Here is a 57,270-nt window from a genome sequence, read left to right on the forward strand (position 1 = left end):
GCGCCTCAGCGCCGAATTGCTGGAGCTGCACTGCGCCTTGCTGCGCGATCACGATCCCGATGAGGAAGCTCATCAAACCGATGATCGGTAGAGCCGAAACGCCCACCAGCTCCATTTGCCGCACGAAAGCCAGTCCGCGAAAACGACCGGGGTTCAGCAAAACGTTCCAGCACCCGACAAGGATCGCGCCGAGGAAGTTGATAACGCCGATAATGCCGCTGCGCACTTCGAAGACCTTCCGCCCAGTCTGTTCGCTCAGCCGCTCCCAGCTCGGCAATTCCTCGCCTTCAAAATCTTCCTGATGGCTGAGACCTTCAAGAGCCCCGACAAGCCGCGCTGCGCGTTCGGACGCTCCGGTGAGCGGGGCCTCATGCCTCTGCGCGAGCGTGGAAGCGACCCATGCACCGACGGTATCGATTTCGGAAACCTGGCTGAGGTCTATGCTTGCAAACGGTCCGCTAAGTGCGCGCAATTCCTCGTCAATCGCACCAATGCACGAGACTAGATAAGGCCCGGACAGCACCAGCCGGTCTCCGCCCTGCGCATCGGCTTCAATCGAATATTGCGCCCCGCCATCCATAAGCACTTGCTATGCGGACAAAACCGCCGCGTCACAAGGCTGGATTGTTAGTAGCGGAGCAAGAATGCGGCGTTGCACCATGACGCACGCGCTGGCAAAGGCATGCGCGACATGACACAAGAACTCGACACAACGTTTGATCCGGCGAGCATCGAGAAGCGCTGGTATGCCCATTGGGAAGAGAGCGGCGCATTTCGCCCTTCGCGCCCTGACGCAGAGCCGTTTACCATTGTGAACCCGCCGCCTAACGTCACGGGCTCGCTGCACATCGGGCATGCGCTCGACAACACGCTGCAGGATATCGTGATCCGTTACGAGCGGCTGCGCGGCAAGGACGCGCTGTGGGTCGTGGGCACTGACCACGCCGGGATCGCGACGCAAATGGTGGTCGAGCGCCAGATGGAGCTGCGCCAGGATAAGCGCACCAATTACAGTCGCGAGGAATTCGTCGACAAGGTGTGGGAATGGAAGGCCGAAAGCGGCGGAACCATCACCACGCAATTGCGGCGGCTGGGCTGCTCGATGGACTGGTCACGCGAGCAGTTCACCATGGACGAGCACTTCACCAAGGCTGTGCTCAAGGTCTTCGTCGATCTTTATAATGACGGCCTGCTCTACCGCGACAAGCGGCTGGTAAACTGGGACCCGAAGCTGAAAACCGCGATCTCCGATCTGGAAGTCGAGAGCCGCGATGTGAACGGCCACATGTGGCACTTCAAATACCCCCTCGCAGGCGGGGAGACCTATACCTATGTCGAGCGCGATGTTGATGGCAATGTCACGCTTGAAGAAGAGCGCGACTACATCTCGATCGCCACCACTCGGCCTGAAACAATGCTCGGCGACGGCGCGGTTGCGGTGCATCCGGATGACGCGCGCTATGCCCCTATCGTCGGCAAGCTGTGCGAGATCCCGGTCGGCCCCAAGGAGCATCGCCGCCTGATCCCTATCATCACCGATGAATATCCCGATCCCGATTTCGGCTCGGGCGCGGTGAAGATAACCGGCGCGCATGACGAGAATGACTTTGGCGTTGCGCAGCGCAATGGCATTCCGATGTACCGCCTGATGGATGAAGCCGCCGCCATGCGCAGGGACGGCGCGCCTTATGCAGAGGTGGCGAAGCGCGCGATGGAAATCGCACGCGGTGCAGAGGCTGACGCGGAGGAGATCGACGCGCTAAACCTCGTACCGGACGAATATCGCGGGCTTGACCGGTACGAAGCGCGCAAGAAAGTAGTCGCGGATATCGATGCCGAAGGCCTGATGATCATGGTCGAGGACAAGTTCATCACGCAGCCTTTTGGCGACCGTGGCGGCGTGGTGATCGAACCGATGCTGATGGACCAGTGGTACGTCAACGCAGGCGAGCTATCCAAGAAGCCGATTGAAGCGGTCAAATCGGGCGAGATCGAGATCGTCCCCAAGAGCTGGGAGAAGACCTTCTTCAACTGGATGGAGAACATTCAGCCATGGTGCGTCTCGCGCCAGCTGTGGTGGGGGCATCGGATACCTGCTTGGTATGATGCCGACGGCAATGTCTATGTTGCTGAAACTGAGGAAGACGCGCAGGCGCAGGCTGGCGACGGTGTTGCCTTGAAGCGGGACGAAGACGTCCTCGACACTTGGTTCTCGTCAGCCTTGTGGCCGTTCGCCACCCTGGGCTGGCCTGAAGACAATGCAGCGCTGTATGAGAAACACTACCCCAATGACCTGCTGATTTCCGGCTTCGACATCCTGTTCTTCTGGGATGCACGGATGATGATGGCGGGCTATTACAACACGGGTCAGGCCCCATGGCCACGGCTCTATCTACACGGACTGGTGCGCGCCGCAGATGGCGCAAAAATGTCCAAGTCGAAAGGCAATGTGGTCGATCCGCTCGGCCTGATCGACCAATATGGCGCGGACGCGCTGCGCTTCTTCATGGCGGCGATGGAAAGCCAGGGCCGCGACATCAAGATGGATGAGAAGCGGGTCGAGGGCTATCGCAACTTTGCAACAAAGCTCTGGAATGCCACGCGTTTCTGCCAATCCAACGGCATCGGTGCGTCTTCCACGCTCGCCGCACCCGAAGCCAAGCTTGCTGCGAACCAATGGATCATCGGCGAAGTCCAGCAAACGCTCGAAGAGCTTGACAAGGCGATGGCTGAGCTGCGCTTCGATGCTGCGGCCAACACGATCTACCAGTTCACATGGTCGCGGTTCTGCGACTGGTATCTGGAGCTGATCAAGCCGGTATTTGCCGAGGGCGCAAGCGAAACAGCTGCGGCAGAAACCCGCGCGGTCGCTGGATGGGCGCTCGACCAGATCCTTGTCATGCTCCACCCGTTCATGCCCTTCATCACGGAAGAGCTTTGGCATGCATTGGGAACTCGCAAGTACGATTTGATCCTTGCGAAATGGCCCAACCCGCGTGCCAATGTGAGCAAGCCTGCGACAGACGCCATCGACTGGGTGATCGAACTGACGAGCAATGTCCGCTCAGCCAAGAACGAGCTGGGCATTTCGCCGGGCGCGAAGCTTGCTGCCTTTCTGCCTAAGGCTTCCGATCTCGCGACCAGCACGATCGAACGGTCAAGTGCGGCAGTCGAGCGGCTCGCGCGTCTGACGCCTGTAACCATCAGCGAGGCCCCTTCCGGACCCGCTATGCAGATCACTGCTGGCGAGGATGTGTTTATCATCCCGCTCGAAGGCATTATCGACATCAACGCGGAGAAAGCGCGTCTGGAAAAGGCGCTGGCTGCCTCACAGAAGGAAGCGAAAAGCCTTGAGGGGCGGCTCTCCAACGCAAACTTTGTCGAGCGCGCCAAGCCGGAGGCGGTGGAGAAAGCCAAGGCGGACTTCGCGCATCATTCGGCGGAGGCAGAGCGTTTGCAAGCAGCACTAGAGCGGCTGGGGTAGTTTCCTACACGGCCAAATGGTGGCATGACGTAGGAATGATTGTTGCGTTTCCCTTCTGTTTTTCTTGGAAAGGTGTCAACTTTGTTGGAAGGCCTGTTTCCGCATGTTTTTCCAGTGGTTACGCACAAAATTGCCGGGTGACAGGGTGTCAACTTTGTCAACTTCGTTGGAAATAATATGACTCTCGTACTGGCAACCGATGACAGCGGCGGACCGGAGATTTTCGCGTCTTTGCAAGGCGAAGGGCCGAGTATGGGTACGCCCGTCGCGTTCATGCGCCTCTCGCGCTGCAATCTTGCCTGTACATGGTGCGACACGGCTTACACGTGGCGCTTTGAAGGCGACAATCGTCCGCATCGCGATGACGAGACCTTCGACCGCAAAGCCAATCAGGTGAAGCTTTCGCCTGAAGAAACGGCCGAACGCATTCTGGCACTGGGTCAAAGACGCTTGGTCATCACGGGCGGCGAGCCACTGCTCCAAGGCGGCGCTTTGGCCGATCTGCTGCCGCAGATTCCCGACGTGGAAATCGAGATCGAGACCAATGGCACGACCAAGGCGCCATCGCATGTCGATATCCGCGTCGATCAGTACAATGTCAGCCCCAAGCTTTCGCATTCTGGCAATGAGGCGGAACTCGCGCTGATCCCGGAGCGGCTGGACTTCTATGCAGCCGACCCGCGCGCCTATTTCAAATTTGTGATCGCCGAGCCGTCAGACGTGGACGAAGTTCTCGAACTACAACGCCGCTATCGATTCAAGCGGGGACACGTCTTCCTAATGCCGGAAGGCACCGACAGCGAGACCATAGGTTCGCGCGCACAATGGCTGAGCGAGCTTTGCCTCAAGCACGGTTTCCGCATGAGCGACCGGCTGCATATCCACCTGTATGGGGATAGCAGAGGAACCTAGCTTGTCGGTATTGGCTGGGTTCCCGCTTTCGCGGGAATGACGAAAGGAGGAAATTCTGGCTGCGCAGCAGCCCAAAGGGCGACCGCCCGCCCGCAGCGAGGGCAGCTTGCCTGCACGGAAGCGAGGATAGCCAAGTGAGCGGATGCGAACGCCGGCGCTTGAGGCTAACCTTGACTCCGCCAGCGGCGGACGACGCGTTCGACCACTTCTTCCTCGCCGCCGCCTTCGGCCCACAGCTCGACAAAGCTCGGGTCTTCCGAAGCCGGACGCTTGCTTTCTTCAAGATTGTCGAAAGCAACACGGATCGGAATGGCGACACCCTCGCCGCAGATGATAACCTCGCGGTTACGCAGTGCGGGAATGGAGTCGAGGAAGCCGCGCGCACCTTCGGGCATTGCGGCCCGGACGAAGGCTTGGTCGCGATCGTTGTTCAAACGCATGGAAAGGATGGTACCGCACTGCGACAGCACGCCTTCCGCCAAGTCGGACGGACGCTGCGTAATTAGGCCGAGCGAGATGCCGTATTTACGACCTTCCTTCGCGATCCGGCTGAGAATGCGGCCAACAGACGAGCCGTCAGCGTTCTTCTCGTTGGGCACGTAACGGTGAGCCTCTTCGCAGACCAGCAGCACCGGACGGGTGCGGTCATCGCGGCCCCAAATGGCAAAGTCGAACACCAGGCGGCTCAGCACGGCGACCACAGTCGAAGTCACGTCCGATGGAACGCCCGACACGTCGATGATGGAGATCGGCTTGCCATCGCTTGGCATACGGAAGACCTTCGAGATGAAGTCGACCATGGTGTCGCCGACCAGCATGCCGGAGAACATGAACTGATAGCGCGGGTCAGCCTTAAGCTCGTCGAGCTTGTTCTTGATCCGCATGTAAGGCGCAGAAGAAGTCGCTTTGTCGAGCTTGCCCATCTCGTCCTGGATCTTGTTCGAGAGATCGGACAGCAGGTACGGGATAGGCGAATCGACAGTGATCTTGCCCATGCTTTCAGCCAGACGGTTCTTGCTGCGCGCATGCAGAAGACACTTCGCGAGAATGTCAGCGTCGACCTGACGCTCGTTGCCGTCGCTAGTGAGCAGCACTTCGCAGTGCTCTTCGAAGTTCATGAGCCAATACGGCATTTGCAGGTTCGAGACGTCCAAGATCATGCCGGTCTGGCGGAACGCAGCGGAGTATTCCCCGTGCGGGTCGACCATGACGATGTGACCTTTGGGCGCGGCCTGACAAATCCGGTGGAGGATCAGTGCGGCGCTGGTCGATTTACCGGTACCGGTCGATCCGAGCAGCGCGAAGTGTTTGCCCAGCATCGCATCGATGTAGAGACCAGCGCGGATATCCTTAGTTGGAAAAACAGTGCCGATTTCGACATTGGCACGGCCATCGCTTGCGTAGACCTGCTTCAAATCCTCCGTGGTGGCGGGATAGATCATCGCACCCGGCACCGGATAGCGTGTCACACCGCGACGGAAACCGCGGAGACGTCCTGTGAGTTTCTCTTCAACGCCTTCGCCAAGGAAGTCGATATTTGCGAGGATACCACCATTCGCACGGCGGTCCTTGCGCTGGTTGCGAACACTGGCGAGCAGCCAGCTGTCGCCCACGCGAATCTTAACCTGACTACCGACCTGACCGGCGAGTTCAACCGACGGATCATCGTCATCCATGCACTCATTGAGGCGTTGCAGATCAAGGGCGATCTGCGAACCGGAGCCCGCGATCTCAAGTACGACCCCAATAGGCATACGCGCATTATCGACCGGGCCTTCCTCGCCAGCTGGTGCCGGTTGAGGCGCCTCGGGAGCCGGATTGCCGGCCTGCGCGGCATCCTGCGGTGCCTGCGCAGGTGCAGCTCCGCCTTCAGGCTGGAAATGAGATTGATCCTGATTACCCATATCGGTCATTTTGCCCCAAACCTTGAATTGGTTTTCGTGTGCGTGGGGCTTAGACCGAAGTGAGTTAAAATCGCGTCAACGCTGTTTGATGACCACTTTCACGAAGCATTATCAGATCATGGCGAACAAGCGACCAGCGATCCAACCCATTCCAACCGACAAGATCACCGCCACAAGTCCGTAAATAAGGGCGTAAGTCTGCGAAAACACTTCAATAAAGCGCTCAAACCCAACTTTGCGCACTTCGACTTCCGCAACCGCAGACGCGATCACGCGGCCATCGGTAATCGCAAAGGTTTCCGCGGTATACATCCCTGTCGTCACGTTGGACGGCAAATCGATCCGAGCCTGATAGAGGACCTGCTCTTTGATCGCGACGCCCGCCATATCCTGCTTGTAGAGCCCTTGCCGCTCGCGTTGCTCGACAAGGCCAGCGGCAAAACGCCGCTGCTTTTCCGGGTCGATCTGGCCTGAAGGGCTTAGCTGGATAAAGTCAGTCCCCAGCTCGTAGATTGCCGCTGTGCGATCATCGACAATTTCTGACACTGGCCGCGAAGCTGCGACAGCAAAGAAAGACGGAGCAGAACGGAAGTCAGAGCTTTCCGCATTAACCCAGATACCAGCAAAGCGCTCTTTTTCGCGCAAGCGGATCGGTTCCGCCGGCCCCTTCAGTACGACTACGATGTCGTATTCTGCGCCTGCTCTGCGCCCGGCCGGATCGAGAATTGCGCCAAACAAAAGCAACTCTGTGCCGGTAAAGCCCTGACGCACTTGCACTTCATTCTGTGACACTTCCGGCACTAGGATCGCGTCGCGCTGGCCGGACAACATCACCGCTGCGATTAAGAGGAACAGCCACCTCACAGCGGCGATACCGTGAAGATCTCATCTGGCTGGATGCCAAGACGGTAAAGCATGACAAACGCGATAATGAGAACGATGGATGCAAGCACCAAGCGCAGGATTTCCGGACGCGCTTTCAACGCGATCTGCGTACCGAATTGCGCTCCCATGACGGAGCCGAGCAGCAACAATCCAGCGAGTACGATATCAACGGCTTTGGTTGTGATCGCGTGCATCATCGTCGTGCCCATGGTCACAAACAGAATCTGGAACAATGATGTCCCTACGACGACATTGCCGCTCATGCCCAAGATGTAGAGCATCGCAGGCACAAGGATGAATCCACCGCCGACACCCATCAGCATGGTCAAGACGCCGACGATTACGCCCAAGATGAGCGGCGCAAGCGGCGACACATAGAGGCCAGAACTGTAAAAGCGCCAACGCATCGGCAGAGCCGCAACCAGCGGATGGTGACGACGCCGCGGGATCGCCTGCGCTTCCTTTCGGCCTGGCAGCAAGGCGTCGAGCGCCTCGCGCAGCATTAGTATGCCGATTGCGCCCAACATGATCACATAAAGAATGTTGATTACGACATCGATCTGGCCGATCGCCTGAAAGAACCGAAACAGCAAAGCGCCAATCATAGCGCCGATAATCCCGCCTCCAACCATAACGCCGCCCATGCGATAATCGACGCCGCCGCGCCGCGAATGAGCAAGAACGCCTGAGACGCTCGCCCCCGTCACCTGCGTTGCAGCTGATGCTGCAGCCACCGTTGGCGGGATGCCGTAAAAGATTAGCAATGGCGTTGTCAGGAACCCTCCGCCGACACCAAAAAGGCCGGATAAAATGCCAGTCAGGAAGCCAAGCGCAACGATCAGCAATCCGTTCACAGACAGATTGGCAATCGGCAGATAGACTGGCAGCAGGTCTTCCATCCGCTACGCCTACTCCAGCAGCCGTGCGGTTTAAAGACAGAGCGCGTCTATCACTCGAAAAAGCTGAGTGAATGTGACTTAGAAGTGCGTTGCAACCGTTAAAGCCAAACCCGAGCCCGGCTCCGCATCGCCAGCCACTTGCTCGCGGTAATCGAGCGAGACGCGCGCTGGCACTGGACCGATATTGAGATCAACCCGCACGCTCGGGCCGACATCAACCCGCGAAGCGCCTTTCTGTGTCCCGCCCCATGCCGCAGCGCCCACGCTCACTTTAGCCAAGTCAAAGTCATGCACTTCGCGCATCACATGCACTTGCCCATCAGCAAAGTGGGTTGGGAAATCACCACCGACATAGCCAGCCTGTCCGTAGAATTCCGCCTCAGCGCCGAATGGCAATTGTTGGGGCGGCAGCTCCGTCGTGACGAAGGCTGATGGCCTGATCTCTGTCTCATCAAAGCGCTCGGTTGCCCGAACTTCAGTATGCACTCGCACAGGGATATCGCCGAGCGGCCTTGCAGAGAGACCGAGCGATACCTCTGTCTCGGGATTGTCGATCAGCGCACGGTAGCCGCGGACAAAAACCCGGGGGTCATGGCTGCTGGAGGGCTTCAGCCGGTAGTTTAGGACCGCGCCTGCCTGACTCGCGCCATAGCTAGGTCGCCTCCCTTGCGCGATGCCGGACCCTTGGCGCCACAACACCCACGCGTCAACGGACCAACGTCTTTGTTTGCCCGGACTATCGGACGGGTTCGGCATTGGCTGCGGCGCGTTCGGGCCGATTCCGTTTACGACTTGCTGATCGAGATCAGCTGGCACCGGCAATTGCGACATCGCCGCAAGCCAGAGCATCTGATGGCTGCCGCTGCTGCCCGTTGTTGCTGTGAATTTTGGCAAGCGTGCGGTTTCGCGCTCCAGTTTCAGCGGAACGCGCACGACATAGCCCGGCTTCACCTCCGTTTGCGGAGCAGAGAACGCATCAAGCGAGTCTATCGCGTCCAGAGCGTCACTGAGGATGTCGCGGCTCGGCCCTACAATAGGATCGGTTAAGTCAGCTGCTGCCAGTTGCGGCAGCTCTGCTGAAAAGTTTTGGAGCTGCGCTGGAAACGGCGCTTCCCAAGTAAAGGCACGCATGGTGATCCATCCAAGTCCGACAACTGCAAGCATGGCAATCGGACGTCCGCGCGAGTGAGCGATCCTCGCGCTCATGCGGGATACTCAGCTTCTGCGTGGGGTCCGCGCGGGTGCTTACCCATCAACCGCCGTGTCAACGCCATGTTGGGCTGCGCTGCGTGATCGGTCTTGTCCCATTCGATCCGGCTACCCGCCAGAGTACCGAGATAGGCCATAACTGCTCTGCGCCCGGCCATGATCGCAATGATGTTCGCAACCGGGATGCGCAGAACCGCGCGCAAGCCTTCGATCTCGCCATATTCGCGCGTTGTGAATGCGAAGCGCAACGCGGTGCGCCAAGCAAAGAAACCGAAATTGATGAGCAGGAGAATTTCCAGCAATGGCGTCAACTGCATCGCTGGCATCAGGCCCAGCGTACTCGCGCCCCAACCAAGCGTCGCCAGTGCCAACAACGCATAGCCGACCAGCAGGACCAAAGCTGTCAGCGGCCCACGCCGATCGCGCATCCGCATCCAGAATTCCAGCGGACTGCGGCTCCAGCCCAGCCGATCCCAGCCCTGAAGCGCGATCCCGTGTATCCAGCGTGTCTTCTGGCGGACAACATGATCGAGCCGTCCGGGGAAATATGAGCGGGTCGCAATCAAGCTACCGTCTTCGGCGCGCGCGCGGACGAAAGTGCTTTTTCCGCCCTGCGCTGCAACAGCAATGCCGAGCTCGTAATCCTCTGTCAGCGAATCTGCCGCGAACGGTACGCCGCCTCTGCTGTCGGCAAGATTCAGCAATGCCAGGCGAGATACTGCACAGCCGACACCAGCCGCCGGTAAAGCTGCGCCAAGCTCGCTGCGCACGACCATCGCTTTCGCGTGGGCTTCCGCAAACTCCTCGCAATAATGGCTACCGATCCACCGGCTGTCGGCACGCGGCATCGGCAATACAGGCAGTTGCGCAAAGTCTGCTGACCGGATCGCTCGGTCAAGCAGCGCAAGACCCGCAGGATCGACCAGATCTTCGGCATCGTGAAACAGAACCATGCGCGCTCGCTTACCTGCACGGCGCTCATCGGCTTCCAGCGCTCTATACAATCGATTCAGGCAATCGGCTTTGGTAGTCGGTCCGTTGCGGTCATGGATGACCAGCCGCAATCGCGCATCACCGGACGCAACATTCATGACTGCAGCCATCGTAGCCGGGTCATTGGGGTAACAGCCAACATACAAAGTGATGTTTTTCTGGCGCCAGACATTGAGAGCGTGACTGATCGTGCCACCGATTACAGAATCTTCACGCCAGGCCGGAATGAAGATCGCAGCGGGTCCCGACAGCTCTTCATCGGCGAGCATCTCGCCATCCACGCGTGCTGTCTGCGCGCGCCCGGTCAGACGCTGCCAGAAGTAGACAGCGTCGACAGCAAGGTCGTCAAGCGCACCTACTAGAAAGAATATTCCAGCAAAGAGCAGCAGTTCGTGCTGAAGCACAGCAAACCATTGCCACCATTCCCAACCAGCCAGAGTCACGACCCTGTGCCCCCCATATTGCCCGAGGGAGGTGCGTATCACGGAATTGAGCCTTGCAACGGATTAAACTTTGTTGAAAAGGGCCGCATGGTTGACAACGCAACGCCGCTGCGCCGGGTCTTTGCCCCTGTTCGTGCCCTCTTTGTGGGGGACGCATCAGCGGGTATCCTGCTGATCCTCGTAGCGGCGGCAGCTATGCTTGCAGCGAATTCTTCGCTCGCTACGGAATATAATGAGCTGATCAATGGGAAGTTCGGCTGGTACCCGCATCCCAAGCTCAGCTCGATCCACTACATCGTGAACGATGGCCTGATGGCGATCTTCTTCTTTGTCGTCGGACTGGAAGTGAAACGCGAGCTGGTCGCAGGCCAGTTGTCCGATCCCAAGGCGCGCCGACTCCCAATGGTGGCAGCCGCTGCTGGCATGATCGCACCTGCCATCGTCTTCATGGCTGTGTCCGGCGGCGGTGAGTATTCGCGCGGCTGGGCGATCCCTGCTGCAACGGACATCGCCTTTGCCATGGGTGTGCTGGGCCTGCTCGGAAATCGCGTACCTGCATCGCTCCGCTTGTTCCTGCTGACGGTGGCCATCGTGGATGACATCGGTGCGGTACTTGTCATAGCCTTTTTCTATACCGCCAAGATCTACATGCCTTGGCTGTTTGCCTCGATCATCGTGTTCGCGCTGATGGTGCTGCTCAACCGCATGAAAGTGAGCAGCTTTACGCCGTACATCCTGCTAGCTCTGATCTTGTGGTTTTGCGTCCTCAACACAGGGGTCCACGCAACGATCGCAGGCGTTGTTGCGGCACTCACCATCCCGATGCATCGCAAGGACGGCAACTCCATGCTGGAGCGGCTGGAACACGGACTTGCGCCTTGGAGTGCCTATCTCGTTGTCCCTGTCTTTGGCTTTGCCAATGCGGGCGTTTCGCTTGCGGGCATGAGCCTCTCCAACCTGCTCGACCCTCTACCTGTCGCCATTGCAGCAGGCCTTGTGATCGGCAAGCAGCTCGGTATTTTCAGCATTATCTGGGTCTCGGAAAAAGTCGGCTTCGCACCGCGCCCCGACAAGGCAAGTTGGCTCGAGGTATGGGGCATCTCCATCCTGTGTGGTATCGGCTTCACTATGAGCTTGTTCATCGGACTGCTCGCCTTTGAAGGAAACCAGTTCCTGATCGACGAAGCGAAGATCGGTATCCTCACAGGCTCTGCCATTTCAGCTGTACTGGGCTACATCGTGCTGCGCTTGTCAACCGAGCATCCGGCTGAAGATTGCGACGACCAAGGCAAGCAAGCGGCGAACACCTGAGCGACACTTGGGGCCCCATAAAGAAAGGGCTGCCCTCGCAGTGTGGAGCGCAGCCCTTCTTGCTTCAGACCGGAGCGGGTTGTTCGGGAACTACCAGCTTCCTGTGTTTTCCATGCTCGCCCATGGTTCCTGCGGCTCAAGAGTGCCTTCCTGCAAGAGCTCGATCGAAATGCCGTCGGGGGTCTTTACAAAAGCCATATGGCCGTCCCGCGGCGGACGGTGGATCGTGTGGCCAGCATCCATGATGCGTTGGCATGTCTCGTAGATGTTCTCGACGCGATACGCCAAATGCCCGAAATTGCGCCCGCCGTCATATTCCTCCGGCGCGCTGCCATCTTCTGGCGGCCAGTTATAGGTGAGCTCTACTTCCGCTACATCCTTCTGCCCCGGAGCTGCCATGAAGATCAGAGTGAAACGTCCAGCCTCCACTTCAAAGCGGCGCGTTTCCTCAAGACCAATCAGTTTCAGGAATTCGACTGTGGCGTCCGGATCGCTGACGCGGACCATCGAATGCAGATATTTGACCATGGGATAACCACTCCATTCAAAAACAGTTCATCGATACCCATGCACAACTCACCGTATGTTGTGTGAGGGCAATCCGTTCTCATGAGCATATAGGGAGGCACTTGCGATGAACCAACCCGCGACCAGTGAGAACAGCCGAGCCACTTCGGAAAATGTGCGTTGGTTAGGCACCGCAGCGATCCTTTCCATTGGCATTGTCATGGGAGGCTACTTGCTTGGCGACGGCCTGCTCCGCGCAAAAGAAGCCGAGCGTTCAGTTACCGTGCGCGGGCTGGCTGAACGCGATGTCACAGCAGATCTCGCAACTTGGACAATCGCGTACGGTGCTTCCTCCAGCAGCCTTGCAGAGGCGCAAGCCAAGGTTCGTCGCGACACCCAGGCGATCGAGGGCTTCTTCACTGAACTCGGATTTCCGGCCGAAGCTCTCCAGCCAACAGGCGCAAACGTGTCCAGTCACACCGACCGTAACGGCATCTTGCGATACACTGTGCGCCAGAGATTGGCTCTTAGAACTTCGGATATCCCCCTTGCCCAGCGCGCGGTGGCCCAGCAATTCGATTTGGTCGAACGTGGTGTTCTGCTCGAAGAAGGTTCCGGCATGGCCTACACTTTCACAGGCCTCAACGCGATCAAGCCTGAGATGGTGGCTGAAGCTACTCGTGATGCTCGCGCCGCAGCAGAGAAGTTCGCGCAAGACTCCGGGGCAGGCGTTGGCGCGATCCGTAACGCGACGCAGGGCTATTTCTCGATCAATGCGCGCGATGGCGAAAGCAGCGGATGGGGTGTGAGCGACACGCCGTTCAAGAAGGTCCGCGTCGTTACAACAGTCCACTTTGCTTTGGATTGATGAGAGTCAACTGCCATCGGTAGCCACTCGCTTCGTTATCCAAAACGAAAAAGGCGCGAGACCAGTGGTCCCGCGCCTCGTTCCTCCTGCGCTTGCTCGCGCAGTGTATGCGACAGTTTAGATGCTGGCGCTGAGCGTCAGCACAATTGCGTCATCGGTAAAGTTGTAGTCGCCTGGCAGGAAGTCGCCTTCTGCACCGACATAGGCGACGCCTACGCTAACCGGACCGGCTACAGCGGCTTCTACACCGATTGACCAGTCAAACGCCTTGCTGTTGTCAGTGAAGGTGAGAAAACCGTCAGTGTAGCCCAGATGGCCTGTCAGTGTGAGCGGCGTGTTCGGAATTCCGATACCCAGATCGGTGTACAGATAGAGGTTGTCCGTGCTGCCGAGTGAATCCTGATCCGGCGCGTAAGCAATACCTACGGTTGCTTCAGCTGGGCCAAGATTGAAACCGAGCGAGCCATAGAATTCGATGTAGTCGAAGTCGCCTGGACCGGCATTCGGGTAAAGATAGGCGATTACGCCGATATCAAAGCTGACGCCTTCAGCGAGATCTCCGCCGAACCCGCCATATACGTCGAGCTCGGTATGACCGTAACCGACTGTGTCTTCGTCGAGCGAAGAGCCCCAGGTGCCAAGATAGAAGCCAGAGCTGTGCGCAAGATCGACGCCGCCTTGAACAGCGATATCGCCGCCTGAAAGGTCTACGCCGCGGAAACGATACTCTGAGACCAGCGCTACGTTGCCTGAGAATTCAAAGCCGCTGCCACCATCCTGGTAGCTGACCTTGTCTTCATCGACTTCAGCCATAGCGCGATCAAAGTCAGCTTGCGTGACTTCACCGCTGAGAACGGTCGTAACATCGCTGCCAGCTGCATCAGCTTCAGCTTCACTGGCGAGGGCGGGAGTGGAGAGGGCAAAAGCGCCCGCGAAGGTTGCGGCGGTAAGGCCGCGGATGGACGTGAGCATTACAACTTCCTTGTGTTGTCTATTGTTGCTTCGTCCCACCTGCGTATCTGGCGGCCGTTTGTTTTCTATCGAACGGTCTCAACCAAATGCGCAATAAACGTGCAGGACTTCGCTGCAGCGCACAAGAGTATTTCGTATGCGCGGAGAAAACTAATATCGGTGTGGGATTTAGGCATCAGTGCCTACCTCAGCGTGAAAACCGATACGCTTGCCGCGATCCAGCTGCTGGCATAGAGCAAGACAGCTAAGTGAATTCCGCTATGATCTCGAAGTTGTTCAACGATTTGCTGGGCCGAGAAACTGCGCCTCGCCGGTTGCCGCGCGTTCCAGCGGGCACGCGCTATTACGTTATTGGCGACATTCACGGCCGGATGGATCTGTTTGCAGCGCTTATCGGAGAGATCGAAGCCGATGACAACGCGAGCGATCCGGCAGATACGCACATCATCCTGCTAGGCGATCTGGTTGATCGCGGCCCGGACAGCGCGGCCGTGGTCCAAAGGGCGCGAGAATGGACTCAAACGCGCAAGGTTCGCATTCTAGTCGGCAATCACGAAGAGATGTTCCTCCGTTCGTTTGACGAGATTGATGTCCTGCACCAGTTCTTGAAGCACGGCGGACGAGAGACGGTCTTGAGCTATGGTCTCAGCCCGGAGCAGTTCAGCGAAATGACACTTGATGAGCATTTTGCCGCGTTACCACTGCTCGTCCCACAAGCCGATCGGGATTTCATTGCAAGCTTCGAAGAGATGATCATCGCAGGCGACTACGCATTCGTTCATGCGGGCGTTGATCCCGATTTGCCTTTCAATCAACAGCAACGCACCGACTTGCTATGGATCAGGGAAAAATTCCTCAGTCACAGGGGGCCTTTACCGAAAGTTGTGATCCATGGTCATACAATATTCAACGAAGTGGTTGACTGCGGCAATCGAATAGGCATCGACACAGGCGCTTTCCGCACAGGCGTGCTCACAGCGCTGGTGCTTGAAGCGGATTCGCGACGTCTGATCCAAGCGATTGAGGAAGATGGCGCGGTGCGCACAGAGAACAGGGAATACGACGAATGAAAATCGCAATGGTCGGATCGGGCTATGTTGGTCTGGTGTCTGGCGCTTGTTTCGCAGACTTCGGTCACGATGTTGTTTGCATCGATAAAGACGAAAGCAAGATCGCGCGTCTGGATGATGGCATCATGCCGATCTACGAGCCGGGCCTCGACGCTTTGGTAGAGACAAATGTGAAGGCAGGCCGTCTGTCCTTCAAAACGGATCTCGCGAGCGGGATCGAAGGTGCGCAAGCCATCTTTATTGCGGTCGGTACACCGTCGCGGCGCGGCGATGGCCATGCTGACCTCTCCTTCGTCTATGCCGTCGCACGCGAAGTCGGCGAAAGCTTGCAAAACGATGCGGTGGTCGTCACCAAATCCACTGTACCTGTCGGCACAGGCGATGAAGTCGAGCGCGTCCTGATGGACAGCGCAGCGGTCAAAGAACGCGGACTCAACGTCACCGTCGTCTCTAATCCTGAATTCCTCCGCGAAGGCGCAGCAATTGGCGATTTTAAGCGACCTGACCGCATCGTCATCGGTGCAGAAAATGAATTCGGTCGCGACGTTATGAGCGAGGTCTATCGCCCGCTGTTCCTGAATGAGTCGCCGATCCTGTTCGTCAATCGCCGTTCCAGCGAGCTGATCAAATACGCAGCCAATGCGTTCCTCGCGACGAAGATCACTTTCATCAATGAAATGGCAGATCTTTGCGAGAAGGTCGGCGCGAACGTGCAGGATGTTGCGCGCGGCATCGGCATGGACAACCGTATCGGCAAAAAGTTCCTTCATGCGGGACCAGGCTATGGCGGCTCGTGCTTCCCGAAAGACACGCTCGCTCTGCTCAAGACCGCTGAAGATTATGACAGCCCGGTGCGCATCGTCGAAGCCGTCGTAAAGGTGAATGACAGTCGCAAGCGCGCGATGGGTCGCAAAGTTCTGGATGCGATCGGCGGTGCTGACAAAGCGCGCGGCAAGAAGGTCGCGCTGCTTGGGCTTACTTTCAAACCGAACACAGATGACATGCGCGATTCGCCTGCGATCGCCATTGCGCAAACGCTCGCTGATGCAGGCGTCGAAATCGCCGCCTATGACCCGGAAGGCATGGAGATTGCCAAGCCGCTTATGCCTGAAGTCACGATGTGTGCTGATCCCTATGAAGCAATTGCCGATGCCGATGCAGTGGCTATCGTCACGGAATGGGATGCGTTCCGTGCGCTCGACCTTGGCCGCGTAATGGACCTGGCGAAGTCGCCTACTCTGGTTGACCTGCGCAATATCTACCAGCCGGACGATGTGCGCGGCAAAGGCTTCGACTACTCCAGTGTCGGCCGCGGCTAACCGACTCTAGAACCTCAAACCCGGTTTAAAGCTCGCTTTTCGCGAGCGAGTTTGTGTAACCTGTCCGTAAGCGAGCGCGAATGCCTCACTAAGCGGATGGGAGACACGCATGATGTTTGAACTGGTGGACTGGCTGTCGCGGCTATTCGTGCTCGTCATCGGCATCATCGCTGCAGGGCTTGTAATCCTCTTCATTATCGACCGCACGCAGACGCAGGATGCAGTGCGACGCAATTATCCGGTAATCGGGCGGCTGCGATATCTCTTCACAGAGCTGGGCGAGTTCTTCCGCCAGTATTTCTTCGCCATGGATCGCGAGGAGATGCCGTTCAACAGAGCGCAAAGGGACTGGGTCTATCGCGCGTCCAAAGGCCAGTCGAACACTGTTGCGTTTGGCTCGACCCGCAATCTTGACCCGGTCGGCACGCCAATTTTCGTCAATTGCCCGTGGCCGACTCTGGACGATGAAGCGGCGGCTGCCCTGCCCTTGACCATAGGGCATCATGCGCGGGAGCCTTTCCACGCGCCTTCCATCTTCAACATCTCCGCGATGAGCTATGGCTCGCTGTCCAAGCCTGCGATCCGCGCTCTGTCCCATGGCGCGGCAAAAGCGGGATGCTGGCTCAACACCGGCGAAGGTGGGCTGAGCCCCATGCATCTGGAAGGCGGCTGCGATGTCATCTTCCAGATTGGCACAGCGAAATACGGCGTGCGCGACAAGGCAGGCAGTCTGTCCGATGACAAGCTGCGCGAGGTCGCTGCGCACGAGCAGGTACGCATGTTCGAGCTCAAGCTTTCGCAAGGCGCAAAGCCCGGCAAAGGCGGTATCTTGCCTGCTGAAAAAGTGAACGAGGAAATCGCCGAGATCCGCGGGATTGAACCCCATCAGGCCTCGATCTCGCCCAACCGCCATCCCGACATCAACAGCATTGACGACCTGCTCGATATGGTCGCGCATATCCGTGAAGTTACCGGCAAGCCCGTCGGCTTCAAATCGGTTATCGGTGCCTATGGGTGGCTCGACGAGCTGTTTGCTGCGATCAACAACCGAGGACCGGAAAGCGCACCTGACTTCATCACTGTCGATGGCGGCGATGGTGGCACGGGTGCTGCGCCCATGCCGTTGATCGACAATGTCGGCCTGACACTACGCGAAGCCCTGCCGATGCTGGTCGATCTGCGCGACAAGCATGGCCTTAAAGACCGCATCCGCATCATTGCATCGGGCAAGCTTGTGACGCCCGGTGAAGTCGCCTGGGCGATCTGTGCCGGGGCGGACTTCATCAATTCCGCGCGCGGCTTCATGTTTGCGCTCGGCTGCATTCAAGCGATGCGCTGCAACAAAAACACTTGTCCTACCGGCATCACCACACATGATCCACGGCTGCAGAAAGGGCTCGACCCGAGGGACAAGGCGGTGCGCGTCGCCAACTTCGTCAAGGACATGCGCAAGGAAGTCGGCATTATCGCGCATAGTTGCGGGGTTGATAATCCGCGCCAGCTCAAGCGTTATCATGTCCGGCTTGTCTGTGCGGACGGCCGAAGCCGCCCGCTTGATGAACTTTACCCGTCGGTTGCAACGCCTGAAATGGCGCCGACGGCCTGAAGTCTACTGGCCGATCTCCGTTGGATAAGGCGGTGCTGGTTTGACCGGGCTTTCATAGTTTTCGAGCTGCTGCAGAACGCTCGCAATCGCTGTTTCCAGCTGAGTGTCCTGCCCCCGATCCAAAGCTATCGGATCAAGCTCGACGCGAATGTCCGGCGCAACACCTTCATTCTCGATCGTGTAGCGACCATCCGTATCATAGAAGCGGAAGAACGGCACGGCGAGGAACCCGCCGTCCATCAGGCCCGGATTGGCGCTAATGCCGATCAGCCCGCCCCAGGTTCGCGTCCCGATCAGCGTGCCGAGCCCGCTTTCGCGGAAAGCATAGGGCATCCAGTCACCGCCAGAACCGGCATCCTGGTCGATCAGCATCACCTTCGGGCCGTAGATCGCACCGCCCGGTGTCGACCATGCCATCCTGCCTTCGCGGTCTTTCCAACCCGCGAGCCATTGGCGGCTCAATATATCGATGATGTAGTTGGCAGCTTGTCCTCCGCCATTGGAGCGCTCATCGAGGATCAGAGCATCCTTGTCTGTCTGCGCAAAATACATGCGATTGAACAGCGTATATCCTGCATCCGCTGTGTTCGGCATGTAGACATAGGCGACCCGTCCGCCCGTCGCTTGGTCCACCCGCTTGCGATTGTCTTCGATCCAGGACCACAAACGCAGCTCGCGTTCGTTGCCCACTGGCTCGACTGTCGAAGTGCGGCGCGCGCCGGTTGGCGTGCTTGCGACTGTCAGCGCGATTTGCGAGCCAGCCGAGCCAGATAGCGCAGCGTAGATATTGTCGCTCGCCGTCAGTGGCTGGCCGTTGATGGCGATGATATAATCGCCTTCCTTCACGTCGACGCCGGGAGCAGAAAGCGGCGCTGCAAGGAACGGGTTCCATTGCTCGCCCGTATAAATCCGCTTGATCCGATAGCGGCCATTCTCAATCGCCAAGTCAGCGCCGAGCAATCCCGGTGACGCTGACGAATTGTCATAGACATCGCCGCCGCCAATATAGTTGTGACCCACGCCCATTTCGCCTGCCATTTCGACAAGCAACTCGTTCAAATCTTCACGCCGTCCAAGATGCGGCAGGAACGGTTCGAACTTGGCGCGCACGGCTTCCCAATCGAGACCGTGCATGTTGGGGTCATAGAAGTAAGCCTTCTCCATCCGCCAGACATCGCCGAAGATCTGCTTCCACTCAGCTAGCGGATCAACAAGCATGCGCACACCGCCCATGCCAAGCGGCTTGGGCTCAAGCTTTTCGCCAGCGTCAGCCGTCATCAGCGTGTTGTTGCTCTTCAACAGCAGCAGCTTGTCGCCGCCAGCATTGGTTGAGACGGCGGTAAAGCCCTTACCCACCTGGCTCGCTTCGCGCTCTTCAAAATCGAAGCGCATCAGCTGTGCGTTTTCCTGACCACTGCCTGGGCCTGTTGCGACGCCCGCTTGCTCAAGCGAGACATAAAACAGCGAACCGTCCTTGGCTGTCGCGAGGCTGGTATAGGCCGCTTCAGGCACGGGCAGAGAGATTGTCCGCCGGATCAGATTGGCGGGGGCAACTTTTACGCCGCTCGCCTTGTCTTCACCGTCCTTCTCGTCCTTTTCTTCGTCGCCTTTGTCCTCACCCTCTTCATTCGCGAGGATGGGAGCGAGCGGGCTTTCGCCATCAGCTTCAAGCACAACCGCATAGAGACCAGCGCGATAGGGGCGGTCCTGGGTCGTCATGTCGAGACCGCCATAGACCGAGCCTGCGTTGGTGGAGGCCGCAAAGAACAGCAGTTTGCCATCCTTCGAAAAGACGGGCGAACTCACATCCGCCATCCCTTCGGTCACGCCATAGCTGCGACGCGTGTCGAGATTGTAGAGCTGCAGCTGTGCATTCACATTTGCGCCGCGCGTGGTGTAAGCGATCCAGGGTCCCTTAGGTGACATGCTCGCATCGAAGTCATCATTTCGACGCGGACTGGTGGCGATCTGCCATGTCGCACCTGTCGCAACGTCCATGCCCATCAGCTTCACTGTGTTGCTGGCATAGACGATATGCTTGCCATCATTCCCCCAGCCGATCAGCGAATAGAAATCGCTGCCAAGCGCGATGGCGCGCACTGGCTTGATCCCGCTCTGGTCTTCGATCCGCAACACCTGGCGGGTGCCGTCATCGGTAATGTAAGCGAGCTGCTTGCCGTCTTCAGACCAGATTGCGCCATATTCGCGCACTGCCGCGCTCTGCGAGATATTGCGGGTTGCGCCTTTGTCCGTAGGCACAGTGAAGACTTCACCGCGCGCGGTCACCGCTACACGCTTGCCTGAGGGCGACAGCTCGGCCGACGTCATCTGCTCGCTGACATTTTTCCAGCCGGGCTGGCGTGCAGGAAGGTCAGCATTCAGTGTGATTGGCAAACGTGTCGTAGTGCTGCTGGCAACGTCATAGGCGTGAAACACGCCACCCGCTTCATAAACGATACGCCCGTTCTTGGCGGACATTGCGCGAATGTCCCAATCGCTTGATTGCGTGAGTTGCGCGACTTCGCCGCTCGTCGGATCATAGCTGAAGATGTTGGCGCGCGTGTTCCAGCGATCGGACAGAAAGTAGAGCTTTCCGCCCATCCACTCCGGATCAAACTCGGTCGTGCGATCGCCGGGTATCGTGGTGACCGTATCGCCTTCAAAGTCGATCAGCTGAAGCGATGGCGCAAGACCACCGCTATAGCCGCGCCAGCCATTCACACCGCCGGTAAGATTCGCGTTACCAGAGCGCCAAGGAACGTTGGTGAAGATGCGCCCGCTCTCGTCATAAGAACCGCCAGAAACCACTGCTTCAGACACTTTAGTCGGCAGCCCGCCATCAAGCGCCACGTGAAACAGCTGACCGGAACGACCGGCCCGCACTTCGCGCGCAGAAACCATGGCGACAGCATTGCCGCCCGGCGCCCAGTCAACTGCCGTGTCATTGCCCGGATGCCAGGTCAGACGCTGCGGCTGCCCGCCACGCACATCGATCACGAAAACATCGTCATTCCCGTCATAGTCAGCAGTGAAGGCAATCCTGTTGCCATCAGGTGAGAAGATCGGGTCACGCTCGTCACCGGGATGTGAAGTCAAGCGCCGGGGGTTGCTGCCATCCGGGTTCGCCAGCCAGAGATCGCCCGCATAAACGAATGCCATTGCATTGTCGGACAATGCCGGATCGCGCAGGAGCTTGGTTTCTTCCGATTGCGCGATTGCGGGGGTGGCGAGGATGCTCGACGTGAGTAAAGCGGCGGCAAGCATACGCTTGTGCATTGGCAGTCTCCCTTATGACTGATGCATTACTTGCCCGTTCGCGCAACAAATGGCCAGTGCATCGCAATGCGTTCATCGATGCGAGTCCTGCACCGAGCGAGTGATCCATTAAGCGAGAATACCAGGGGGCCTGTAAGCCGGGTTCTGTCCTGTGAGCGGTTTCCGTTGCCGGACCAGCCCCATAGAGGCAGCCATTCGTCTAGGCGGTGCATTGCTGCACGCGCTCAAGCAGCCAACCCGGATCTCTCGCGGCGACATGCCACTACCCGTTTGCACGGGCACGAGACCCCTATTTGGCCTTGCTCCGAGTGGGGTTTGCCATGCGGGCGCTGTTGCCAGAACCCCGGTGCGCTCTTGCCGCACCCTTTCACCCTTGCCTGTGCCCTTTAGGGGCCATCGGCGGTATACTCTCTGTGGCACTTTCCCTCGGCTTCGCGAGGCCCGAAAGCCACACTCGCCGGGCGGGCGTTACCCGCCACCCTTATGTCGTGGAGCCCGGACTTTCCTCGGCAGAAATTGATTTCTGACGCGGCTGCCCGGCCCCCTGGCATGGCTCATCTAGCGATTCCGCGGTCGCGATCCAAGAGCAATTGAAACAGGATCGCTCCGACATGCTGATCGATGATCCCGTCAATCAGTTCAGGCCGCCAGCGCCGCTGGAAAGCTTCGACCGCTTTGTGACCGTCGGTGATATCATAACCAAACCGCTCAAGCGCGAGATAGAAAGCACCATCATTGTCGAACGGATCGCCGAGGTCGAGCTTGTCCGGCTTTGCGAGACAGAGTCCGTATTCCGCCAGTCGATCCCATGGGAACAGCTCGCCGGGATCAATCTTACGGGCTGGCGCAACATCAGAATGCCCGACCACATTAGCACGAGGAATGTCATATTCCTTCACAATCCGCGCGACGAGCGGAACGAGCGCTTCGAATTGCGCGTCGGAAAACTCGCGATAGCCAAGCTCGTGCCCGGGGTGATCAAGCTCGATGCCGATACTTGCGGAGTTCACATCCTTATGCCCGCGCCAATAGGACGCACCGGCATGCCAGGCGCGCTTTTCCTCTGGCACCAGCCGGATGACCTTGCCTTCCTCGGTAATCAGATAATGCGCAGAGACACCCGCCTCCGGATCGCACAACCGCTCCAGCGCGGTCTCGACCGGTTTCATCTCTGTATAGTGGATGACCACCATGTTGATCGGCAGCGAGCGATCGTTGAAATTGGGCGAGAGCCGCTCTTCATGGACCAGCTCATCCATGCCGCTTAGCCGATCATTCCTGCAGGCTGCGGCAAGACTGCACCAAGCACCAGCGTGCCTTCGTCCGCTTTGTACTGGAGCCCCCCGCCAGCATCCTCTGCCACAAGCGCAATCATATGCGCAGCGGCCGTTCGCGAAGAGAGCTCGCCCGCCGCTAGTTCGCCTTGCAAGGCTTTGCCGATTGTTTCGTCAAACGCGATCCGGTCACCGCTTGCCCTTACGACGATTTCTACTTTGCTGTCGCGCATCTCTGCACCGATATCGAGCCGCCCGCCGCGGATCAGCGCATCGAGCGCGATATGCGCCAGGTTCAGCATGACCTTGACCGCAGGCTTAGGCAGACTGGAGCCTTCGATCGCCCATTTGAGATCAATCGGCTTGCCATCGCTTGCAAGCGCTTCGATCACCACTTGCGCTTCTTCGACAGGGACCGCTTCACCAAAGCCGCCAGCGGCCCCGAATGCCAAACGGAAGAATTTGAGTTTGTCCGCGCTTGTCTTCGCGCTTTGCTCAAGCAGCTCCACGCACCGATCACGCATCGCCGGATCGGTCTCATCTGCGAGCAATTCCAGCCCGTTCGAAAGCGCGCCCACTGGTGACAGCAAGTCGTGGCAGAGCCGCGAGCAGAGCAGGCTGGCGAGTTCGATTTGCGATTTTGTCGTCATGAAAGCGCTGATCCCGACCCATGTTGGATACACATGTTACACAGTCCTAGAACAAATTTCTTACCCTGCCCACCATTGACATGTTTGAGCGGGCAAATCGGAGGATAAGTGACTGGCATAGCTCGCTATTACTCAGTCCGCCACTGCGTAGGAAACCTCACGGAATCCGTCCGCCTGATCCTGCCAGAAGCGCACTGTGTCGCCTGCCATGATCGCCCAAATCCGCCCGTCGCCTGACGCCATGGCGGCATCGGTCTGCGACGGCTCGGGCTCTCCTACAGTATGCGAATGGTAATAGCCGGCGACTTGCGGCCCGCCTTCACGCGCCGCACGGTGGGCGTCGATCAACACTTGAGGATCAATCTCGAAATGGGATTGAGGGGTAGGATGGACGTTCTTGGCAGGTGTCGCTTGGTCGATGCGATTGCCCTCACCCAGCAATATGCCACAGCACTCTCGCGGGTGCGCCGCGCGCGCTTCGGCGAGCATCTTATCAAGCGTCACTTTAGCTAGGGCGATCATCACAACCTCACCTTAGCAGCGCATCCCGGCCTTTCCAGTACTTGACTTACGCTATACGTGTATATACACTTATAGTATGTTGATGCTCGATGACCCGCTCAATTGTGTTTGCGCAAATTTTCGGCGTGCAGCCAGGCATGTCACTCGTCAATATGACGCTGCACTGGAACCGAGCGGCCTGAACACAGGTCAATTCACCACCCTTGTGGCGCTGCAAAGGACAGGTGGCATGATCGTATCTGAGCTCGCTGATCTTCTTGGCCTCGAACGTACTGCCATGACCCGAAATTTGCGGGTCCTTGAGAAGGATGGATTGGTTTTGCGAGAGCTCGGCGAAGACCGTCGAGAGCGCAGGATCACTCTTACCCGGCAGGGTCAAAACCGCCTTGAACAAGCGCAGCCGCTTTGGGCCAAAGCACAATCAAGATTAATCGCGGCGATCGGCAGCGACGATGCCATTCAACTGCTCAATCGACTGCGAGTATTCGCTTAACTCATGACCTGCTGACCCAACTCATACCCTCCACTTTTCGCACTTAATTGCGTGTATATACACTTAAGGATCATATTGATGACAATGCCCTCCGCCTCTCCTTCCCACCTTTCCGCAAAACATACTCAGGCCCCCTCACCACCACTCTACCTTTCGCGCTCTCCAAGTGCGGGAATTGCACTTCTTATTTGGCTGGTTGTGATAGCATACTTTGGACACCTCGGAGTTTTTGACACGCCACCGGGCGGTTTTCCCGCCCCTCTCATCTTTGCTGCAAGCGGCCCTCCACTTCTGGTCCTGCTCGCACTGGCCCTTTCGCCTACCTTCAAAGCCAAGGTCATGAAGTTGAATCTTGCTGAGCTCACCGCTTTACAATCATGGCGCATCGTCGGCGCGGCATTCTTGTTCGCTTGGTCTACGAATGATTTGCCTGCTGTCTTCGCTTGGCCGGCAGGTGTCGGTGATATTGTGGTCGGGCTTATGGCTCCTGCCGCTGCGATCACTGTTGCGCTCAAGCTGTCTGGTTGGAGGCAAGCGGCGTGGGGTGTCGTCATCGCCGGAATGAGCGACTTCATTCTCGTTGTGTCCATCGGACTGTTTGCGAGAGACGGTCTGCCCCTGCACTTGACCGGACACATCAGCACCCATGCCATGGGTATCCTTCCCTATGGTCTCTTCCCGACGTTCCTCGTTCCGGCGTTCATCATTCTCCATATTCTCGCGATTGTTCGGCTTCGTGCCTCGTGATGCAAGTGATTGCAGGCTTGCCGTCGTCTCATTTGCAAGTCATCTGGATGCGATGGAGAACGGCCAGCCACAGACGATCACCGGCATTCTTGCGGGCGCAGAGCGTTTGGACAAAGCGCTTGCCGAAGCAACCGAACTTTCGCGAGCGCGCATTCAAGCGCTGATCGCGGAAGGCCATGTGAAGGTCGATGGCGTGGTTGAAACCAGCACCAAGGCAAAGCCTGCGGGCGGCGCGACTTTTGCCATCACCATCCCGCCCGCTGTCGAAGCCGAAGCCCAGCCGCAGGACATCCCGCTCAATGTCGCATACGAAGACGAGCATCTGATTGTCATCGACAAGCCGGCGGGCCTCGTCGTGCACCCAGCGGCTGGCAATCCCGACGGGACGCTTGTCAACGCATTGCTCCACCACTGCAAGGGTCAGCTTTCCGGGATCGGCGGGGTCGCACGGCCCGGCATTGTCCACCGGATCGACAAGGACACTTCTGGTCTATTGGTGGTCGCGAAAAGCGATGCCGCGCATGAAGGTCTCGCCAAGCAATTCAAGGATCACTCGATTAACCGTCGCTATCTTGCTCTGTGCGGGGGCTTTCCTACACCGCCGGAAGGCACCATTGCGACGCGGATCGGACGCTCAGACAGGAACCGAAAGAAAATGGCGGTGCTCGACAAGAATTCCTCGCGTGGCAAGCATGCCGTTACCCATTACAAGACCGTAGAACGCCTGGAAAACTGCGCTTTGATCGAATGTCGATTGGAAACCGGACGCACGCATCAGGTCCGTGTTCACTGCGCGTCCATCGGTCACGCGCTATTAGGAGATCCGCTTTATGGCAGCACCCCTGCGCCCTTACGCAAACTGTTGAAGGAAAAGAACTTCTCACGGCAAGCGCTTCATGCGGCGATTCTGGGTTTCGAGCACCCGATCACGCATGAATATGTGGAATTTTCGTCCGAATTACCGGCGGATATGCGGGAACTGATCGACGAAACCATGCGTTTTAATCGATGAAAGTCACTGCACATTCAGCAGTTTCTGTTTATATGTAACTTTGTGGCCTCAACCAACGGATGCCCATCAGGGGTCCATTACTGAAGGTCGACGCAAGAAAGGTTAGGGATAAGTGAGTAAAAGCAAGAGTTTGACAGTCCCGGCCCTTGGCGGAGAGCAGAGCCTCAACCGCTATTTGGCTGAGATCAAGAAGTATCCGGTGCTGACGGCTGAGCAGGAATACATGCTCGCGAAGCGCTATCAGGAACATGAAGACCCCGAAGCGGCGACGCAGCTGGTGACCAGCCACCTGCGCTTGGTGGCGAAAATCGCCATGGGCTATCGCGGCTATGGTCTGCCTGTTTCCGACCTCATTTCCGAAGGCAACGTGGGCCTGATGCAGGGCGTGAAGAAGTTTGAGCCCGATCGCGGCTTCCGCCTCGCGACTTACGCGATGTGGTGGATCAAGGCTTCGATGCAGGAATTTATCCTACGCAGCTGGTCACTCGTGAAAATGGGTACGACCGCGGCTCAAAAGAAGCTGTTCTTCAACCTTCGCCGAATGAAGAAGCAGCTTGAGGCCTACGAAGACACCGACCTCTCGCCGGAAGATGTGACGAAGATCGCGACGGAACTTGGCGTTCCCGAGCAGGAAGTCGTCAACATGAACCGCCGGATGATGATGGGCGGTGATGGCTCGCTGAACGTGCCGATGCGCAATGGCGAAGACGGTTCTGGCGAATGGCAGGACTGGCTGACCGATGATCGTCCTCTGCAGGACGAAACGGTGGCTGATGCGGAAGAGGCTGAAGTGCGCCATGAAATGCTTCAGGAAGCGATGGAAAGTCTGAATGACCGCGAGAAGCACATTCTGACCGAGCGCCGTCTGACGGAAAAGCCGCAGACGCTTGAAGAGCTGTCACAGGTCTACGATGTGTCACGCGAGCGTATCCGCCAGATCGAAGTGCGCGCGTTTGAGAAGCTCCAGAAGGCGATGCAGCGCATTGCCGGTGAGAGGCTGTTGCCTGGCGCCGCGTAAAGGCCGCGCGATCAGATAACTGAAGGCCGGGTGGAGACGCCCGGCCTTTTTCACTGTGTCGGTGCTCTGAGCCTTCACCTTGCACAGTACGGGCTTCCAACGGTTCACTCCTCACGTTAGGCTTGGCCTCAGAGCGTAACAGTTAGGAGGCCTAGCATGGCACGAGCATTCTCAAACACACGCAGGCGTTTGTTGGCCGGATTGCTCGTGACGGGCTTCGCAGGTCCAAGCGCGCTAGCGCAGAGTGGCGGGCAAGCAGCTGGCTGTAACTTCTCTGTTGAGGTCAGTGCCAAAGTCCCCGAACTTACCGGCAGCATCTCTCCAGCTGGCGAGAGCATGACAGCAATCCTCTTGCCGGACCGCGCCGAAGGTACGAAAGGCGCGTCGACCTATGTTGCTCTGGAGTTTCAGGGCTTCAACCGCGATGCCCCGCGTATGTGGCTACACCATTCTGACAGAACTGCCGGAAGCCCATTGCTTGGCGGCAAGATGCGATGGACGAGCGGTGGACGCACGCATTCTCCGCTCCGCTCCATAACGCTTTCTCCGATGTCACCGCCGAGCTTCCTGATTCTGAAGCCGAACGATTATCTCGTCAACGCGATTTCAGTCGAGATATGGTATAAAGGATCGGATCCCGAAGGGCCTTGGGATGAGCGGTATCATTTCCGTGCTGCAAGCTTCTTGCAAATTCGTAGCGTCGGCGAAGCACAGATGGTTGCCTTGCGTCGCAAGCGTGATCAAGCGCAATGTGATGCAACCCTTGCACCTCCGCCCACGGGCTGCTTCCTCACCACCGCTGCCGTCGAGATGCTGGGGCTTCCCGACGACTGCTGGGAGCTGGAGCAATTGCGAAACTTCCGAGATGGTTGGCTGCTCAAACAGCCCGGTGGCTCAGAACAAGTCTCTGAATATTACAGCCGAGCCCCAAACATCGCCAACAAGCTTCGTTCCGATCCACAAAGACTGGCCAAGCTCTATTTGAGCCATATCCTACCCGCTGCCATCGCAGTGCGATTTGGCCTCAACACATGCGCGCGGGCACTTTATACCCGCATGATGCTCCAAGTTTCCGACCTCGGGTAGGCTTTCTGCTCGCTGACACGGCGTCACCATCCTACAGGCAAAACATGATCCGCACGCTCTTTCGCTGGACCGCCAAAGCCATCCTGCTGTTCGTTGCGATCAGCTTGTTCCTCGTTCTGCTCTTCAAATGGGTTCCGGTACCCATCACCGCGACCATGGTGCTCGACGGCGAAATCTACGAGCATGGCCTCACCAAGGATTGGGAGCCGCTTTCCAACATCGACCGCGATATGGCGCGCGCGGTGATTGCAGCCGAGGACTCCAAGTTCTGTTCGCATAACGGCTTTGATGCAGAAGCCATCGCGAAGGCGGTCGCGAATAATGCTCAAGGCAAGCGCTTGCGCGGCGGCTCCACCATTACTCAGCAGACCGCCAAAAACGTCTTTCTGTGGCAAGGCGGCGGATATTTCCGCAAAGGGCTGGAGGCCTATTACGCGTTCCTGATCGAGAAAATCTGGGGCAAGCGGCGGATCATGGAAGTCTATCTGAACGTCGCGGAGACAGGCATTGCGACATATGGCGCAGAAGCCGGAGCGCAGCGTTACTTCGGACACTCAGCCGCGCGCCTTTCCTCAGCAGAAGCGGCGCGCATGGCCGCCGCCCTGCCCTTGCCCAAGAAACGCGAAGTGAAGAACCCTTCCGGCTGGCTTGCAGGCCACGGGCGGACAATCGAGCGCCGGATAAGTGTCGTCGCACGTGACGGGCTTGATGCTTGCGTCTATGAATGATTCCAATGAGATCGGGGCACTCACACGGGCACAGCCATAATCACGGGCACTCGCATGGGCATGGGCATGACCATTCACATGCTCCCAAGGACTTTGGCCCCGCGTTCATAATCGCGATCATACTCAATTCCGCATTTGTTGTGATCGAAGCCACTTACGGCTTTCTGTCCGGCTCCATGGCGCTGGTCGCGGACGCAGGCCACAATCTGTCCGATGTGCTCGCTCTACTGCTCGCTTGGGGCGCAAGCGTTGCGGCCAAGAAGCCCGCCAGCGCGCGCTACACTTACGGTTTCAAGAGCTCGACCATCCTTGCAGCCCTCGCCAATGCGATGCTGCTTGCCGTTGCGATCGGTGCGATTGCGTTCGAGACCGTGCACCGCATGTTCGATCCGGTTGAGCCGCAAGGCATGACCATGATCGTGGTTGCGAGCATCGGCATTGTCATCAATGCAGGCACAGCCATGCTGTTCATGCACGGGCGGCACAATGACCTCAATATCAGAGGGGCGTTCCTGCATATGGCAGCAGACGCGCTCGTCAGCCTCGGCGTGGTGATCGCAGGCATTGCGATCCTCTACACAAGCCAGGCCTGGATTGATCCGCTCGCCAGCCTGATGATCCTCGCCGTTATCACTTGGGGAACCTGGGGCCTTGCGCGCGATTCTCTACGTATGGGATTGCTCGGCGTACCAGATCATATCGATGAAGCAGCCGTGGCTGAGCACCTGGCCAAGTGTCCGGGCGTCGCAGCTGTACATGATCTGCATATCTGGCCGATGTCGACCACGGAAACCGCGCTCACAGCGCATCTGGTGATGCCCGCAGGCCATCCCGGCGACGAGGCTTTGAAACAACTTTCCGATGAACTTTCAGAGGCTTTCGGTATCCGGCACACCACTTTCCAGGTGGAAATGCAGCGCGATGCATGCGAAGCGGGTTGCTGATGGCTGATTCCTCCAACCCGGCACGCGAAGCATTGAAAGCCGCCATGATCCGGCTGGCCGATGGCGACCGCGCCGCGTTAGAGGAAATCTATGTCGCGACGCGGGTGAAACTTTTCGGAATCTGCTTGCGTATCTTAGGCGACAGAAAGGAAGCCGAGGACGCCTTGCAAGACGTCTACATCAATTTGTGGCAGCGCGCTGACCGCTACGATCCCAGCCGGGCAAGCCCGATAAGCTGGCTGGCGACGTTTGCGCGCAATCGCGCGATTGACCGGCTGCGCGTAGGCAAGGTGCGCGGCGGCGCGGTCGCCGAGGACGAAGCTTTCGAGATCAGTGATGACGCTCCGCTCGCAGACGAATTGCTGATCGATGCAGAGCGCGCGGCACGCGTCCATACATGCCTGGAAACATTGAGCGACAATCAACGCGAGAACATCCGTGCAGCCTTTTTTGACGGCTTCACCTATGCCGAACTTGCCGACCGCTCCAGCGTACCGCTTGGCACAATGAAAAGCTGGATCCGGCGCGGCATGGCGCGCCTAAAAACATGTCTGGAGGCGCCCGCATGAGCGACGATATGCTTCCCGAACTGACCGGCGATGATCTGCTGGCGGCAGAATTTGCGCTCGGCTTGCTTGAAGGCGAAGAGTTGCTGATGGCCAAGGGCCGGGTCGCGCGCGAGCCTGAGCTTGCCGCGCGTATTGCGCATTGGGAAGAGCAACTCGCGCCTATGCTGGACGATATCGCAAGCGCAGAGCCTTCGCCGGCGCTGTGGGGCCAGATCGAGGCTGCGCTCGATGCAAAGAAGGCGTCGGGCGGTTCAGCGGAAGTCATTGAGCTGGAAACTCGGCTGACCCGCTGGAAATGGGCGACAGGCTTTTCTGCTGCTGCTGCGGCGGTAGCGCTCGCTTTCCTCGCGCTGCCGCAGGGTCAAGCCCCATCACCGGATGCGCCACCTGTGCAGCTCGCTGAAGCGCCCTTGTTTGCCAATGTGCCGATCGAAGGCACACCGCTGAGCCTGGACCTTACATATCTGCCGGAGAAGCGCGATCTGCTGGTTGCAGCAGTGGGCCTTACCCATGATGGCGTGCACGATCACGAGCTGTGGCTGGTCAAGCCCGATGGCGGGGTGGAATCGCTGGGTGTTGTCACGCCGGGCGAAGTGCGCGCGCACAGCGTTCCGGCTGATTATAGCCCGATGATGGCAGACGGCGCGCAATTGCTGCTCACTCGCGAGCCGCTCGGCGGAAAGCCGGAAGGCGTGGACGCCGGTCCGGTAGTCGCAAGCGGCGAATTGACGCGCATTTCATAAAATAGCGCATCTTGGCTGCATCCATTGCCGCCATCGCATCGTAACTCCTTCCGCAAGCAGGACGGGGCTTGCTCCTAAGAAGGAGTATACGATGACGAATTCAAAGACTTTCAAAGCCGCCGCTCTTGCTGCTGTTGCAGCCATGGGCACTCTCGCCGCGACCGCTGGCGCCCCGGTTATTGCGCATGATCACAAGTCAGCAGAAGCGAGCGCACCGAACATCGTGACGGCAGCGCAAAGCACGGGCGTTCACAACACTCTGGTTGCAGCTGTAACCGCTGCGGGTCTTGCCGACACCCTCTCAAGCCCCGGCCCGTTCACAGTCTTTGCTCCGACCGACACCGCATTCGCAAAGCTGCCTGCAGGTACGGTCGAGACGCTGGTCAAGCCAGAGAACAAAGGTACGCTGACAACTATCCTCACATACCACGCAGTGGCTGGCAACGTATCGAGCAGCGACCTCGTTAATCTCATCAACAAGCATGGCGGCGAAGCCACCATCACGACGATCGCTGGCGAAAAGCTGACCGCACGTCTTTCCGGCGACACCATCGTGATCACCGATGCGGCTGGCGGTTCAACCGCTGTGACGCAAGCCGACGTCAACGTCTCGAACGGCGTAATCCACGTGACTGACGGCGTGTTCCTGCCAGGCTAAGGCACGAATTCCCCCGCGCGGCTTGTTGCAAGACTGGTGCACGAGCCGCGACACAACTGACCCCGCTTAGCTTCACCCTCCAGCTGAGCGGGGTCTTTGCTGTGTGAGAGACACTTGGGACAGAATGATTGGCGCGGCAAAAGGCCGTTCAATTTCTTCGAAACAGGGAGAAAGTTCGGCTTAAGCCGCTTCGTCTTTCTTGGCCTTGCCGTCATCGTTGGAGACAACGCGGATCGGGTCCTTACGACCTTCCACCACATCACCATCGACGACAATCTCCGACACATCGTCCATGTCGGGCAGATCGAACATCGTGTCGAGCAAGATGCCTTCGACGATTGAACGAAGTCCGCGCGCGCCGGTCTTGCGCTTGATCGCGCGCTCCGCGATCTCCTTGAGCGCATCGTCGGTAAAGGTCAGTTCCACTTCTTCCAGCTCGAACAGCTTACGATACTGTTTGACGAGCGCATTCTTTGGCTCTTGCAGGATCGTTACAAGCGCATCGACATCCAAGTCATGCAGCGTCGCGATGACTGGCAGACGGCCGACAAATTCAGGGATCAGGCCGAATTTCAGCAGATCTTCCGGCTCGCTCTTTTCAAGAAGTTCGCCAATACGGCGCTTGTCCGGGTCAGCGACATGCGCACCGAAGCCGATTGAGCGCTTCTGCAAGCGGTCAGCGATAATCTTGTCGAGGCCCGCGAACGCACCGCCACAGATGAACAGGATGTTCGTCGTGTCGACTTGCAGGAATTCTTGCTGCGGATGCTTGCGACCGCCTTGCGGCGGAACGCTGGCCGTGGTGCCTTCCATCAGTTTGAGCAGTGCCTGCTGGACGCCCTCACCCGACACGTCACGCGTGATCGAGGGATTCTCCGCCTTGCGTGTGATCTTGTCGATCTCGTCAATGTAGACGATGCCATGCTGGGCTTTCTCGACGTTGTAGTCTGATGACTGCAGCAGCTTGAGGATGATGTTTTCAACGTCCTCACCCACATAGCCAGCCTCAGTCAGCGTGGTCGCATCGGCCATAGTGAACGGCACGTCGAATGTGCGCGCGAGCGTTTGTGCAAGCAGCGTCTTGCCCGAGCCCGTCGGGCCCACCAGCAGGATGTTGGACTTGGCAAGCTCAACATCATTGCCCTTCGCCGAATGCTTCAAACGCTTGTAATGATTGTGCACTGCGACGGAGAGAACACGCTTGGCGCGATCCTGACCAATCACATAGTCATTGAGCGTCGTGAAGATTTCCATCGGCGTCGGCACTTCGCCTTCTTTGCGCCCGCCGATGCCAGCCTTCGCTTCTTCCCGGATGATGTCATTGCACAGCTCAACGCATTCATCACAGATGAAGACGGTTGGCCCTGCAATCAGCTTGCGCACTTCATGCTGCGACTTCCCGCAGAAGCTGCAGTAAAGAGTGCTCTTGCTATCCGATCCGCTCAGTTCGGTCATAAATCTCTGCTTCCCGGCCCAGGGGACAATACCCTTGGGGATTCGCCCAACTTAAACGGGCGAGGTTATGAATCAATATATAGACACCCGTTTTCTGCCTTACCTCAAGGTAAAGTACCAGCAGAATGGCGGAAAACGGAGGTCTGTGTCTCGTAAAGGATCGATTTTGAACGCAAAGTTACCGCTCTGCGAGCGCGAAACTGAGGATCCGAAAACGCTCAGGTTACTCAGGTGCGCCGCCTGAGCCCTTCTCGTCATCGCCTTCCTCGTTTTCCGGACGGGTTTCGAACACCTTATCCACCAGACCGAATTCCTTGGCCTCATCTGCCGAAAGCCAAGTATCGCGATCCATCGCTTCCTTGATCTCGTCGACTTTCTTGCCGGTGTATTTTGAGTAGAGCTCATGCATCGTTTCTTTCAGGCGAAGAATTTCGCGTGCCTGGATCTCTATATCCGATGCCATGCCGCGCGCGCCGCCCGATGGCTGGTGCACCATGATCCGCGCCTGCGGCAACGCAATACGCATGCCCGGCTCGCCTGCAGCCATCAGGAACGAACCCATGGAACATGCCTGACCGATGCAAACCGTCGACACACGTGGTTTGATGTATTGCATCGTGTCGTGGATCGCCATGCCGGCTGTCACCACGCCGCCGGGCGAATTGATATACATCGAAATCGGCTTCGATGGGTTCTCGCTTTCAAGGAATAGCAATTGCGCAACGATCAGCGACGCCATGCCGTCTTCGACCTGACCGGTTACAAACACGATCCGCTCACGCAAAAGCCGCGAGAAGATGTCAAAGCTGCGCTCGCCCCGGCTGGTCTGTTCAACCACCATCGGCACAAGTGCGCCTGTGACTGGATCGCGAGTGAACTGGCCCTGAGAGCCATAGGTATCGCCGGAATTGCCGAGCACATCGATCATGCGAGTTTGTCCTTGTCTGAAATATTGATCCACTATGTCGCGATGCAGGCCGCGATGTTCAAGAGGATTAACCTTCACATGCACAATTCGCTTAGGACGAAGGCTGCTGCGAGTTGCTAAGCAGCGCGAACTTGGCGCAGAAATTCGGAAACATGATCACGTAGCCTGATCGACTGCTGGTTGAGCTTGTCCGAGCTGTCCCTCAATTGTGCCGCGGTTGCATTGGTAGAGGATGTCAAAGCGCTCAAATCGCTGAAGCTCTGATTGACTTGGCGCGTGTTCTGAGCCGCGCGTTCAATCGCCCGTGCCAGATCCTGTCCAGCATAGGCCTGCTGGTCGACAGCGCTGGCAATAGCGCCTGCAGCGGATTCGAGCTCAATTACTTCCATTGCGATCGTCGAAAGCGCAGAAGCACTCTGCCCGGTCGCGTTCTGCATGGTATTAATGAGTGCCTCCACACGGGACGTTTCGCGGTGCGTTTGCGCGGCGAGCTCTTTCACTTCGTTGGCTACGACTGCAAATCCCCGCCCGGATTCCGCACTGCGCGCTGCTTCAATTGACGCATTCAATGCAAGCAAATTGGTGCGTTGTGCAATCGTGGCAATAACCTCCACGATCTGACTGATCTGATCAGCGGAATCGGTTAACGCACCAATAGTCTGATCGGCGCTTGATGCCGCATCTGCGGCTTTTCGCGCACGCTGCGAACTAGTGGCGGCCTGCGAACTGACTTCGGCAATGGAGAGTGCAAACTCGTCCGTAGCGGCAGCGGCATTGGTCATGCCATGAGTGGCATCCGACAGGTTCTTGCTCGCCGCATCCACCTGACCGGACGAGCGCTCGACATTGGAAGAAAGGTTGCCGGCGGCATCGTTCAACGCCGCAGATGCATACCCGATTTCCTTGGCAACATCGCCAATGGTCGCTTCAAACTTTTCAGCCAGTTCATGCATCAACCGGGTTTGTTGCTCGCGTTGCTGCTCTCGTTCCAAAACGATGGTCTTTTCCTGCTCAAGCTCTCTTTCTGCGCTGGCAACCGCCTTGAACTGAACATCGCGCAGGACCGCAAGTGCGTTTGCAAGAATGCCAATCTCGTCTTCGCGCGACTTGTATGGCAGCACGACATCTGTCTCGCCCGCTGCTATGCTTTCACTCGCACTGCTGATCCGTTCAATAGGAATTGCAATACGACGCGTGATCGCTCGCTTTCCAAAAACGACAAGGATAATTGCGACAAAACCCATGATCGAGAGTATCCCGATCAAGCGCTGGACTTCGGAAATCCCGTCACTTGAAAGATCATAGAGACCTTCCAAGGTTTGATCACGCAACGCTTGCGTGTCGCTCGAGAGGGCTTGCAATTCAGCACGAACGCGATCCTGACTGATGCTATTGGAGGCCGACTGCTGCAATTGTTCTTTCGCGTCTAGAGCGCGGGTCTTGAACCCAGCAAGCCGCGCGGTTGCCTGCGATAGTGGTGCGAGCTCGATGTCGTTATAGAGGCCAGTGAATTCGACCAGCCTCTCAATCCGTAGATCTACCTCTTCGAGGCCAGCTATCGCTGCTGGTGGATCGTCTGTAATCGCACGTTCTGCGTCTGCGAGACTGACACTGATATCAGACGTCGCAATGTAAACTTCTGAAAGCACTGCGAAGGCGGAAACCTTGTGATCGACTCGCACAGTTCCAGAGATTCCGGCCGCAGCTAGAATAAGGAAACCGATGGCAAATCCGCCAAACACGCGTCCCATTTGTTGCGTGATTGTACCAGACCAAAGCCAGTTCGATAGCCTTAGAAAAAAGCTCCGGTTAGACCCCGAGCCAGGAGTATCCTGTTGAGATTTCTCGTGAGATTGTGCCACTGGGGTCCCATGCTTTGTGCAAGTTAAGCATTACGCATTAGCCACTCATGGATGATGAGTTATGAGCCGCTAACTACGCAGAAACCACGCGGCCAAGGGACAGATAGTATTCAACTGCGGCAAGGGCTTACACTCGTAGGGCACAGAGTGCTGTTTGACGAATACGCCTCTGATAACGTTGCAATTACACTGTTAAGCTCCGGCAAACTGTGCAACGGGGCTTGCGCCATGGCTCCTCTCCCTGACAGCCCCCAATCTTCGCGCTACTATCACGTGCTCATGGCAATGTCCGCTCTGACCTGCTGGGTAGTAACCTTGACTACCCCAGCCTATGCGCGGGAAGCGGACGGCTATCTGGCCGAACCGCTCATGGCGAGTGCTGGAGACACTTCAACAGCGCGTGAGAGCTTTGATGCGGACTACTTCGCCCGCTTCGCGCCGCGCACAGCACTGGACATGCTTGACCAGGTCCCCGGCTTTGAATTGGAGAATGGCGGCGGCGGAGATTCGCAGCGCGGTTTCGGGCAGGCTTCCGCAAACGTTCTCATCGATGGCGCGCGGATCACCAGCAAATCAACCAGTGTGCGCGATCAGCTAAGCCGAATTCCAGCCGATAATGTTTTACGAATCGACATTGTCGATGGCGCTTCGCTCGACTTGCCAGGGCTCAGCGGTCAGGTCGCAAACGTTTTACTTGCTCAGACAGGTGGGCTTTCCGGCCAGTTTGAATGGAACCCTCAGCACCGCTTCCTCACCAATTTGAACAACCTTTATGGTGGAAGCATATCCGTCACCGGCTCCTCGGGCATTGTCGATTTCACAATCGCGCTTGAGAATGACGCCACTCGGTTCGGAGGGCTCGGTCCAACACTGATCAGCGATGCCGACGGCGTACTGATCGAGCGGCGCGAGACGCTGTTCCGTTTCTTTTCTGATCGTCCGACACTCACTGCCGACTTTCGGATTGAGCCCGCTCCAAGCGTCGTAGCCAATGTAAACCTGTCTTACTTCAAGCGCTTCAGCAAAAGCCGTGAGGATGACACACGCGATCTCGTCATGGCGGTGGATCAAGCCCAGCGAAGGCGTTTTGATTCAGACAATTACGGCTATGAAATTGCAGGTGATCTGGGATTTCCTTTTGGTCCCGGTCAACTCAAGCTCATCGCGCTGGAGTCTTTTGATCAGCGCGATGCAACCGAGCAGGCAAGGCTCACTTTCGAAGATGGAAGCGCACCGCAAGGGCGGCGTTTTGCAAGCCTCACCGAAGAGGGCGAGCGCATTGCGCGTGCGGAATATTCCTGGCCGATGCTGTCGCTCGACTGGCAGGCTTCTGGCGAAGCTGCGTTCAACCGGCTGGAACGTGAAAGTTCGTTCGAGCAATTGGATGCCGACGGCGAATTCGTAGCCGCGCCCTTGCCAGGCTCTACCGGGAGCGTGCGCGAAGAACGTTATGATTTCGCGCTGTCGGCAGGTGGAGCGATCACTGAGAGGATTTCCTTCCAATTCACTGGCGGCGCGGAATTCTCGACCATCACCGACCGCGCTGAAGGCGGACAAAGCCGATCATTCAAGCGGCCCAAGGGCAGTCTGCTGCTGGCATGGAAGCCAAGCCACGCCTGGGATTTTTCCTTCGAGCTGAGCCGCCGCGTTGGACAGCTGGAATTCAGTGATTTCCTCGCAGATGTCTCCATCGCTGACGACCAGCAAACTGCGGCAAATGCCTTGCTTGTGCCGCAACAAAGCTGGGATGCAGAGCTGGAGATCGCGCGCTCACTGGGCGCGTGGGGCAATGCGACAGCTACTCTGTTCGAATACCGCATCAGCGATTTCATCGATATCGTGCCTTTGCCTGACGGAAGCGCAGCGCGCGGGAATATTGACGGCGCGAGAGTGCGCGGCGCATCACTGAATGCGACAATCGAACTTGCGCAAATCGGCTGGAATGGCGCGCGGCTCGACTTTGATGGAACATGGCGCAGGACACGGCTTACCGATCCTGTGGACGGCGCGCGACGCCCCCTTAGCTCTGATAGGCCGAGCGCCATTCGCGTGGAATTTCGCCATGACATTCCGCAGTCGGATTGGGCCTGGGGCGCCATCTGGGATCGTGATCCGCGCGGCCGCTATTTCCGGGTCGATGAAGTCGGGCGCGAGTTCAGCGGACCGGTCTTCGCTAGCGTGTTTGTCGAGAACAAGGACGTGCTTGGCCTGACTGTGCGAGGCTCACTGTTCAACATTGCCGGTGCGGACCGGACACTCAATCGCACAGTGTTCAACGGCAATCGCGCTAACGGCGTGATCGCGTTTGTCGAAGAGCGCCGCCAGCCTGTCGGGCTTGGACTTAATTTCAGCATTAGCGGGAATTTCTGAGCCCTAAGGCAAGGACTTGTCTTGCATCGCGGATTGAGCGTGGCAGGATGCAATCCATGAAAAAAGCTCTCCTCGCCGCAACGGCGCTCTCTCTCCTCGCAGTTCAAGCTCAAGCACGGTCCGAAACTGATGCCGCGAGCCAGGCACAAACCTATATCGACCGCATCGAAGCGCTGGATGACCAAGGCCCTGAGATCAGCGCGGTCATAGTGCATGCGAGCGATGCAGCAGCGCGGGCGGAGGCTCAGCAAAGCAGTCTGCTTGCCGGTCGGACAGTACTGATCAAGGACAATATCGAGACGCGCGAATGGCCGACCACAGCAGGCTCGCTGGCGCTTAAAGACAACGCAACAGAACGCGATGCGCCGCTGATTACCGGCATCCGCAAGAATGGCGGCGTGATCTTGGGCAAGACCAATCTGTCCGAATGGGCCAATATCCGCAGCAACAATTCCACCAGCGGATGGAGTGCGATTGGCGGACTAACGCGCAATCCATTCGCGACCGACCGCAATGCCTGCGGATCATCCTCGGGAAGCGGAGCGGCGATTGCAGCGGGCTTTGCATGGGCAGCGGTTGGCACGGAGACCAATGGCTCGATCACGTGCCCTGCAAGCGTCAACGGGCTGGTTGGCTTCAAGCCGACCGTTGGCCTAGTCAGCCGCACGCATGTGGTCCCGATCAGCGCGACACAGGACACTGCAGGGCCGATGACGCGGACGGTTTATGACGCGGCCCTGCTATTGAACGCCATCGCTGGAACCGATCCCGCTGATCCCGCGACCAAAGAAGCCGACATCAACACCGGCGATTTTACTGCCGGACTGGCTGACTACTCGCTCGAAGGTGTGCGCATCGGTGTGATGGTCAATCAGGTTGGATCGCATGACGGCGTGACTGCTTTGTTCAATCAGGCGCGCGCGGATCTGGAAGCGGCTGGCGCAGAGCTGGTCGAGATCGAATATGATTGGCCCGATGGTTTCTGGGGCCGCGGTCTGACCGTCCTCATGTTCGAGCTTCAGCGCGATATGAACGCTTATCTCAGCACGCTTCCCGGCGAGGACATGCCGGAAACGCTGGCGGATTTGGTCGCATTCAACAAAGCCAATGCGGACGTAGAGATGCGCTGGTTCGATCAGAGCCTGTTCGAGCAAGCGCTAGAGACAACGGACGAAGCTGCGTACCTTGAAGCGCTAGAAATGAATTTGAAAGCAACGCAACAGGACGGGATTGACCGCTTGCGCAACGAATATGACGTGACCTTCCTCATCGCGCCTACCATGGGCCCCGCATGGGCCACGGACCTTGTCAATGGCGACAATTTCAGCGGCGGGATCGGCGCAGGATCACTGCCAGCGATCGCGGGCTATCCGCATATCACTGTGCCAATGGGCGCAGTTGAAGGCCTGCCTGTAGGGCTCAGTATCTTCTCGGGCCGCTGGCACGATCACGAAGTGCTGAAAGCGGGCGCGGCATATGAAAAGGCGCGGACAGCCAAGCTGCCCACGCCTTCTTTCAAACCCTGGGAACCGGCTGAATAATTCAGCGCGGGTCCAATCTGATTATTTCTTAGCCGCTGGCTTCTTTGCCGGAGCCTTCTTGGCTGCCGGCTTCTTAGCGGCTGGCTTTTTCTCAGCGGCTTTCTTGGCCGGAGCTTTCTTTGCAGGGGCCTTCTTCGCTGCTGGCTTGTCGTCCGCCTTTTTCGCCGGCGCTTTCTTGGCCGCTGGCTTCTTAGCTGCAGCTTTCTTCGCAGGCGCTTTCTTCTTCGCGGGAGCCTTCTTGGCCTTGCTCGCTTCAGCGCTTTCGTCTGCTTCGATGGCTGCTTCCAGCTCTTCCTGCGTCACTTCGCGCTCGGTAACTTCGGCTTTGTCGAACAGGAAGTCGACGACCTTGTCTTCGTAAAGCGGCGCGCGCAGCTGAGCAGCTGCCATCGGCTCTTGCTGAACATATTCCATGAAGCGCTGACGATCTTCCGGACGGTACTGTTGTGCCGCCTGCTGGATCAGCATCTGCATTTCCTGCGCAGTCACTTCAACACCGTTCGCCTGACCGATTTCTGACAGCAGCAGGCCCAAACGCACGCGACGCTCAGCGATGTCGCGGTAATCGTCCTTCTCGGCTTCGATTTCCTTCTGCGCTGCTTCCGGATCGTCTTCACGAGCCGCTTCCTGCTGCAACTGAGCCCAGATTTGTTCGAATTCTGCATCGACCATCTTGCTCGGCACTTCGAAATCGTGACCGGCCGCAAGGGTATCAAGCAGCTGACGCTTCATCTGCGTGCGCGTGAGACCCGCTGTCTGCTGCTCGAGCTGGCCTTTCAGAAGCTCTTTCAGCTTGTCGAGGCTGTCGAGGCCCAAAGAGGTCGCGAACTCTTCATCGACCTTGGTTTCCGTCTCGACCTTCACCTGCTTCACAGTGATCGCGAACTGAGCTTCCTTGCCCTTGAGGTTCTCAGCCGGATAATCTTCGGGGAAGGTCACAGTGATGGTCTTCTCATCACCAGTCTTCGCGCCGACGAGCTGCTCTTCAAAGCCAGGGATGAACTGGCCTGAACCAATGACCAGCGCCGCGTCTTCCGCCTTGCCGCCTTCGAACTCGACACCATCAACACTGCCGACAAAATCGATGATCAGCTGATCGCCGTCCGCCGCTTTCTTAGTCTTGGCCGCATCCTTGTAAGACTTGTTGTTGCCAGCAAGGTCCTTCAGCGCTTCGTCAACCTGATCGTCCTTCACAGGAACGACGAGCTTTTCAAGCTTCAGACCGTCCGTCGAAGGCGCTTCCACTTCAGGGAGCACTTCCAGCTCGACCGTGAGGTTTGCGTCCTTGCCTTCTTCATAGCCCTCAGCGAGGTCGATCTTCGGCTGCATGGCAGGACGCAGCTCTTTGTCTTTCATCAGCTGATCGACCGAATCGCGCAGCGTATCATTGATCACTTGCCCGTGAATCTGCTCGCCGTGCATTTTCTTGACGAGATTCGCAGGCACCTTGCCCGGACGGAAACCCGGCATGCGCACTTGCGGCGCAACCTTCTTGATCTCCGCTTCGACCTTGTCTGCAATCTCTTTTGCAGTGATGGTCAGTTCATAGGCGCGCTTGAGACCTTCATTGGTCTTTTCTGTGATCTTCATGGAAAAAACTTAAGCCTTCTCAGTATTTTGCGAGTCCGGACATGGGCTAGCGGAGGTGGTGCGGGCGAAGGGACTCGAACCCCCACATCTTGCGATACTGGTACCTAAAACCAGCGCGTCTACCAATTCCGCCACGCCCGCATCCTGAACGAAGCCGCGCGGGAAACCCTTGGGCCCCCGCGCGCGTTGCTGTGCGCCTCTAATGGGGTGAGAGGAAAAGGGCAAGCGCAAGCCGCTTGTTTCGCGTGTCTATCGCGACTAATGGCGCGTCCCATGACCGAAGAAACCGTACAAGACACCCCGCCCGATCACCTGAGCGTCAATCCGCGCAGCCCGCATTTCGATGCGGAGAAATTGCAGCGCGGCGTCGGGATCAAGTTCAAGGATCGGGTGCGCACCGATATCGAGGAATATTGCGTGTCCGAAGGCTGGGTGCGCGTCCAGGCGGGCAAGACAGTTGATCGCAAAGGCAATCCGCTGACGATCAAACTGAATGGTCCTGTCGAAGCCTGGTACGAAGATTTGGGCGAAAACCCTCCGGTCGCCAAGAAGGGTTAAGAGCGCGGTTAGCTTGCCAAGTGGCAGGTTAAACGCCACTTGCAGACAGACATGAAACCGCAGGTCATCATCATCGGTCGCCCCAATGTGGGCAAGTCGACGCTGTTCAACCGGCTTGTCGGCAAGAAGCTCGCGCTGGTCGATGACCAGCCGGGCGTGACCCGTGACCGCAGGATGGGCGATGCAGAGCTTGCGGGAATGCAGTTCACCATTGTTGATACCGCCGGTTGGGAAGACGAAGACGAGCTCACTCTGCCGGGCCGAATGCGAAAACAAACTGAAGCCAGCCTTGAAGGCGCGGACGCTGCTTTGTTTGTCATCGATGCGCGCGCAGGCCTGACCCCGCTCGACAATGAGATCGCGCGGTACTTGCGCGAGCACGACGTACCGATTGTCCTCGTAGCGAACAAAGCGGAAGGCGCGGCTGGCGAAAGCGGCGTGCTGGAGGCCTACTCACTTGGCCTCGGAGACCCTGTGCCGCTGTCGGCTGAACATGGCGAAGGCGTCGCGGATCTGTTTCAGGCGCTCTGGCCCATCATTGGCGCCAAGTCCGAAGCGGCCGAAGCGGCGGCGGAATTCGCGGCCAGCGAGGACGAAGAGGCACCGCTCGGTCCGCTAAAACTCGCTATCGTTGGGCGACCCAATGCGGGTAAGTCTACGCTGATCAACCGACTGCTGGGTGAAGACCGCTTGCTGACGGGGCCTGAGGCCGGGATCACACGCGATTCCATTGCGATCGACTGGAAATGGGAAGACCCCAAGTCCGGTGAAACCCGCGAGATCCGTCTGATCGACACCGCAGGCATGCGCAAGAAACGCAATGTCGTAGAAAAGCTGGAAAAGCTCTCCGTTGCTGATGCGCGCCGCGCGGTCGACTTTGCTGAAGTGGTGATCCTGCTGCTCGACGCGACCCAAGGGCTGGAGCATCAGGACTTGAAGATCGCGAGCATGGTGCTGGAAGAAGGTCGCGCGCTGATGATCGCGATCAACAAATGGGACATTGCCGAAGACGCCTCTGCGCTGTTCAACGGCGTGCGCGCGGCACTTGATGATGGTCTGGCGCAGGTGCGCGGGCTGCCTTTGTTTGCAGTCTCCGCCAAGACAGGCAAGGGCCTTGATACGATGCTCGGCGCAGCGTTCGAGATCCGCGCAAGCTGGTCGAAGCGCGTGCCGACCGCTGCACTCAACCGCTGGTTCGACGATGCGATGGCGGCCAATCCGCCTCCTGCGCCGGGCGGACGGCGGATCAAGCTGCGCTACATCACTCAGGCCGGCACGCGCCCTCCCCGCTTTGTCGTGTTCGGGACCCGGCTGGAATCGCTGCCGAAGAGTTACGAGCGCTATCTCGTCAATGGAATCCGCGCGAAGCTCGGCTTTGAAGCGGTACCGGTTCGTGTGGTGCTCAAGAGCCCCAAGAACCCCTACAATGCCAATCGCGGCGGCGGCGGCAATTACAGCGGCGGCTCGGACAAGACATGATCCTCGACCTGCTCGTCAGTTCCAATATCGCAATCGACCTGCTCGAGCGCACATCGAGCACTTTTCGGGTGCAGGAGATGGTTCGCCTGAGCCTTGCCCCTGCCTTTCTGCTCGCTGGTATCGGCGCGATCATGAATGTCATGATGAGCCGCCTGATCTGGGTAGCAGAACGCATCGAGCGGCTCGAAATGCGCATGGACGAAGATCGCAGCGCGCGCGAGATGAGCGAGCTGCAAAGGCTTTGTCGTCGCCGGAAGCTCGCTCAGCGTGCGGTAATGTTTTCTACAGCAGCAGCTCTGACTGTGTGTGTGGTGATCGCGCTGCTCTTTATCAGCGCTTTCATCACGCCTCAGATCGGCTCGCTTGTCGCCGTTGCCTGGATTACCAGCATGGGCTTTCTGATTACCGGCCTAGTGCATTTCGCGATGGAAACGATCGTCGCGGCGAGCGGCCAGCGCGCCTTTTTAGGGGCAAGCAAAGAGGGCGACTAGACCCGCCGCCCTCTCTGATCGCATTTCTTACATTGAGATCGCAGCATAGGCGAAGCATGCTGCAGCGGCATAGCAGCCCAAAGTCCGCGTGGTGTTCCAGCGGGTCCAGCCCGAGAGATAGGTGCTCCAGTAAGCAGCGCCTTCCCTCGTGTCGGCATCGACTGCGGCGAGCCGATTGTTCATCGGCACATTACCGACCATCGTTACAAACGGGACAGAGGCGACATAAACGCCAGCTCCGATCCACAGCGCATAGGCTGCTTCATATGTCAGATAGGCGTCGAAATAGAGCGCGACTGAAATGGACGCAGGCGCCATTCCGAACAGCATGTAGAGGAAGAAAGAGCGCATCACCGTGCGGTTCAATCCTTGCATGCCTTTCGCGCCTGCTTGGCCGGCTTCAGCAAGCCCGCGCATGACGAAGTCCGAGAATGACTGGAACACTCCGCCGACCATGGCAGAACCAATTGCGAGAGTGATAGCGGCGATTTTTGCGAATTCGATTTCCATTGTCTTGCTCCTTATGCAGCGATCTTGAGTTGAGCTATGTCAGTCGAAGCTGGTGCAACGAAGTCGGTCGCAGGCCGGAGGTTTGTTCCTTTTTTGGCGCCCATTGCAAAGGCCTGCGCGAGCCACTTTTCGCGTTGAGCTTCGTCTGAGAGTTTGACCGAACCTGCGTATTTGATCTTGCGCGGCTTGATGCCGCAAAAGCCCAACACTTGATCTTTAAGGATGCGCCGAGCTGGTCTCAGATAGAGCCAGTTGTCGATCCATCTTGGCGTATCGGCTGTGATGATCGCATCACCCACTCGTCCATCAAGGAGCTTGTCCCATTTGATACCGGGGCCTTTGCGATATTTGTAGGCAAACCCGGAGGTCAGCCCTCGATCCAGCACTGTCTTTGCCAGAGCAGGCATTGCGCCCCACCACAGCGGATGGACGATGAAAACGCGCGTCGCCCAAGCAAGGTTTTCCTGCCAAGCGAGTAAATCCTGCTCCAACGCAGGCGCGTCAGCATAACCCGTGAAGTCAGTGGAGAATGCCATGTTCGCAAGGTCCATGCGGCGCACCTTTGCCCCGCTGCTGCGCGCGCCTTGCTCATAGGCGTCTGCCAATGCGTGGTTGAATGTTCCTTCGCCCGGATGAGCGACCCAGATGAATACACGTTCTTGCATGATCGAATCTCCTTCTGCTTGACACTGTGTAAAGTTGACGCGGCGTCAAATGCCGCTAACTTGACACTATGTCAAGTAAAAAGAATCCAGGCACACGATCGCGTATCCTCGAGGCTGCATGGAAAGCCCTGGAGAGCGGAGATCCGCGCCAGAGCCGGATGGGTGATATTGCCAAAGCCGCCGGGATCAGCCGTCAGGCTCTCTATCTGCATTTCCCTAGCCGGACCGAGCTGCTGGTTGCGACGGCAAGGCACCTCGATGAAGTCTTTGACGTTGATGCGGCTCTGGCAGAAAGTCGCGCGGCGAAAACAGGCCGTGAGCGCCTGCCGGCCTTTATTCGCGCATGGAGCGGACACATTCCGCATATTTATGGTGTTGGCCGCGCCTTCATGGCGATGATGCCAAGCGACGAAGCTGCTGAATCGGCATGGCGTGATCGCATGAAGGCTGTACGTCACGGTTGTGAAGCAGCAGTCGAGGCCCTGAAAAAAGAAGGAGCGCTTGCTCCAAGGTGGGACCAAAAGAAAGCAGTCGATTGGTTATGGACGTTATTGTCCGTCCGCAACTGGGAGCATCTCACTCAAGACTGCGGCTGGAGCCAAAGCGAGTATCTCGATGCGATGGTTCGCACGGCAGAGCAAACCTTGCTGCGAAGCACGAACTAGAAAAGGTGGAGCATCGCTGCCCCGCCTTTCTTTGATCTGTTTGCGCTATGGATAGGCTGAAGTCTCAGCCTTCGCCTTCACCAGCAGCTTTGCTTTGCAGCTGGACGTAATTTTCCAGACCCATCCGCTCGATCATGTCGAATTGCGTTTCAAGGAAATCCACATGCTCTTCTTCGCTTTCGAGGATCCGTGCGAAAATCTCGCGGCTCACATAATCGCGGACCTTCTCGCAATGTTCGATCGCATCCTTAAGCAAAGGGATGGCTTCATGCTCGACCGCCAAATCCGCCTTGAGGATTTCCTCGACGCTCTCGCCTACCTTTAGCTTGTGGATTGCCTGAAAGTTCGGGAGTCCGCCCAAGAACAGCACACGCTCAGCCAGAATGTCGGCGTGCTTCATCTCGTCGATGGACTCATGCCGCTCATATTCGGCAAGCTTGTGAACACCCCAATCGGCCAGCACACGATAATGCAACCAGTACTGATTGATCGCTGTGAGCTCGTTGGTGAGAGCCTTGTTCAGGAATTCGATGACTGTAGCGTCGCCCTTCATGGCGCCTTCCCCTTGCAAGACGAAATACGTCGATGTTGATGATGCCGCAGCCTATGGCGCGCAATCATACTCAAGGCAAGGGCTCATACGAAAAAACCGTGAATTTTCAGTTATTTGAGAACCATTCGCAGTAGCGCGAAATTGTTTAGACTGCGAATTCTTTGCAACAAGTCGTTACGCCTTGGCGCTCTTCCGAGAGAATTGCGTCTGCTTCGCACAGACATGTCCCGCAATTGGGTTGCTTGCCTAAGCTTGCGTAAACCGCTTCAGCATCGCCGGTCGACTGACGCGCTGCTCGGCGCAGATCGGTTTCCTTTATGGCATTGCAAATGCAGACGTACATCGCCGCTACAAACTCCTGCGATTGATTCGCAGTTACGAATTTATGCGAATTATTCTCAATAGCAAGCTGTTTTCGAAGATATGTGGACAATTCCTCAGCCACCCTACAACAGAAAGGGCACTTACCGCTTGAGCGGAAACAGCTTCCCATAGGTAAGCGAGCGCCACAGCCATTCGAGCGGGCCATAGCGATACCGCTCAAGCCAAGGCTTTGACCACAGCAGCATAAGCACCCAAGTCAGGAGCACAACGAGATAGAGTTGAGAGCGGGTAAGCTCACCCCACAAGCCGCCCGCCCATGGATGGAATATCAGCATCATGAGGACGGACGTGCCGAGGTAATTTGTGAACGCCATTCGGCCCGCTGCGGAAAGTCTCTCGGGCAGCCAGCCACTCGCCGTCGCACTATAGAGCGTTAGCAAGGCGGCAAGACCGATCACGACCGGAAGGCGTGGCAAGTGCATCCACGCCATCATCGCGCTCAGCGTGCCCCAGTAGGTAAGCCCTTCCTGATAAGTGAAGATCGCGATCCCGGCCGTTGCAAGCGAGCCAAGGATGACCCCCGTCCAGCCCCATCGCCGCATTGATCCCGCATTCAATCCACCACTGAAAAAGCCCATCCGGTAAATCGCCATGCCGATCAGCATCAGCGGCAAGGTCTCAAACGACAACATGAAGATCGACACCAACGGATCGAAGGCGTGGGCGGAGAAGGTATGCGAGACGATGTCGGCATAGCTGCCGTCGGTCATGATCGCCTGCTCGGTTTCGGCTTCCTTCACCGCCTCGGTCATCGCCAGATCGATCTGCTCGCGAGCCTCAGCAAATTCCGGCTGATCGCCGACCGAGGTTTCGGCAATGAAATATGGGAAGCCCATCATTGCCGCGAAGATGAATCCGCCAAGGATATAGCTGATGATCCCGACCATGAGCTGGGTCTTTGCTGCCCAGCGCAGGCATAGGACCGCAATAAAACCAAGACTTGCGTACAGGAACAGAATGTCGCCGCGCCAGATGAAATAGAAATGGAACAGTCCAAACGCCAATAGCCACGCAAGCCTGCGCATTTGCAGCCAACGCGATTGCCCGCGCGCCCAGGCTCGTTCCATGAACAGCGCAAGCCCCGCTCCGAAAAGCAAGGTGAAAAGCCCGCGCATCTTTCCGTCAATGAGGACGAATTGTACGACCCACATGAGGTCGGAGCCTGGACCGTGCTCCGCAAGGAAGGCCTCAGGCCACATATACGCGCTCCAGGGCTGACCGAACGCAATGATGTTCGCTGCAAGGATACCAAGCACGGCAATGCCACGGATAAAATCGAGCGAACCGATCCTATCGGCCCTTGCAACCGGCGCAGACGCCATCTCGCCACCAGTTTCGGCCATCACGCTGTTTTCAGACATTTCTTCCGTGTTGGACACCTGCATTTCCCTCCGCCTGTATTGCACCCCTAATACACGAACTAAGGCCCGCGTTAACCTAAAATTAGCGCAATCCTGCGATCCCAGCACACGAACCCGTCAACCGGCGGGAAGTGTAAAGGGCAATCCAGGGGGACCCAACCGTTGCGTGTACTCGCTTTGGCATCGCAGAAAGGTGGCTCAGGCAAGACCACCCTATCAGGTCATCTTGCCGTCCAGGCTCAGCGCGCTGGTGCTGGTCCGGTCGTCCTGATCGACATTGACCCACAAGGTTCACTCGCAGACTGGTGGAACGAGCGTGAAGCGGAATATCCCGCTTTTGCGCAGACCACGGTTGCGCGTCTCGCCAACGATTTGCAGGTTCTGCGTCAGCAGGGCTTCAAACTGGCAGTGATCGATACGCCTCCGGCAATCACTATGGCAATCCAGTCCGTGATTTCCGTGGCTGAGCTCATCGTCGTTCCAACCCGCCCAAGCCCGCACGATCTGCGCGCTGTCGGCGCAACGGTCGATCTGTGTGAGCGTGCTGGCAAGCCGCTAGTGTTCGTTGTGAACGCAGCAACACCGAAAGCGAAGATCACTTCGGAAGCCGCCGTTGCGCTGTCGCAGCACGGCACCGTTGCCCCGATAACTTTGCATCACCGCACAGATTTCGCCGCATCGATGATCGATGGCCGCACGGTCATGGAAGTCGATCCGGAAAGCCGCAGCGCGGCTGAAGTGACAGCGCTGTGGAAGTATATTTACGACCGGCTGGAAAAGAACTTCCGTCGCACAGTCTTTGCAGCTCCGAACTCGCAGTCTCAGCTGCCCGGTGCTAGTCGTCCAGGCGGTGGCTTCGGTCGCCGCGTCGCTCAGTAATCGAAAGGAGCGGCATCATGAACGAAGCCAGCTTCGCTTCACTGAACCCGACACTGCTCGCACGCAAAGGCGGCGCCAAGCCTGCCATGCGTCCACAGCTTGCGCCTATTCCTGACGCAACGCCGAAGAACCTTGAGGATCTTGGCTGGAATGACATGGGCGATGACGCGGCAGAAGACGGTGCGGAAACCGCTGAAGTGGTGCACTTGAAGCCAACCGCAGGCAAAGTCGCCATCACACAGGACAACTCGCCTGGACCGATCGAATTGGGACCGATCGAGAAGCCTGTGCGCAAGCGTCAATCCGCTCTCAAGCAAGGCAAAAGGGCCGCATTTACTCTGCGTCTCGACCAGGACCGTCACCTCAAGCTGCGTCTGGCTGCAACCATGCAGGAAACCAGCGCTCAAGAACTCGTGACTAAAGCGCTCGATGCCTTGCTTGGCGAAATGACGGAACTCGAGACTCTCGCCGCTCAAATGAAGAAGAACTGAGCGCGCGCTCGCTCGCTGAATGTGAAGGAAGGGGAACCCACATGACCCGCACCGAAAAATCCATCAACGCACCAAAGATCGCTTTGGCTCTCACAACCGCTCTTGCCAGCGTTGCGCTGGCAGGCTGCACCACGGGCGGCTCCGCGCCGCGCGCTGAGACATCATTCAGCAAAGCACAAAGCGCGCTTGCGAAGGGTGAAGCTGACAAAGCGGTCATGCATGCAGAAGCTGCGGTTCAGTCCGAGCCGCGCAATGCAAGCTACCGTGCGATGCTAGGCGCTGCCTATCTTGAAAGCGGCCGCTTCCAGGCTGCTGCCACGAGCTTCAGCGATGCACTGGATCTGGGTGACACCGATCCGCGCACTGTACTGAGCTATGCGCTGGCAGAAACCGCACTGGGCAATAGCGGCGCGGCTCGCGCTGCGCTTAACGAGAATGCTGCGATGATCGATGGCGCGGACCTTGGTCTTGCGCTGGCTCTCGCTGGCGATGCTGACCGCGGCGTTGAAATCCTCGGCAACCAGCTTCGCGAAGGCCAGAACTCAGCCAAGCTGCGTCAGAACCTTGCTTACGCATATGCTTTGCAAGGCAATTGGCGCGGTGCACGCGTGATGGCTGCAGAAGACGTTCCAGCTGACCAACTCGACGAACGGATCAGCCAGTGGGCGCAGATGGGCAAGCCGGAAGACTATCAGACACGCGTTGCAACACTGCTGAATGTCACGCCGACCTATGACGCTGGCCAGCCGACATACCTGGCCCTGTCAAACCACCCGGCCCATGCCGAGATGGTCGCAGAAGCGGCTGCAGAAATGCCGGTTGAACTGGCTGCTGCAGACGAAGCAAGTTTTGCAGAAGCGCCAGTTGCAACGCCAGCCGCTCCGGTGGCAGCACCTGCCGCTGAGGCTGCTCCGATGCGTATGGCTGACGCTGCTCCCGCGAAGATCCGCTATGTTTCCAATCCGGTGATCCAGCAGATCAACTCAGATTATCAGGAGCGCCGCGCAAGCGCGAAGAAACGTCCGGCAACGCGTCTGGCCGCAAGCTCTTCTCAGCGCCGCATGGCATCGACAGCTGACAACGCAACCGATACGCATCTGGTTCAGCTCGGCAGCTTCTCCAGCCGCGAAGGCGCTGAGAATGCGTGGAGCATCTACAAGAAGCGTTATCCGAACCTCAAAGGTCACGACATGGTCATCACGCAGGCCAATGTTGGCGGCAAGACCTATTACCGTGTTGCAGCTGCCGGATTCGGCAAGAACGGCGCTGCCGCCATGTGCGGCCAGGTCAAGGCCTCCGGCGCTGGCTGCCTTGCCTATGCAAGCAGCACGAGCCTTCCGGGCGCGACAGACAAGGTTATCCGCGTCGCGGCACGCTAAACCCGAAATTCAAAGAGCTTTCAGCGAGACTGCCCCCGGGCCCGAAAGGGTATCCGGGGGTTGTTTTTTGGGTTTGTTTGGTGCGGTCAGCACATCCGTGCTGACCTTGACCGAGCAACCCGCAAAACGGAAACGTTAGATCACGAGATCCCTAAACCGCCTTTAAACAGCGCCGTCACACGCCCTTGCGTCGGCTGACCATCAAACGGCGTGTTGTCCGCAGTCGCTGCCATCTTGCGGCGATCGATAATCCATGGCTTTTCAGGGTCAACCAGCGCGATGTCCGCTTCCATACCGACGTCCAGCGTGCCCGCTTCAACGCCCAACAGCTTTGCCGGATTGCTAGCAAGCAGATCAAACGCGCGAGCTATATCGATTACGCCATCGCGAACCAGCGTCAGTGTCATTGCAAGCAGCGTCTCAGCCCCTGCCATACCGGGCTCTGCATCAGCGAAAGGCAAACGCTTGTCTTCAGGGCCACGCGGGTCATGCCCACTTGCGATTACGTCAATCACGCCTTCCCCGATCGCAGCGATCACAGCCTGTCGGGCGGCTTCGCTGCGCAATGGCGGCGAGAGCCGCATGAAGGTCGTGAATTCAGCCGTCGCGAGATCGGACAGCATGAAGTGCGCAGGCGTGACGCCCGCCGTCACATTGACGCCCCTCGCCTTTGCAGCGCGCACCAGCTTGATTGCAGCAGCGCTCGTCACTTGGCGCAAGTGCAGCCGCGCCCCGCTCATTTCAGCGAGCGCAATGTCGCGCGCGACAGCAAGCGCTTCGGCTTCAACCGGAGCACTCGGCAAGCCCAAACGCGTTGCCATCTCGCCCGCGGTCGCTGCGGCTTCCCCTCCAAGACCGGAATCCTCTGCATGCGTCACAACGACCAGATCCAGCATCGCTGCATATTGCATGATACGCAGCATGACGCCGCTATCAGCAACCCAACGCCGCCCGGTCGCGATGCCGCGCGCGCCTGCTTCGGTCATCAGGCCGATTTCTGCGAGCTCCTTGCCTGCAAGATCGCGTGTTGCCGCTGCCAATGGATGCACCCAGAGATTGGGCTTGCCGCTCTTCGCGATGTAATTGACCCGGCTCGGCAGATCAAGCGGAGGAGACTGATCCGGCATCAGCGCTGCGCGCGTGATCCCGCCAAAGTGGAACGCGGGTTTATCGATTGCAAAGACACCCAGATCGACGAGGCCGGGCGCTACCAATTGTCCTTTGGCATCGAATGTTTCATCGCCTGCCTTGGCAGAAACATCGCCGACCGCTTGGATGCGACCTTCAGCCAGTCGCACTCCGCCTTCATTCACGCCTTGCGACGTAACTAAGCGGCCATTTGTGATGGTAAGAGGCTGCTGCTGTTTCATGACCAGCCCTCCACACCGCGCGTTCGCCGCGTCAGAATGTCCAGACACGCCATGCGGATGGCGACGCCCATTTCGACTTGCCGCGTGATAATCGAACGGTCGAGCATATCTGCCACATCGCTGTCGATCTCGACCCCGCGGTTCATCGGACCCGGATGCATCACCAGCGCATCAGGCGCAGCACGCTCCAGCCGGTCTTTCGTGAGGCCGTAAAGATGATGATATTCGCGCGGAGAGGGAATGAATTGGCCTTCCATCCGCTCGTTCTGCAAACGTAGCATCATGACAACGTCCGCGCCTTTGAGGGCTGCATCGAAGTTGTAGAACGGTTCTGCACCGATGGCTTCGACATCGGCTGGCATCAGCGCTGGCGGCGCGCATAGCCGAACGCTCGCGCCAAGCGCTTGCAAGCACAGCAAGGTGCTGCGCGCGACCCTGCTGTGAAGGATGTCGCCGCAGATCGTCACAGTCAGCCCGGTAAAGTCGTCTGCTGCTTCGCCGCGCTGCCTCAGCGCATGGCGCAAAGCAAGCGAATCCAGCAGACCTTGTGTCGGATGCTCGTGGCTCCCATCGCCTGCGTTCAAGACCGGGCAATCGACTTTATCTGCGATCAGTTTTGTCGCACCACTCGAGCCGTGACGGATCACAATCGCATCTGGCCGCATTGCGTTCAGCGTGATCGCCGTATCGATCAGCGTCTCGCCCTTTTTGACGCTGGACTGTGCGGCATGCATGTTGACTACATCAGCGCCCAGCCGTTTGCCTGCAATCTCAAAGCTCAGCAGCGTGCGCGTTGAATTTTCAAAGAACGCATTGATGATCGTAAGACCGGACAAAAGGTCGACATGCTTGGAGGACTGCCGGTTCAAATCGATCCACGGTTCTGCCTCATCCAGCAGATATAGGATTTCATGCCGTTCGAGCTGCGAAATGCCGAGCAAATCGCGATGTGGAAAGGCGGCGCTGCCCGCTGGGTAGCGGTCTGCGTTCGAAGTTGTGTCCATCGATGTCATTAAAGCGATGCCGTTAGACGAGCTGTGTGTGTCGCTCAACCCCTTCTGTGGTGATTGTGTACGCGATTTCGTTGGAACTTTGCGCGCAAATCACTACTTTTAACAAAACATCACATTCATTTGGGGCATTCGATGAGTTTTGCAGGCAAGGTCTGGCGTTTGTTAGTGGGCATCAAGGACGGTTTGGTCCTCGTGTTCATGCTGCTGTTTTTCATGGCGCTGTTCGCGGTTCTTTCAGCGCGTCCCAGCCCCGGCCAAGTGCGCGATGGCGCATTACTGCTCGACCTCAACGGCTTCATTGTTGAAGAGCGCGCAGAAATCGACCCGTTCGCCACGCTGATTTCCGGCGAAGCGCCTGTCTCCGAGTTTGAAGCACGTGAGTTGGTTCGGGCGATTGACGCAGCGGCTAGCGATGAGCGGATCAAAGCGGTTGTGCTGGATCTCCGGATGTTTCTCGGCGGTGGCCAGGTCCACTTGCAGGAGGTTGGCGAAGCGCTGAACCGAGTGAAGGCCGCAGACAAACCGGTTTTCTCATACGGTCTGGCCTATTCGGACCCCGCTCTATTGCTTGCCTCGCACGCCGACGAGGTGTGGATGGACCCGCTTGGTGTCGCCTATATTGCAGGTCCAGGCGGGTCAGCGATGTTCTACAAGGACATGCTCGACAAGCTAAGCGTCAACGCAAAGACATACCGCGTTGGAACCTACAAGGCCGGCATCGAACCGTTCGAGCGCAATTCTTTCTCCGATGAAGCGCGGCGCAATATTCAAGCCGTAATCGATACGCGTTGGGAGGAATGGCAGGCTCATGTGAAAGCTACGCGGCCAGCCGCAAACATCGAACTGGTCGCGACGGACCCTGAAACTTACATTCAGAGCGGCAATGGCGACATTGCACAGGCCGGTGTCGACGCAGGCCTGATCGACAAGCTTGGCAGCTTTGAAGAGTTCGCCGTACGCGTCGCAGAAGTCGCTGGCGAAGGCTCGACTGACAATCCAGGCGACTTTGCGCAGAACAGCCTCAAGGTCTGGCTCGCCGCGAACCCTGCCGACACGGATGGCAAGAAGATCGCTGTGGTCAATGTGGCCGGCGCTATCGTTGATGGCGATGCCGGTCCAGGCACGGCAGGTGGTGACCGCATCGCTGACTTGCTCAATAACGGCTTGGACGACGATTATGACGGTCTTGTCGTACGCGTGGATTCAGGCGGCGGGTCGGTTCTCGCCTCTGAACAGATCCGTCGCGCAATCGAGCGCTATCGCGAGAAAGACATTCCCGTCGCGGTTTCCTTTGCCAATGTCGCGGCTAGCGGCGGTTATTGGGTCGCGACCGCTGGTGACCGTATTTTTGCCCAGCCGGAGACTGTGACGGGCTCAATCGGTGTTTATGGCTTCCTGCCGACCTTCGAGAATTCGCTGGCAGAGATCGGCGTATCAACCGACCGCCTTGCGACTACGCCTCTGTCGGGTCAGCCCGACACGCTGGGCGGGTTTACGCCTGAAGTGGACACGCTGATCCAGACATCGATTGACCGTGTCTACACGCAATTCCTCGCAATTGTTTCAGAGGCTCGCAACATGCCGGTCGAGAAAGTCGACGAGATTGCGCAAGGTCAGGTCTGGGATGGCGGGACAGCCCGTCAGAACGGTTTGATCGACCAGTTTGGCGGCCTGCAGGAAGCGGCGGCATGGGTCGCAGAACAGGCCGAAGCAGGTGAAGAAGGGTTCCACCTCGTGACGCTCGGCGGCTCTGTTGACCCGTATCAGTCGCTGATCCGGCAATTGATGTCTAGCGATGCGCGTGCACCGGTAATGAGCGGCGATTTTGCGGGCCACGTAGCTGTTGGACAGCGCGCTGCGATGGGCCGCATTGCCAGCGATTTGGAGCGTATGCTGCGCGGGACAGGCATTCAGGCCTATTGCGAATTCTGCCCGGTTCAGCCGCGCGCGGCTGACCTTTCGAAAGGTGATCAGCTCATCACGAAAGCCTCAAACGTTCTGGCAAAGTAGGGCCGGTTTAGCGCGCGGCGGAGCGGCGCTCTGCCCGCCCTCGCCCGGCCTCTGCTTCCGTCGGGATAGCATAGGTGCGGGTATAATCGCCCAGCCGCTCCGCGACTTCGCCTGTCGAGAGGCCAAACTGCTCCAGACTGTAGCGGTGCGGATTGCGCTTCAGGGACTCCGCAGCCTCGAGATAGCTTTCCATGCCCGGCAGGGCAGGCGCAATATCCAGGCCCAAAAACGCGTAGATCCGCTCCATCGTCGCGCGCCAATCGCGGTCCATATCGTCATATTGCACATCGATCATCCGCTCGCGCGGGATGCTGTCACGCGCAGCGCGCATCCGCGCAATCATGAGCTCTGTCTTCCTCAGCCACTCGCGACCAATGTCTGCCGGATCGACATGATCGGAATAAAGGATCGTCTGGTTCCAGGCGAGCGAAGCTGCGCTGCCCACTACCGCCTGCGGATCGCGATGCGTGAAGATCAGCCGCGCATCAGGAAACACTTTCAATAGCGCGGGCAGATCGAGCATGTGCTGCGGGGTCTTCAAAATCCATGGCCGGATCGAGGAAACTTGCTGCGACCAGCCGACCAGCCGCAACAGGTCAGCCAATTGCCGATAAGCTGGTTCTGCATCCTGCGTTTCGCACCAGGCGGTATAGCTCGGAATTTGCCACTGCGCGTCATGCTTCATGCCCCACATGCTGGAGACAAAGAGACCAAGCTCTTCCTCCGGCTGATAGGGTCCCGTGGGATGAATCGACAGCGTGCGCGGATTAGCGAGCCGCGCGACTTTCATGATCCTGCCTGCAAGCACAGGCCTGAAATCCTCAGCTTCGCCAGCCAGCACGTCCTCAAAGTCTGGCCGCGGCACAGGGCTGATCGTTTCAAAGCTGCGCATATGGCTGAAGCGGCGGTCGCTCGCGAGCAAGCGGTGCAGCCGCGTCGTGCCTGAACGCATAGGCCCGACAATCACCACCGGGCGCGGGATCGCCCGCTCCAATATCTCGGGATGCCGCTTGAACCACATCCGCGCCCACAAGCGGTCAGTCAGCACCTTGTGGAATTGCTGCATGGCGGAAAAATCGCCCGCCGGATTGAGCCGCGCTTCTTCACGCAAGGATTGCAGCAAAACATCGAGCGGCTGCTCGAACCACGGGTCGCCAAAGTCATCGAGCCCCGCTTCGCTCGCAGCGCGCTCCATCAATCGGTCTTTGTCGAGATCGGGCTTGGCAAGCGCGCCCACTGCGCGCCCTGCGCGAATGACGGAATTTGCCAATCCTATAAATGGAGTGCGTCGCGGTGGCTCGTTTCCTGAGATCGTGCTTGCTCCCTGAATTTATTAGGGCCCCTGTCAGCTTGCGCTCTCTAACCGAACACCTGCTCGCTATGCCTGTTCCCCTAATCTTTCAGACGCATGATGCAAGTTTGCTCAGAGCTCGGGCGCGGAAATGCCCGCTAGATATTCTGCGCACGAGAAGGCATAGGCGCTTCCACCATGCATGACATACGAATGATCAGAGACGACCCCGACGGGTTTGATGCAGCAATGGCCCGGCGCGGGCTGGAGCCGGTGGCAGCTGGTATCTTGTCGCTGGACGAGAAATTCCGCGCGCTCACGAC

The 57,270-nt window shown here is 58.0% G+C and carries 52 protein-coding genes, 1 tRNA gene and 1 other RNA gene (2 of these 54 only partly in view); 28 read left to right on the top strand and 26 right to left on the bottom strand.

Going from position 1 to position 57,270, the window contains the following annotated elements; all coding sequences use genetic code 11:
• Positions 1-580, bottom strand: the 5' portion of a protein-coding gene (locus HUO12_RS07720; protein WP_176273024.1) for an MlaE family ABC transporter permease. The gene continues 533 nt to the left of window position 1, outside the view; the window shows 580 of its 1,113 coding nt (coding positions 1-580); the start codon lies at positions 578-580; its stop codon lies off the left edge, out of view.
• 111 nt (positions 581-691) lie between these two features.
• Between HUO12_RS07720 and HUO12_RS07725 the strand changes: the two genes are divergently transcribed.
• Positions 692-3,484, top strand: a complete 2,793-nt coding sequence (locus tag HUO12_RS07725; protein ID WP_176273025.1) for a valine--tRNA ligase — start codon at positions 692-694, stop codon at positions 3,482-3,484.
• A gap of 177 nt (positions 3,485-3,661) precedes the next feature.
• Positions 3,662-4,396, top strand: a complete 735-nt coding sequence (locus HUO12_RS07730) for a 7-carboxy-7-deazaguanine synthase QueE (protein ID WP_176273026.1) — start codon at positions 3,662-3,664, stop codon at positions 4,394-4,396.
• 164 nt (positions 4,397-4,560) lie between these two features.
• Here HUO12_RS07730 and HUO12_RS07735 read toward each other — a convergent pair whose 3' ends face one another.
• From HUO12_RS07735 to HUO12_RS07755, 5 genes are all read right to left on the bottom strand, one after another.
• Positions 4,561-6,309: an ATP-binding protein gene (locus tag HUO12_RS07735; protein WP_408609450.1), complete on the bottom strand. Its 1,749-nt coding sequence runs from the start codon at positions 6,307-6,309 to the stop codon at positions 4,561-4,563.
• Positions 6,310-6,411: 102 nt separating this feature from the next.
• Positions 6,412-7,164 (bottom strand): TIGR02186 family protein, encoded by a 753-nt coding sequence (locus tag HUO12_RS07740; RefSeq protein ID WP_408609451.1) that lies wholly within the window; start codon positions 7,162-7,164, stop codon positions 6,412-6,414.
• The gene (locus HUO12_RS07745; RefSeq protein ID WP_176274351.1) at positions 7,161-8,072 is read right to left on the bottom strand and encodes a sulfite exporter TauE/SafE family protein; all 912 of its coding nucleotides are present in this window, start codon (positions 8,070-8,072) and stop codon (positions 7,161-7,163) included. Before HUO12_RS07745 ends, HUO12_RS07740 begins: the two co-directional genes overlap by 4 nt.
• 90 nt (positions 8,073-8,162) lie before the next feature.
• Positions 8,163-9,290 carry a hypothetical protein gene (locus tag HUO12_RS07750; RefSeq protein WP_176273027.1) on the bottom strand — a complete coding sequence of 376 codons (1,128 nt, stop codon included), beginning with the start codon at positions 9,288-9,290 and terminating at the stop codon, positions 8,163-8,165.
• The gene (locus HUO12_RS07755) at positions 9,287-10,771 is read right to left on the bottom strand and encodes a glycosyl transferase family protein (RefSeq protein ID WP_332310387.1); all 1,485 of its coding nucleotides are present in this window, start codon (positions 10,769-10,771) and stop codon (positions 9,287-9,289) included. Before HUO12_RS07755 ends, HUO12_RS07750 begins: the two co-directional genes overlap by 4 nt.
• Before the next feature lie 45 nt (positions 10,772-10,816).
• On the opposite strand from HUO12_RS07755, the gene nhaA reads away from it, so the two are divergent.
• Positions 10,817-12,040 carry a Na+/H+ antiporter NhaA gene (nhaA, locus tag HUO12_RS07760; protein WP_176273028.1) on the top strand — a complete coding sequence of 408 codons (1,224 nt, stop codon included), beginning with the start codon at positions 10,817-10,819 and terminating at the stop codon, positions 12,038-12,040.
• 90 nt (positions 12,041-12,130) lie between these two features.
• Here nhaA and HUO12_RS07765 read toward each other — a convergent pair whose 3' ends face one another.
• Complete coding sequence (locus HUO12_RS07765; RefSeq protein ID WP_176273029.1) at positions 12,131-12,568, bottom strand: VOC family protein; 438 nt, start codon at positions 12,566-12,568, stop codon at positions 12,131-12,133.
• A gap of 106 nt (positions 12,569-12,674) precedes the next feature.
• Here HUO12_RS07765 and HUO12_RS07770 point away from each other — a divergent pair, with 106 nt between their 5' ends.
• Positions 12,675-13,415, top strand: a complete 741-nt coding sequence (locus HUO12_RS07770) for an SIMPL domain-containing protein (RefSeq protein WP_176273030.1) — start codon at positions 12,675-12,677, stop codon at positions 13,413-13,415.
• A 117-nt stretch (positions 13,416-13,532) separates the two neighbouring features.
• Here HUO12_RS07770 and HUO12_RS07775 read toward each other — a convergent pair whose 3' ends face one another.
• Positions 13,533-14,387, bottom strand: a complete 855-nt coding sequence (locus tag HUO12_RS07775) for a TorF family putative porin (RefSeq protein ID WP_176273031.1) — start codon at positions 14,385-14,387, stop codon at positions 13,533-13,535.
• 260 nt (positions 14,388-14,647) lie between these two features.
• Between HUO12_RS07775 and HUO12_RS07780 the strand changes: the two genes are divergently transcribed.
• The 3 genes from HUO12_RS07780 (at position 14,648) to HUO12_RS07790 (ending at position 18,382) form a co-directional block, all read left to right on the top strand.
• Positions 14,648-15,457, top strand: coding sequence for a metallophosphoesterase family protein (locus tag HUO12_RS07780; protein WP_176273032.1), 810 nt, complete (start codon positions 14,648-14,650; stop codon positions 15,455-15,457).
• Positions 15,454-16,776 (top strand): UDP-glucose dehydrogenase family protein, encoded by a 1,323-nt coding sequence (locus HUO12_RS07785; RefSeq protein WP_176273033.1) that lies wholly within the window; start codon positions 15,454-15,456, stop codon positions 16,774-16,776. The genes HUO12_RS07780 and HUO12_RS07785 overlap by 4 nt, the downstream gene beginning before the upstream one ends.
• A 109-nt stretch (positions 16,777-16,885) precedes the next feature.
• Positions 16,886-18,382: an FMN-binding glutamate synthase family protein gene (locus HUO12_RS07790; RefSeq protein ID WP_176273034.1), complete on the top strand. Its 1,497-nt coding sequence runs from the start codon at positions 16,886-16,888 to the stop codon at positions 18,380-18,382.
• Positions 18,383-18,385: 3 nt separating this feature from the next.
• Here HUO12_RS07790 and HUO12_RS07795 read toward each other — a convergent pair whose 3' ends face one another.
• From HUO12_RS07795 to HUO12_RS07815, 5 genes are all read right to left on the bottom strand, one after another.
• Entirely contained in the window at positions 18,386-21,658 is a 3,273-nt protein-coding gene (locus HUO12_RS07795) for a S41 family peptidase (protein ID WP_176273035.1), read from the bottom strand.
• Between the two features lie 117 nt (positions 21,659-21,775).
• Positions 21,776-22,206, bottom strand: an RNA gene (gene rnpB, locus HUO12_RS07800) — RNase P RNA component class A.
• A 6-nt stretch (positions 22,207-22,212) separates the two neighbouring features.
• Positions 22,213-22,917, bottom strand: a complete 705-nt coding sequence (locus HUO12_RS07805) for an N-acetylmuramoyl-L-alanine amidase (protein ID WP_176273036.1) — start codon at positions 22,915-22,917, stop codon at positions 22,213-22,215.
• Between the two features lie 5 nt (positions 22,918-22,922).
• Positions 22,923-23,582: a histidine phosphotransferase family protein gene (locus tag HUO12_RS07810; protein ID WP_176273037.1), complete on the bottom strand. Its 660-nt coding sequence runs from the start codon at positions 23,580-23,582 to the stop codon at positions 22,923-22,925.
• 132 nt (positions 23,583-23,714) lie between these two features.
• Positions 23,715-24,104, bottom strand: coding sequence for a Mov34/MPN/PAD-1 family protein (locus HUO12_RS07815; RefSeq protein ID WP_176273038.1), 390 nt, complete (start codon positions 24,102-24,104; stop codon positions 23,715-23,717).
• A gap of 82 nt (positions 24,105-24,186) precedes the next feature.
• Here HUO12_RS07815 and HUO12_RS14600 point away from each other — a divergent pair, with 82 nt between their 5' ends.
• The 10 genes from HUO12_RS14600 to HUO12_RS07865 all read left to right on the top strand — a co-directional run bounded on the left by HUO12_RS14600 (position 24,187) and on the right by HUO12_RS07865 (position 32,102).
• The gene (locus tag HUO12_RS14600; RefSeq protein WP_269748060.1) at positions 24,187-24,597 is read left to right on the top strand and encodes a MarR family winged helix-turn-helix transcriptional regulator; all 411 of its coding nucleotides are present in this window, start codon (positions 24,187-24,189) and stop codon (positions 24,595-24,597) included.
• A gap of 339 nt (positions 24,598-24,936) precedes the next feature.
• The gene (locus tag HUO12_RS07825) at positions 24,937-25,344 is read left to right on the top strand and encodes a hypothetical protein (protein ID WP_176273040.1); all 408 of its coding nucleotides are present in this window, start codon (positions 24,937-24,939) and stop codon (positions 25,342-25,344) included.
• A gap of 52 nt (positions 25,345-25,396) precedes the next feature.
• Positions 25,397-26,356, top strand: a complete 960-nt coding sequence (locus HUO12_RS07830) for an RluA family pseudouridine synthase (protein ID WP_176274353.1) — start codon at positions 25,397-25,399, stop codon at positions 26,354-26,356.
• A gap of 112 nt (positions 26,357-26,468) precedes the next feature.
• Positions 26,469-27,374 carry an RNA polymerase sigma factor RpoH gene (rpoH, locus tag HUO12_RS07835; protein WP_176273041.1) on the top strand — a complete coding sequence of 302 codons (906 nt, stop codon included), beginning with the start codon at positions 26,469-26,471 and terminating at the stop codon, positions 27,372-27,374.
• Between the two features lie 156 nt (positions 27,375-27,530).
• Positions 27,531-28,460, top strand: coding sequence for a CFI-box-CTERM domain-containing protein (locus HUO12_RS07840; RefSeq protein WP_176273042.1), 930 nt, complete (start codon positions 27,531-27,533; stop codon positions 28,458-28,460).
• A 44-nt stretch (positions 28,461-28,504) separates the two neighbouring features.
• Entirely contained in the window at positions 28,505-29,188 is a 684-nt protein-coding gene (gene mtgA, locus HUO12_RS07845) for a monofunctional biosynthetic peptidoglycan transglycosylase (RefSeq protein ID WP_176273043.1), read from the top strand.
• A 5-nt stretch (positions 29,189-29,193) separates the two neighbouring features.
• Positions 29,194-30,132: a cation diffusion facilitator family transporter gene (locus HUO12_RS07850; protein ID WP_176273044.1), complete on the top strand. Its 939-nt coding sequence runs from the start codon at positions 29,194-29,196 to the stop codon at positions 30,130-30,132.
• Positions 30,132-30,701 (top strand): sigma-70 family RNA polymerase sigma factor, encoded by a 570-nt coding sequence (locus tag HUO12_RS07855; RefSeq protein ID WP_176273045.1) that lies wholly within the window; start codon positions 30,132-30,134, stop codon positions 30,699-30,701. The genes HUO12_RS07850 and HUO12_RS07855 overlap by 1 nt, the downstream gene beginning before the upstream one ends.
• The gene (locus tag HUO12_RS07860) at positions 30,698-31,444 is read left to right on the top strand and encodes an anti-sigma factor (protein WP_176273046.1); all 747 of its coding nucleotides are present in this window, start codon (positions 30,698-30,700) and stop codon (positions 31,442-31,444) included. The genes HUO12_RS07855 and HUO12_RS07860 overlap by 4 nt, the downstream gene beginning before the upstream one ends.
• 91 nt (positions 31,445-31,535) lie before the next feature.
• Positions 31,536-32,102: a fasciclin domain-containing protein gene (locus HUO12_RS07865; RefSeq protein WP_176273047.1), complete on the top strand. Its 567-nt coding sequence runs from the start codon at positions 31,536-31,538 to the stop codon at positions 32,100-32,102.
• Between the two features lie 180 nt (positions 32,103-32,282).
• Here the strand turns inward: HUO12_RS07865 and clpX are convergent, their stop codons facing one another.
• The 3 genes from clpX to HUO12_RS07880 form a co-directional block, all read right to left on the bottom strand.
• Complete coding sequence (gene clpX / locus HUO12_RS07870) at positions 32,283-33,557, bottom strand: ATP-dependent Clp protease ATP-binding subunit ClpX (RefSeq protein ID WP_176273048.1); 1,275 nt, start codon at positions 33,555-33,557, stop codon at positions 32,283-32,285.
• A gap of 223 nt (positions 33,558-33,780) precedes the next feature.
• Complete coding sequence (locus HUO12_RS07875) at positions 33,781-34,485, bottom strand: ATP-dependent Clp protease proteolytic subunit (RefSeq protein ID WP_176273049.1); 705 nt, start codon at positions 34,483-34,485, stop codon at positions 33,781-33,783.
• A gap of 116 nt (positions 34,486-34,601) precedes the next feature.
• On the bottom strand, positions 34,602-36,236 hold the full coding sequence (locus HUO12_RS07880) for a methyl-accepting chemotaxis protein (protein WP_176273050.1): 1,635 nt from the start codon (positions 36,234-36,236) through the stop codon (positions 34,602-34,604).
• 426 nt (positions 36,237-36,662) lie between these two features.
• Here HUO12_RS07880 and HUO12_RS07885 point away from each other — a divergent pair, with 426 nt between their 5' ends.
• Positions 36,663-38,717: a TonB-dependent receptor plug domain-containing protein gene (locus HUO12_RS07885; protein WP_176273051.1), complete on the top strand. Its 2,055-nt coding sequence runs from the start codon at positions 36,663-36,665 to the stop codon at positions 38,715-38,717.
• A 56-nt stretch (positions 38,718-38,773) separates the two neighbouring features.
• Positions 38,774-40,258 (top strand): amidase, encoded by a 1,485-nt coding sequence (locus HUO12_RS07890; RefSeq protein WP_176273052.1) that lies wholly within the window; start codon positions 38,774-38,776, stop codon positions 40,256-40,258.
• A gap of 21 nt (positions 40,259-40,279) precedes the next feature.
• On the opposite strand, the gene tig is transcribed toward HUO12_RS07890, so the two are convergent.
• Both tig and HUO12_RS07900 read right to left on the bottom strand, forming a co-directional pair.
• The gene (gene tig / locus HUO12_RS07895) at positions 40,280-41,848 is read right to left on the bottom strand and encodes a trigger factor (protein WP_176273053.1); all 1,569 of its coding nucleotides are present in this window, start codon (positions 41,846-41,848) and stop codon (positions 40,280-40,282) included.
• Between the two features lie 56 nt (positions 41,849-41,904).
• Positions 41,905-41,989: transfer RNA gene (locus tag HUO12_RS07900), tRNA-Leu, on the bottom strand.
• A gap of 132 nt (positions 41,990-42,121) precedes the next feature.
• Between HUO12_RS07900 and HUO12_RS07905 the strand changes: the two genes are divergently transcribed.
• From HUO12_RS07905 to HUO12_RS07915, 3 genes are read left to right on the top strand one after another with little or no spacing between them, the layout of a single operon-like run.
• Positions 42,122-42,406 carry a DUF3297 family protein gene (locus HUO12_RS07905; protein ID WP_176273054.1) on the top strand — a complete coding sequence of 95 codons (285 nt, stop codon included), beginning with the start codon at positions 42,122-42,124 and terminating at the stop codon, positions 42,404-42,406.
• A 51-nt stretch (positions 42,407-42,457) separates the two neighbouring features.
• Positions 42,458-43,885 (top strand): ribosome biogenesis GTPase Der, encoded by a 1,428-nt coding sequence (gene der / locus HUO12_RS07910; RefSeq protein ID WP_176273055.1) that lies wholly within the window; start codon positions 42,458-42,460, stop codon positions 43,883-43,885.
• Complete coding sequence (locus tag HUO12_RS07915; RefSeq protein WP_176273056.1) at positions 43,882-44,376, top strand: DUF2721 domain-containing protein; 495 nt, start codon at positions 43,882-43,884, stop codon at positions 44,374-44,376. Before der ends, HUO12_RS07915 begins: the two co-directional genes overlap by 4 nt.
• A gap of 27 nt (positions 44,377-44,403) precedes the next feature.
• Here HUO12_RS07915 and HUO12_RS07920 read toward each other — a convergent pair whose 3' ends face one another.
• The gene (locus tag HUO12_RS07920) at positions 44,404-44,886 is read right to left on the bottom strand and encodes an anthrone oxygenase family protein (RefSeq protein ID WP_176273057.1); all 483 of its coding nucleotides are present in this window, start codon (positions 44,884-44,886) and stop codon (positions 44,404-44,406) included.
• Between the two features lie 11 nt (positions 44,887-44,897).
• Positions 44,898-45,551 (bottom strand): NAD(P)H-dependent oxidoreductase, encoded by a 654-nt coding sequence (locus HUO12_RS07925; RefSeq protein WP_176273058.1) that lies wholly within the window; start codon positions 45,549-45,551, stop codon positions 44,898-44,900.
• 68 nt (positions 45,552-45,619) lie between these two features.
• Between HUO12_RS07925 and HUO12_RS07930 the strand changes: the two genes are divergently transcribed.
• Positions 45,620-46,216 carry a TetR/AcrR family transcriptional regulator gene (locus tag HUO12_RS07930; RefSeq protein ID WP_176273059.1) on the top strand — a complete coding sequence of 199 codons (597 nt, stop codon included), beginning with the start codon at positions 45,620-45,622 and terminating at the stop codon, positions 46,214-46,216.
• Between the two features lie 64 nt (positions 46,217-46,280).
• On the opposite strand, the gene bfr is transcribed toward HUO12_RS07930, so the two are convergent.
• The 3 genes from bfr to HUO12_RS07945 form a co-directional block, all read right to left on the bottom strand.
• On the bottom strand, positions 46,281-46,769 hold the full coding sequence (gene bfr / locus HUO12_RS07935; RefSeq protein ID WP_176273060.1) for a bacterioferritin: 489 nt from the start codon (positions 46,767-46,769) through the stop codon (positions 46,281-46,283).
• Positions 46,770-46,914: 145 nt separating this feature from the next.
• A complete protein-coding gene (locus HUO12_RS14695; RefSeq protein ID WP_408609452.1) occupies positions 46,915-47,298 on the bottom strand; it encodes a (2Fe-2S)-binding protein in 384 nt (127 codons plus the stop codon).
• Positions 47,234-48,538, bottom strand: coding sequence for a DUF418 domain-containing protein (locus tag HUO12_RS07945; RefSeq protein ID WP_232367341.1), 1,305 nt, complete (start codon positions 48,536-48,538; stop codon positions 47,234-47,236). The genes HUO12_RS14695 and HUO12_RS07945 overlap by 65 nt, the downstream gene beginning before the upstream one ends.
• 138 nt (positions 48,539-48,676) lie before the next feature.
• Between HUO12_RS07945 and HUO12_RS07950 the strand changes: the two genes are divergently transcribed.
• The 3 genes from HUO12_RS07950 to HUO12_RS07960 are packed head-to-tail and all read left to right on the top strand — an operon-like array spanning position 48,677 to position 51,263.
• Positions 48,677-49,393 (top strand): ParA family protein, encoded by a 717-nt coding sequence (locus HUO12_RS07950; RefSeq protein ID WP_176273062.1) that lies wholly within the window; start codon positions 48,677-48,679, stop codon positions 49,391-49,393.
• 17 nt (positions 49,394-49,410) lie between these two features.
• Positions 49,411-49,884 carry a hypothetical protein gene (locus HUO12_RS07955; RefSeq protein ID WP_176273063.1) on the top strand — a complete coding sequence of 158 codons (474 nt, stop codon included), beginning with the start codon at positions 49,411-49,413 and terminating at the stop codon, positions 49,882-49,884.
• 41 nt (positions 49,885-49,925) lie between these two features.
• Complete coding sequence (locus HUO12_RS07960; protein ID WP_176273064.1) at positions 49,926-51,263, top strand: SPOR domain-containing protein; 1,338 nt, start codon at positions 49,926-49,928, stop codon at positions 51,261-51,263.
• 140 nt (positions 51,264-51,403) lie between these two features.
• Here the strand turns inward: HUO12_RS07960 and HUO12_RS07965 are convergent, their stop codons facing one another.
• Together HUO12_RS07965 and HUO12_RS07970 are read right to left on the bottom strand one after the other, a co-directional pair.
• Positions 51,404-52,633, bottom strand: coding sequence for a dihydroorotase (locus HUO12_RS07965; protein WP_176273065.1), 1,230 nt, complete (start codon positions 52,631-52,633; stop codon positions 51,404-51,406).
• On the bottom strand, positions 52,630-53,646 hold the full coding sequence (locus HUO12_RS07970) for an aspartate carbamoyltransferase catalytic subunit (RefSeq protein WP_176273066.1): 1,017 nt from the start codon (positions 53,644-53,646) through the stop codon (positions 52,630-52,632). Before HUO12_RS07970 ends, HUO12_RS07965 begins: the two co-directional genes overlap by 4 nt.
• 132 nt (positions 53,647-53,778) lie before the next feature.
• Between HUO12_RS07970 and sppA the strand changes: the two genes are divergently transcribed.
• On the top strand, positions 53,779-55,656 hold the full coding sequence (gene sppA / locus HUO12_RS07975; RefSeq protein WP_176273067.1) for a signal peptide peptidase SppA: 1,878 nt from the start codon (positions 53,779-53,781) through the stop codon (positions 55,654-55,656).
• A gap of 7 nt (positions 55,657-55,663) precedes the next feature.
• On the opposite strand, the gene HUO12_RS07980 is transcribed toward sppA, so the two are convergent.
• Positions 55,664-56,926, bottom strand: a complete 1,263-nt coding sequence (locus tag HUO12_RS07980; protein ID WP_176273068.1) for a sulfotransferase family protein — start codon at positions 56,924-56,926, stop codon at positions 55,664-55,666.
• Between the two features lie 219 nt (positions 56,927-57,145).
• Here HUO12_RS07980 and serS point away from each other — a divergent pair, with 219 nt between their 5' ends.
• On the top strand, positions 57,146-57,270 hold the 5' end (the start) of the coding sequence (gene serS / locus HUO12_RS07985) for a serine--tRNA ligase (RefSeq protein ID WP_176273069.1). It continues 1,156 nt past the right edge of the window; the window shows 125 of its 1,281 coding nt (coding positions 1-125); it begins with the start codon at positions 57,146-57,148; its stop codon lies off the right edge, out of view.

Source organism: Altererythrobacter lutimaris (genome assembly GCF_013371495.1).
Taxonomy (GTDB): Bacteria; Pseudomonadota; Alphaproteobacteria; order Sphingomonadales; family Sphingomonadaceae; genus Erythrobacter; species Erythrobacter lutimaris_A.

Bases quoted from the DNA above. Each gene is read 5' to 3' on its own strand.
- HUO12_RS07970 (WP_176273066.1), bottom strand. From the start codon at position 53,646: ATGACATCGATGGACACAACTTCGAACGCAGACCGCTACCCAGCGGGC.
- HUO12_RS07810 (WP_176273037.1), bottom strand. From the start codon at position 23,582: ATGACGACAAAATCGCAAATCGAACTCGCCAGCCTGCTCTGCTCGCGG.
- HUO12_RS07825 (WP_176273040.1), top strand. From the start codon at position 24,937: ATGAAGTTGAATCTTGCTGAGCTCACCGCTTTACAATCATGGCGCATC.
- HUO12_RS07790 (WP_176273034.1), top strand. From the start codon at position 16,886: ATGATGTTTGAACTGGTGGACTGGCTGTCGCGGCTATTCGTGCTCGTC.
- sppA (WP_176273067.1), top strand. From the start codon at position 53,779: ATGAGTTTTGCAGGCAAGGTCTGGCGTTTGTTAGTGGGCATCAAGGAC.
- HUO12_RS07805 (WP_176273036.1), bottom strand. From the start codon at position 22,917: ATGGATGAGCTGGTCCATGAAGAGCGGCTCTCGCCCAATTTCAACGAT.
- HUO12_RS07925 (WP_176273058.1), bottom strand. From the start codon at position 45,551: ATGCAAGAACGTGTATTCATCTGGGTCGCTCATCCGGGCGAAGGAACA.
- HUO12_RS07780 (WP_176273032.1), top strand. From the start codon at position 14,648: ATGATCTCGAAGTTGTTCAACGATTTGCTGGGCCGAGAAACTGCGCCT.
- HUO12_RS07750 (WP_176273027.1), bottom strand. From the start codon at position 9,290: ATGAGCGCGAGGATCGCTCACTCGCGCGGACGTCCGATTGCCATGCTT.
- HUO12_RS07920 (WP_176273057.1), bottom strand. From the start codon at position 44,886: ATGGAAATCGAATTCGCAAAAATCGCCGCTATCACTCTCGCAATTGGT.
- HUO12_RS07765 (WP_176273029.1), bottom strand. From the start codon at position 12,568: ATGGTCAAATATCTGCATTCGATGGTCCGCGTCAGCGATCCGGACGCC.
- HUO12_RS07930 (WP_176273059.1), top strand. From the start codon at position 45,620: ATGTCAAGTAAAAAGAATCCAGGCACACGATCGCGTATCCTCGAGGCT.
- der (WP_176273055.1), top strand. From the start codon at position 42,458: ATGAAACCGCAGGTCATCATCATCGGTCGCCCCAATGTGGGCAAGTCG.
- HUO12_RS07770 (WP_176273030.1), top strand. From the start codon at position 12,675: ATGAACCAACCCGCGACCAGTGAGAACAGCCGAGCCACTTCGGAAAAT.
- HUO12_RS07860 (WP_176273046.1), top strand. From the start codon at position 30,698: ATGAGCGACGATATGCTTCCCGAACTGACCGGCGATGATCTGCTGGCG.
- HUO12_RS07955 (WP_176273063.1), top strand. From the start codon at position 49,411: ATGAACGAAGCCAGCTTCGCTTCACTGAACCCGACACTGCTCGCACGC.
- tig (WP_176273053.1), bottom strand. From the start codon at position 41,848: ATGAAGATCACAGAAAAGACCAATGAAGGTCTCAAGCGCGCCTATGAA.
- HUO12_RS07965 (WP_176273065.1), bottom strand. From the start codon at position 52,633: ATGAAACAGCAGCAGCCTCTTACCATCACAAATGGCCGCTTAGTTACG.
- HUO12_RS07890 (WP_176273052.1), top strand. From the start codon at position 38,774: ATGAAAAAAGCTCTCCTCGCCGCAACGGCGCTCTCTCTCCTCGCAGTT.
- mtgA (WP_176273043.1), top strand. From the start codon at position 28,505: ATGATCCGCACGCTCTTTCGCTGGACCGCCAAAGCCATCCTGCTGTTC.
- HUO12_RS07850 (WP_176273044.1), top strand. From the start codon at position 29,194: ATGAGATCGGGGCACTCACACGGGCACAGCCATAATCACGGGCACTCG.
- HUO12_RS07855 (WP_176273045.1), top strand. From the start codon at position 30,132: ATGGCTGATTCCTCCAACCCGGCACGCGAAGCATTGAAAGCCGCCATG.
- HUO12_RS07875 (WP_176273049.1), bottom strand. From the start codon at position 34,485: ATGATCGATGTGCTCGGCAATTCCGGCGATACCTATGGCTCTCAGGGC.
- HUO12_RS07830 (WP_176274353.1), top strand. From the start codon at position 25,397: ATGGAGAACGGCCAGCCACAGACGATCACCGGCATTCTTGCGGGCGCA.
- HUO12_RS07785 (WP_176273033.1), top strand. From the start codon at position 15,454: ATGAAAATCGCAATGGTCGGATCGGGCTATGTTGGTCTGGTGTCTGGC.
- HUO12_RS14600 (WP_269748060.1), top strand. From the start codon at position 24,187: ATGCTCGATGACCCGCTCAATTGTGTTTGCGCAAATTTTCGGCGTGCA.
- HUO12_RS07865 (WP_176273047.1), top strand. From the start codon at position 31,536: ATGACGAATTCAAAGACTTTCAAAGCCGCCGCTCTTGCTGCTGTTGCA.
- clpX (WP_176273048.1), bottom strand. From the start codon at position 33,557: ATGACCGAACTGAGCGGATCGGATAGCAAGAGCACTCTTTACTGCAGC.
- HUO12_RS07815 (WP_176273038.1), bottom strand. From the start codon at position 24,104: ATGATCGCCCTAGCTAAAGTGACGCTTGATAAGATGCTCGCCGAAGCG.
- nhaA (WP_176273028.1), top strand. From the start codon at position 10,817: ATGGTTGACAACGCAACGCCGCTGCGCCGGGTCTTTGCCCCTGTTCGT.
- HUO12_RS07840 (WP_176273042.1), top strand. From the start codon at position 27,531: ATGGCACGAGCATTCTCAAACACACGCAGGCGTTTGTTGGCCGGATTG.
- HUO12_RS14695 (WP_408609452.1), bottom strand. From the start codon at position 47,298: ATGGCCCGCTCGAATGGCTGTGGCGCTCGCTTACCTATGGGAAGCTGT.
- HUO12_RS07735 (WP_408609450.1), bottom strand. From the start codon at position 6,309: ATGACCGATATGGGTAATCAGGATCAATCTCATTTCCAGCCTGAAGGC.
- HUO12_RS07905 (WP_176273054.1), top strand. From the start codon at position 42,122: ATGACCGAAGAAACCGTACAAGACACCCCGCCCGATCACCTGAGCGTC.
- HUO12_RS07960 (WP_176273064.1), top strand. From the start codon at position 49,926: ATGACCCGCACCGAAAAATCCATCAACGCACCAAAGATCGCTTTGGCT.
- HUO12_RS07795 (WP_176273035.1), bottom strand. From the start codon at position 21,658: ATGCACAAGCGTATGCTTGCCGCCGCTTTACTCACGTCGAGCATCCTC.
- HUO12_RS07775 (WP_176273031.1), bottom strand. From the start codon at position 14,387: ATGCTCACGTCCATCCGCGGCCTTACCGCCGCAACCTTCGCGGGCGCT.
- HUO12_RS07880 (WP_176273050.1), bottom strand. From the start codon at position 36,236: ATGGGACGCGTGTTTGGCGGATTTGCCATCGGTTTCCTTATTCTAGCT.
- HUO12_RS07725 (WP_176273025.1), top strand. From the start codon at position 692: ATGACACAAGAACTCGACACAACGTTTGATCCGGCGAGCATCGAGAAG.
- HUO12_RS07915 (WP_176273056.1), top strand. From the start codon at position 43,882: ATGATCCTCGACCTGCTCGTCAGTTCCAATATCGCAATCGACCTGCTC.
- bfr (WP_176273060.1), bottom strand. From the start codon at position 46,769: ATGAAGGGCGACGCTACAGTCATCGAATTCCTGAACAAGGCTCTCACC.
- HUO12_RS07945 (WP_232367341.1), bottom strand. From the start codon at position 48,538: ATGCAGGTGTCCAACACGGAAGAAATGTCTGAAAACAGCGTGATGGCC.
- HUO12_RS07730 (WP_176273026.1), top strand. From the start codon at position 3,662: ATGACTCTCGTACTGGCAACCGATGACAGCGGCGGACCGGAGATTTTC.